Genomic DNA, 53,720 nt, shown 5'->3' with positions numbered 1-53,720 from the left:
CCACTACCCGATGCTCTGGGCCTTTGGAGGCAAAGAGTGCGAAGCAGACGGGAAGACCCTGGCCATCAGGTCGCCTGAAACGGCCAATGTCGTGGATTACCGTCGCAAGCTCCACCGTGCGGCCGAGACTGCGGACGTATTTTCCTGGGACGACTCCAGCAACAACCGGGCCTTCCTCGCAGAGGCGATCTCTGTTACGGGCAATGCTGCCAGCATCTATTGGGCTGAGAAAAAGAGTGCCCCCCACCTGCGCGAGGTAACCGATCACGCCCTCTGGCCTAGAGGCCCTGCGGGACGTTTCGGTTATTCCACCGCCATCAGCCTGGGAATCTTCAAGTTCTCCAAAGTCCAGAAGGAGGCCAAAGAGTTCATCAAATGGTTGCTCCATCCGGCCCAGTATTCCGCCTGGATCGGCGTGGGCGAGGGGATGTTCGCGGGTCTCTTGAATTACTACGAGGACGACCCGGTCTGGAAGAAGGATCCCAAGGTGGCAATCATGCGGGAAATCCCCAAGTACGTGCGGATGCCCGGCTATCCCGGACCGCCGTCTCGGCCTGCAGCCGAGGCTATGGTTAAGTATGTCATAGTCAACATGTTCGCCCGGGCCTGCAAGGGAATGGCCACGGATGAGACCATCGCCATTGCCGAAAGAGAGCTTAAGGAAATCTACGGAAAGGCATAAGGGCGCAAGGTGAGGCCGGCGAGAAGAATGGTCCCAGAGATCCAAGCAGCGGACGATCGGCTCCGAGCCTGGGCGAGGCGGTTTGTGAGCCCCGAGGTGCTCTCCGGTTACATGCTGATCTCGCCGGCCCTCTTCCTTATGGTGGTACTTCTGGGCTACCCCTTTTGTCTGGCCGTCTATATCAGCCTCACCGACAAGGTACTCGGGTCATCCGGGAATTTTATCGGAATACACAACTTTTTCAAACTCATAGGGGACCCGTACTTTCGTCAGACAGTTCAGAACTCCCTCATCTATACGATTTCAAGCGTCTCTCTCAAGCTCTGCCTGGGGATGGCCCTAGCTCTGCTTTTGAGTCAGGAGTTCCGCTACCGGAATCTGGTACGGGGACTGATTCTGTTGCCTTGGGTCGTTCCCACCTCCCTGAGCGTCCTCACCTGGCTCTGGATGTTCGATTCCCTGTTCAGTGTGATAAACTACATGCTTCTCAGCCTGGGGATAATCTCCAGAAAGATCCCCTGGCTGGGCGACCCATTCTGGGCCATGGTTTCCGTTATCATTGTTAACACCTGGCGGGGCCTGCCTTTTTTTGCTCTCTCCATCCTGGCAGGCCTCATGACCATTCCCAAAGAACTTTACGAGGCAGCCGAAACCGACGGGGCGCGGGGCTTGGGCAAGTTCTGGTACATAACTCTTCCCCTTTTGCAACCGGTAATAGGTGTTGTTGTTCTGTTTTCCACGATCTGGACTTTTTCGGACTTCCAGATAGTCTATATCCTGACCCATGGGGGGCCGATCAATGCCACCCAGGTCTTCGCCACCATGGCCTATGATGTAGCCATGGTGGCGGGCCGGATCGGAGAGGGGGCTGCAATCTCCCTTTTTCTATTCCCGATCCTCCTTGTGGTGGTTTTCTTTATGTTGCGATACCTCCGTCAGGTCTGAGAGGCGTCGATGAAGCGGAGACGTTTGCAAATCGTCAAGAGAATTTTTGGGCTCTATCTTCCCCTGGGAGCGTTCCTCTTTTTTGCCCTCTTCCCCTTTTACTGGATGGCGGTGAGCAGCTTCAAAAGCGATTCGGAACTGTACAACCTCCGGGCCAACCAGCTCTTGCTGAAGAAACCAACCCTCGAACATTTCAGGAACCTCATCAGGGAAACCGCGATTCTCCACTGGCTCTTCAACAGTTTCTTCGTCTCCTTCCTTACGGCTGTGATCTCCATGACTCTGGGGATCATGGCGGGGTACGCCCTGGCCCGCCTGGAATTTCCGGGGGCAAAGAGTTTCGGCATGGCGACCTTCGTCACTTACCTGGTCCCGACCACCCTTCTCTTTATTCCCCTTGCAAGTGTGGTTCAGGCCCTCAGGCTTTCAAACTCCATCTGGTCGTTGGTTGTAACCTATCCGACCTTCTTGATCCCTTTCTCCACCTGGATGCTCATCGCTTATTTCAAGTCGATTCCAAGAGAAATCGAGGAATGCGCCATGATAGACGGATGTGGTCGCATAAGAGCTCTTGTCCAAATCGTGCTTCCCATGGCCATTCCGGGAATCGTCTTTTCGGGAATGTTCAGCTTCACCCTCTCCTGGAACGAGTTCGTCTATGCCCTGACCTTTATCTCCAGTACCGCCCACAAGACCATATCAGTAGCTGTGCCGACGACTCTCATTCGAGGAGACGCTTATTTCTGGGGAGACCTTATGGCCGCCTCCTTGGTCGGTTCGGTTCCGGTGGCCGTGCTGTATTCATTCTTTACGGAATACTTCATCTCCGGCATGACGGCCGGTGCTTTGAAAGGCTAGGACCTTGCGGCGGTTCTTTAAGACTTCTGCTTCTCGAAATCCCCCGCTCGACACTCGGGAAATGCCGGGGCTACGGGCCTCAAAGATGAAGATCTCGGACCGGACAGGCGGGAGGAAGGTTGGTTTATCAATCGTACTGGCAACAGACAAAAGGACACGGATCGACGATCCCAGGAGGTGAAACATGATCAGCATCGAGGCGCCCGGCGCTGTCCGGACCATGATGGTCTCTTTCCGTCGAGGCGACCTTATCATCGAGGAACTTCGAGAACTCCTCAAGAGAGAGGGAGTGGACGCGGCTCTCATAACCTCGGGCATCGGTTCTTTTGATGTCTGCAAGCTCCACACGATCACCGGGACAGGCCTGCCCCCAAAGGACCGTTATTTCACCCTCGAAGGTCCCATCGAGGTGGGCGCGCTCCACGGATCGGTGGCAGGGGGAGAACCACATATTCACGTCGTGGTCCATGACACGGCAGAGGACAGGCTCTATGTAGGCCACCTGGAGCCCGGCACGCGTTGTTGCTACCGTGTCGAGCTGGGCCTGATCGTTCTCGGGAAGGCCAAAACCAGGAGGGTCACCGATCCAGAGACAGGACTCATCGACATCATGCCGGAAGAGGATTGATATGGGAGACCTTGATAAGATCGCCGCCCTAGCGCCATCGACCCTCGATCGCTTCCGCCTCGACACCAGGAAGGCCCTGGTGGTGGGCGGCAACAAGGGCCTGGGCCAGGCCATGGCCATGGCTCTGGGTGCCGCCGGAGCCGACGTGTGCGTGGTGGGCCGCGGACCGGATGGACTGAAGGAGACCGCAGAGGCACTCCGTAGACTCGGGCGCAAGGGGATGTCCATTGCAGCCGACGTGACTATCGAAGCCCAGGTGGAACAGTTGGTTGGAGAGGTGGTGGAGGCTTACGGGGGTATCGACATCCTGGTCAACAGCCAGGGAGGTGTCCACCTTGAGCCTATTTCCGAATTCGATGCCGGACAGTGGCAGCGGGTTATTGACATAAACCTGAAATCCGTGTTTCTCTGTTGCAAGCACGTCGGACGAGTCATGCTGGCACAGGGCAAGGGGAAGATTATCAATATCTCCTCCGTGCGGGGTTTCCAGGGGAGGGCCGAAGACGCCGCCTACGCTCCAAGTAAGGGCGGCGTAAATCAGCTGACCCATTCACTGGCTATCGAGTGGGGGGTCAAAGGGATCAACGTCAACGCCATCGCGCCGGTTTTCACCCGAACGGCCATATCTGCTCCGTTCTTGGACGATCCGGTCAAGCGGGATTGGGTGCTGAGCAGAATCCCCATGAAGCGGACGGGCGAGTTGGATGATCTCTTCGGCCCTGTGGTGTTCCTGGCTTCGGATGCCTCCGACTTCGTCAACGGCCACGTGCTGGTCGTCGATGGCGGCTGGCTGGCTGCCTAGGGATGTACTGGTAAGGCCTGACAGGAACGCAAATCCCTTTGCGCGGGTCGAGCAAGGCGCCGTCATGAGAGAACCCGAGGGAGTTGGCCGCCTCGGAGGCCTGCCGCCTCGCTCCAAATCAAGAAGAAAACCCGGTTGCCGGCGTTTATGGAGAGGAAAACCATGGCTGAAAGGGTCGACAAATTTCTTGCCAATAGGGTCTTGCATCACGGGCCCGGAGCTCTCGGCCAGCTCGACCGGGAGATCCGCAGACTCGGGGGCACGCGGATCGGTCTTGTCACCGACCCCGGAGTGGTGGAGGCAGGGATCGCCGAACGTGTCCTTGAGGAGATCAAGGGTGAGGTCTTCTCCTTTGAGGAGGCCCAGCCCGAACCGAGCTACGAGGTGGTCGACCGTTGCGTCGACTTTCTAAAGGAAAAAAGCTGCGACCTGGTGATCGCCCTCGGGGGCGGAAGCTCCATGGACTGCGGCAAGATGGCGGCAGTCATGATCAGGAACACCGGGAAGGTCACCGATTACTTCGGCGCAGACCGGGTACCGAACCCGGGACTTCCCGTAATCGCGATTCCCACGACAGCGGGGACGGGCAGCGAGGCCTCGCCGGCCTGTGTTTTTGTGGATCCGAAGGAAGGGGTCAAGAAAGGCGTGCGTTCGGATTTCATCCTCCCCGAAGCGGCCATACTCGACCCCCTGCTCACCCTCGGGCTTCCCCAAGCCCTGACAGCCTCGACCGGAATGGATGCCCTGACCCACGCGATAGAGGCATACACCTCTCTGAAGGCCACCATCCTGAGTGATATCGTAGCGGAGCAGTCCATCCGGTTGATCGGGGAGCATCTTCCCGTTGCCTTTTCCAACGGAAACGACCTCGAGGCACGATACGGAATGCTCATGGCAAGCTACCTTGCAGGAGTAGCGATCGCCGTGGCCGGTGTGGGGGCTGTTCACGCCCTCGCCCACACCCTGGGAGGAATCCATGGAATCCCCCATGGTGTGGCCAATGCCCTTCTCCTTTCCTACGTCATGGAGTTCAACCGCATCGGATGCCGGGAGCGGTTCGCCCGCGTCGCCGTACTGCTCGGAGAGAAGGTCGACGGCCTGTCGCTGGAGGACGCCTCCCACAGGGCCGTCGAGTCGGTTCAAAGACTCTCTGGGGAGCTCGGCATCCCCAAACACCTCAGGGACTTGAACATACCCGAGGATTCCCTCGATCTTGCCGCAGAAGGGTCGATCCAGACGGGGGCGAGACTCCTGGCCAACAACCCGCGGGTCTTGGAGCCCGGTGAGGCAAAGCAAATACTGAAGAGGGCCTACTGAAGGCGGGCCCATGCCTCAGGGCCGGCGATCCTCCTTGCGCGGCAGCAACCCGAGTCGTTTGCTTCCCTGGAAGGTCACACCGAAAATCCGACTCACCCGTGGGATCTCTCTCTGAGGCAGGAGCGATTCCTCATCCCGTAAGGTTCAAATCGAAGTGGCGGAGAATCCGCCGTCCACCACGAGGTTTGATCCCGTGATAAAGCTCCCCGCCCTGTCAGAGGCGAGCAGCAGGGTCGCCCCGACCAGTTCTTCTGGATCCCCGAACCGTCCCATTGGGGTGTGGTCCATGATGGCTCTCACCCTCGACTCGTCCAGCACCTTCCGGTTCTGTTCGGCCGGGAAGAAACCGGGGCAGAGGGCGTTGACACGAATCCCGTGGGGAGCCCACTCCCTGGCCAGGTTCTGGGTGAGGTTCCAAAGGGCCGCCTTGGTAAGACTGTATACAAACACCCGGCTCAGGGGGCGGAGGGCAGACATGGAAGACATGTTGATGATGCACCCCTTCTGGCCGTGGTCTATCCAGTGCTTCCCGATCAACTGACAGCCGAGGTGGACCGATTTCAGGTTGGTTGTCAGGACGGCCTCGAACTGCTCGTCGGTCAGCTCAAGGTAGGGAACCGGAGGATTTATGCCTGCCCCGTTGATCCAGATGTCGATACGGCCGAACCATTCGGTCACGGCAGGGATGATCCCGGCCACCTCGTCCCGCTTTGTGGCATCGGCCCTGAAGAAACGGGCCTCGCTCGCCGGGCTTCCCCACTCCCGAAAATGGGCCTCCGCCTTCTCCCGATTCCGCCCCACAAGGACGACCCGGCATCCTGCCCGCCAGAGCCCGAAAGCCATGGCCCCGCAGAGTACACCCGTCCCCCCGACTACCACGGCTGCCTTACCGTCGAGACGGAAAAGCTCGCTTATGTATTCGCTCGAATCATGACCTTTCACCGTTCCCTCCAAATCGTTCCAGACTGACAGGTCCCTCAACAACGACCAAGAAAAACTCTATCAGAGCTCCGGTCCCCGTGTCAACGGGGCTTTACCGGGGCATAGGGACCGGACGGGGAGTCCTCCAACCGCGGGAGCACTCTTTTCGACGATCAGCCAAGTACCCTCTGCCGGACTCCCAGGGAATCCCCCTCATGACCGAGTCAATCTCCCAAACTGGGAAGCCTCTCCATGCCGTATCTCTTCGCAGCATGGAGCATAATGGTGTCCAGCTCCCTTGAAACCTCCTCGGCAATCTCCTTGGGCCGGTATTGTTCGATCAGTTCCTTCGCCCTTTGCCGAGCCCGCTGCACGATCTGCTTCTTCCCCTCCTTTGCCCAGCTGTGGTAGTCTTTTCTATCTATCACGCGGGATGGAAAATGGAATTCCTTTCTCATCCATCTCAGGGTATGGTCCAGGGATAGAAAGTCTCCTTCGTACTCAGGACTCCTGAACAGGTTCAATGCTGCCGGTCTCTCGTTTTCCCTCACTCCGTCCAGCAGTCTTCTCCCAGCCGCGATAATCTCCGAATCTATGATCAGCTTTTCAAAGGACTGTCCGCTCTCGAAATCCATCATCCCGGGCCCCATGATGAAATTCGCTCTCGAAAGCATGGCCAGGAGAATTCCCATGGCCGACTCCAGTCCCGCCTGGGCATCGACGGCCTTTGAGTCAGTGATACCCAAGGCGGTGCCTGTAGGCAGGCCGACGTGCTTTCCAATCTGAACATGGCCGCACCCCAACATGGCGGTCTCAATAGCCCCAAACAGCGACGTCCCTTCCCGTAGGTCCATTATCGTGGGAGAACCTCCCCAGATAAAAGGCGCACCAGGACCCCTCAATTGATGAATCACCAGACCTGCGAAGGCCTCAGCGGTGTGCTCAACCAGTGAGCCTTCCATTGTAACCGGAGCACCTGCCCCTGACATCATCATCGGGTCTATAATCACGGGTATCCCGTACTCGGCGTTATTGAGAACCGTCTGGCAGGGATCATCTGTCCATTTGAGAGGGGGGGTGGGGCAGGCGGGCTGAACGCTGATGGGGTTCTTCCTCAATTCCTCTCTGCCTCCGGCAACGGCCAGGAGCAGTTCCTTTATGACATTCCACCCCTCTTTGGTGTACGCTCCTCCACACGCCGGTTTGTTGCCCAGCTTGAGCATGATGTAATACCGGTAAGAGTCGGCCACGCCCTTTGGAACATCCACACAGTTCATCGATCCGGACTGAGCCTCAACCGTAGAGACGCCCTCCACCATCTTGACCCATTTCACCAGATCTCTTGTCACGGGAGGCCGGTACTCGCCGTTTTCGGGGTCGATAATATTCAGTGCCGTAGCCCCCGGGCGAAAGGAGACGTTGCCGCCGCACATCCTCATACTGATCCTCTTTCTAAGGTCGTACACATCAAAGGCCTTTGGAGCTGTTTCGAGAGACTTTTCGATCAGAAAACTCGGGATTCGAGCGATCCTCCTTTTCAAATCCACCTCCGCCCCAGAACTCGCTAACAGATCGAGGGCCTCTTTGTTCTCTATCATAATACCGGGATGTTCCAAGATACCCACTGCCTCTCCAAGAATCTGCTCAATCTGTGCCCGGGAAAGCAATCTCAAGACCGACGGTTTCACCTGCTCCCTCCCCTCAGCCGCACACCTCCGGCCAGAATTCCCTATTTCGTCTCTCCAACTTCGGTGTTCCGGTGTCTCATTTTTCCGCCGTATTGAGGATAGTCGGCCGCTATCTCTTCTTCGGAGAGGTAACCCTCTTTGAGATCCTCCTCGATGCGCCAAACCTCCCTCTCCTCGGGCCTTCCGTATCCTCCCCCACCACCGGTGAATATCAGGATCCTGTCTCCCCTGTTGAGAATGACATTGGAGAACTTCCCGTTACATCGCGTCCCATATGCCTGTTTGAACGTCCTGTACCCCGAATCCCCTCTTCGCCTTACCATGATGCCGGAATTCGTCCCCGGTCGGCCGCCGAACAATCCCCAGGGCCTGAGCTTCTCCCTTTCAACGCATGCCGAGAGTCTGAGCTGATCGGCCAGTATCTCTATCTCCCTTATCGTTCCAAGCCCTCCACGATACCTGCCCGCTCCCCCGGAATCCGTATTCAAACAGAACCTCTCGTGGAGAAAGGGGTAGCGCGTCTCGAGAACTTCGACCGAAGCTATCCTGGTATTCCCGTTGATGAGCGTTCTCGCGTCATTGCCGTCAGACCCGCTCCGTGCACCGTGCCCCATTGCCTCTGTGTTCATGTCGGCCAGGAATTCCTCTGTTTTCGGATGGACGCCTCCAAATCCTATCAGTGCGCAGGTGCCGTTGTTTGCAGCCGATACCCTCTCGGGAATCACTTCGGACAAGGCACGGAATATCAACATGACTATGTGAGGGTGAAGCTCCGTGTTGCCAATCACGCTCGAACCCGGGTACTGGACGTTGAGTATTCCCGGAGGAATCACAAGGCTGATCGGCCTGTATCGGCCCCTGTTCGACGGAATGTCCAGAGGGGTGATCTGCATAAAAGCATTGTAGGTGGCTCCTGCTGTGGCAACATATGAGCAGTTGATAGGACCTCTGGCCTGCTCCTCGGACCCTGTAAAATCCACGACCACCTCGTCTCCTTCCACCGAGATCCTCACCTTCACCCTGAACGGTCTGTCCTCGATCCCGTCGTTGTCCATGATGTACTCTTCGTCTTCATAGACACCATCTGGGATCAGACGGAATTCCTCTCGCATCCTCTGTTCCGCGTAAGATTTGAGGTTCTCCTTGATGTTTCGATACGTCTCCAGACCGTAACGATCTACCAGTTCCAAAAGCCTCTTCTCTCCCAACCTGCACGCTCCGACCATCGCCCTGATATCACCGACGTTCTTCCGTGGCGTTCTCACATTGGCCTTTATCAGTTCCCACAGTTCCTCGTCCTCTCTTCCGTTCTTGATGATCTTGACAGGAGGGATCCGGAGCCCCTCTTGAAAGACCTCGGTGGCATCAGGCGGAAACCCGCCAGGAGCCATCCCTCCGAGCTCTGCCATATGCCCGATTGTCGAAGTGAACCCCACCAGCTCTGAACCCTGGTATACCGCCTTGAACACCGCATGCTCCGGCAGATGATTCATCCCCCTGTACGGGTCGTTGTGAAGGTAGAAATCCTCGGGCCCGAAGCTCTCCAACCCTTTCTCGTTCACAATCCATTCGAGGGCAAACTGGAGTGCCGCAGTCTGGGCCGGGCAAAACTCTCCCTGCGACAGTATTTCTCCCTTTTCGTCAAAAACCCCACACGAGAAATCCCAAGTTTCGTTGAAAATAGGCGAATAGGCGGTCCTCGCCATGGCCAAACCCATTTCCATGGTGGTTGCGTTCAGGTAGTTGTTTACAAGAGTCATGAGAACAGGATCCACCTTGCCCTTCGATGTCACCATGTCACCTCTCGGCCTTCCTGATCACCAGGTTCCCGTAACAATCCACCTCCAGTTCATGGCCTGGCAGCAGAAGGATGGTAGAAACGGGTTCCTCGATGATCGCAGGACCCCCTGTCGAGAAGCCGTCAGGCAGGGAAGACCGTTCGTAGATAGGGCACTCCAGAAAACCCTCCTCCCTGCCGAAATAGACAGGCCTCCTCTCCTTGATCTCAATGCTCCCTCTCCTTTGCAACACGCCGATTTCCGGGGCCCTGGTCTTCCCAACCGATCTCACGATCATTCCGACACACTCCACAACATCACCGGGATTTTCATAACCGTACAGTTCCCTGTGTTTCTTCCCGAACAGAACAAAGGCAGACTCGATATCCTCTCTCGTCAATTCCCATCTATCGGGTATGGGGACCTCAATCTGGTAGTTTTGACCGTAGTAGCGCATCTCGAGACTCTGAAAGACTTCGGATTCCCCCTTGAACCCCTCCCTTTCGAGCGTTCCAAGGGCGTAGGTCCTTGTTCTCTTTAGGTACTCGTTGAAGAGCCTCTCATCAATCACGTCGGACCTCATGAGAAACGTTACCATCCGGTCCACGCGCAAATCGGCGGTGAGAAGTCCCAAGGCAGAAGTCACTCCAGGATGGACCGGGATAATCACCGTGCTGATTCCGAGCATGTCCGCCACCTTCAACACATGCAATCCCCCTGCACCACCAAATCCGAAGATAGCAAAGTCTCTCGGGTCGATACCCTTTTCGATTGTCACCAGGCGGACGGCGTTGGCCACGTTGCTGCTTGCCAAGGCAATAATATCATCCGCAGTCTCGACGGGATCCTTGCCCAGCTTTGACGACAGCTCCTCAATCGCCTTCCTCCCCCTGTCGGGGTAAAGGGGCAGTTTCCCACCGCAAAAATAATCAGGATTCAATCTCCCAAGGACAAGGTTGGCATCCGTGACCGTAGCCGATCTACCCCCTGAGCCGTAACACGCAGGTCCCGGCACGGCCCCGGCACTCTGCGGGCCCACTCTCAAGAGCCCCCCCTTGTCGACCCAGGCGATCGAGCCGCCTCCTGCGCCCACCGATTTCACGTCGACCATAGGCACGTTTATCGGGATGCCGAATTCAAGCACAAAATCCGTTGTATAACTGCACCTTCCACCCTCTATGAGAGAGACGTCGCAACTCGTACCTCCCATGTCCAGGGCAATCAGCGATTTCTCTCCCACAATCCCAGAAAAGTAACCAGCCGCAAGGACCCCGCCAACAGGTCCTGACATGATCGACTCTATTGGATGTTCGATCGCCCAGGTCCAGTCCGTAACGCCGCCGTTGGACTTCATTATTAGAAGCTGCAACCTGTCGTTCGCTCTCTTCAGCCCATTGACCAGCCTTTTCACATAAGGGCCGAATACGGGCTTCAGATACGCATCCGCGATAGTGGTACTGAAACGTTGGTATTCCCTCCATCGAGGATAGACCTCATGGGATAGAGAGACGAAGCATTCAGGGTACAGCCTCTTTACCGTGTCTCTTGCTCGCAGTTCATGGGAAGGATCAGCATAGGAGAAGAGGAGGCAAACGGCGATCGCCTTGACTCCTTCGTCCCTAAACTCTTCGACTATTCTCTCGAGCTCCTTGGAATCTGGTTCCCGCAACACCCTCCCCTCGCAGTCCATTCGACAGTCGATCTCTCTGCAATCCCTCCTCTTTACGAGTGGTTTTGGCTTTACCCACTGCAAATCATAGGAACGTTCCTGATCCCCCCTTTGGATAAAAACGATGTCCTTAAAACCCTTATTCGTCAGAAGCCCGGTTCTTTCCCCTTTCCGCTCGATTATGGCATTGGTAGCTATGGTGGTTGCATGCACCATCCTCGTAATCTCGTTGGATTCAATTGATATATCCTTGAGAGCGTTTATGATATTTTCGGCAGGAATCTCGGTATTCGTGCTTGTCTTGCACGTGTATATCTCCTTTGTTTGTTGATCAAATACCACGATATCGGTGAACGTCCCGCCCGTGTCTACTGCCACGATTTTGCTCATCGCCCGTGCCTTCCACTTCTTAGCGGATAATGGCCTGTTCCTGAAGGTTCGGCCTTGTTGCGGTAGAAGGTATCTGAGAAGAGAAACCCACTACGAACGAGTTGACAGGAGATGGAGAGGGTGAGAGGCCTGAATTCCCACTACTGCTGGAGCCCGGCCGAGGCACTCGAATTCCGACACCTCGAGAACTCGGGTGGCCCATAAATCCCAGGCGAAAAGCAAGAGCAACGATCGCTACAGAGGGCTAGCCGGACTTCGTCCTGTCTTCGGACCCGATCATCAAACCCACGACCTCGGCCTCGCTGGTCTCTGCGGTAATCAGTTCGCAGACCTTGATTCCCCGGCGCATTACCACGATGCGGTCTGTCACGGCAAATATGTCGGAAAGATTGTGGCTGATAAGGATCACAGAGACCTCCTCCCCTCTCAGACGTTCGATCAGTCTCAGTATGTTGTTTCGTTCCTTCACGCCGAGGGCGGCTGTGGGTTCATCCATGATCAAAAGCCTGGCCTGCCAGTATAGAGCCCGGCCGACCGCAACGGACTGTCTCTGCCCGCCCGACAGATCCCTCACGGGGGTCTGCATCGACTCGATTTCAATCTCCAGGCGCTTCAGGGCCTCTCTCGCCTCTCTCTCCATCTCCCTCTGATTCAGGATCTCAACCAGGCCGAAGAGCTTCCTGGTCATCTCCCGCCCCAAGAACAGATTGGCGGAGACCCCCAGGTTATCTGCAAGGGCCAGGTCTTGATAGATAGTTTCGATGCCCAACTCACGGACCTCTTTGGGCGACGTGTCCACAAGCCTCCTGCCGTGCCAGTAAATGTTCCCCCGGTTCGGCACGAGTACCCCCGCGATCATCTTGATAAGCGTGGATTTTCCCGCTCCATTGTCTCCCACCAGCCCCAATACCTCGCCCCTGTACAGCTCAAAGCTGATGTCTTCAACAGCATGAACCCCGCCGAAGTACTTCGACACGTTCTCGACTTTCAGTATGGCTTCCCTGTCCATCTTCTACCTACGGCGTCAAAGAGATCATGAGTAGATCCTGGTTCGATACCGCATCTGGTCTATGAATACGGCGGCTATCAGTATCCCGCCAACAGAGACCATCTGCCAATAGGGGTCGACCCCTAGTATTATCAGGCCCACCAGGAGCACACCTATGATGAACGCACCTACCACGCTCCCGAGTATGTTACCTATACCACCGTACAGACTGGCGCCGCCGATCACAACGGCCGCGATTGAATCCAGCTCATCGTTCATTCCGGCTATGGGTGCACCCGTGGAGAAACGAGCCATGATGAGAATCCCTGCACAGGCTGCCGTGAATCCTGAAATCGCGTAGATCAGTACGGTGTACCTGTCCAGGGGGATTCCGGCCCTCATAGCCGCAGCAGGGCTCCCGCCAATGGCATAGGTGTACCTTCCCAGCCGTGTCTTGGAGAGCAGGAAATGACAGGCCAGGACCAGAATGAGGGCCACAAAGACCGAAAGGGGCAAGAATCCGAACAACTCCGCATTCCCGATTCTTCCAAGCTCCGGAGGAAGACTGACGATGGAGTGGCCGGAGGTGAGTAGATAGGTCGCCCCCCTCGCTATCCCGAGCATCCCCAAGGTCACCACAAAGGGCGGTACCCTCAGCTTCGCTATGATCGTTCCGTTTATCCCACCCAGCAAAGTGCCGGCGATCAGTCCGACTATCACACCGATGCATATGCTGAACACAGGGCTTGGAACCACCGCCCAAACCGCCTTCAGAACGAGAGCCGCAACGACCCCGCAGAAGGCCAGTATGGCTCCCACAGAGAGATCGATTCCTCCTGAGACGATTACGAAGGTCTGGCCCAGTGCGAGAAGCAGCGGTTCGGTGGTATAAACCGAAAGACTCTTGAAGTTGCGAGGAGACCAGAACCCGGGCGCGGCCAAAGAGAAGAAGATCACGAAGAGAACCAGAATAAGAAAAATCCACTGCTTCAGCAGCGTGTTCTTTAGATCCCTGGTAGCTGAGAGGTATGACTTTAGAGGCATTTCAGACCCTGTTCAAATAAGAAGGCTTCTGCATGCGGACGAGCCCCCCTTGCAACGGGAAGGACGAACCCTCTGCACAGCAGACTCCCGGTTAGGATTCCTCCCGAGGGGGGAGGGGCTCCCCTGCGGCCCCTCCCCCGGCTCTTTTACTTGGGTGGTTCTGTCTGATAGATCCACTTCTGTGTCTCAGGATCGTTCACGTTCTTCGGGGTGATAATGTAGTAGCCCGTGGTAAAGTTGCCCGGAAACTTGGCTATGAAACCCTGGAGATAGTCGTAGGCAAACTGAACCCCGAGGTATCCCATGGCATAGGGAGCCTGAGCGACCAGCATCGACGTCAACCCCTCTTTCAGGTCCTCCACCTCCAGGGGTTGAGCATCAAAGCCGACCAGCTTCACCTTGCCTTTCATCCCCGCATTCCGTATCCCGATGGCACACCCGTGTGCGGTAGGGGTATCTACCCCGAACGCTCCTGCCAGGTCGGGATGGGCAAGGAGCACCGACTCCATCTGCTGGGCTGCCTTGGCCTGATCGCTGTTGCTGTACTGGGTCGAAACTATCTTGATACCAGGGTACTTTGCCATGACTTCTCTGAAGCCTCTGTAACGATCCTCGTTGGTCGTCACCCCTGTCATGGCACCCATGAGGGCAACCTTGCCTTTCCCGCCGATGGCCTTGGCCAGGGCCTCCCCTGCCTTGATTCCACCCAGGTAGTTGTTCGATGCAATGTTGGTAACCCGAATCTCCGCCTTGGGATCATTTATGTCCGTGTCGGTCGTTATCACGAGAATGCCGGCCTTCACGGCCTGCCTCAAAGGTCCCTTGAGTGCCTCGGGATCGCAGGGAGACAGGATGAGCGCGTCCACTCCTCTGGTAACGAGTGCGTTGACCACCACCGTCTGTTTGGCGAAATCCCAGTTCTGGGGGCCTTCCCAGATAAGCTTCACCCCCAACTGATCTGCAGCAGCCTTGGCACCGTAGTTCATGCTGATGTAGAAGGGGTTTATGATCACTCCGGGGACAAACCCGAATGTGTAGCTCGTCTTCTTAGCTCCCGCCATGCAAGGACTCGCCATCAAGCCGAGCGCCACCATTAGAACCAAACCAAGATACAGCATTCTCTTCATGTGCCACCTCCTAGATTTCATTCATTCGACTCTCACAAAAGATCCACTCCTCTTGTCTTCCCTCTCAGGCATCACCTCCCTTCAATCCAAGCTTCAGGGCGCGGCTAGAAGCCTCTTGCGAGGTCCGACAGATAGCGCGCCCCTCCCTCCTCAGTTATCACCACGTTGTCCTCCACCCGGATACCTCCCCAATCCTGGACATAGATCCCGGGTTCGATGGCCAGCACCATTCCAGCCTCAAGCACGGTATCGGAGGTCGGGCGCAGATATGGCATCTCATGGAAGGCAAATCCCACCCCGTGACCTATATTGTGGGGGAAGCAGTCACCGTACCCCGCATCCCGGATCAACCCCCGGGCCAGCTCGCCGACTTGAGAAGCCTTCATCCCGGGCTTCAAAGATTCGACCACTTTCTCGAGGGTCTCCACCACGACCGCCATGATCTCCCGTTGTCTTTCCTCCGGCCCACCTACGACGAAAGTACGGGTGAGATCCGCCCAATAACCGTCTGCATAAGCATCGAGTTCGATCAAGACGAGATCGCCCTTCCGCAGGACCCGTTCGGTTGAGACGTTGTAAGGACCCCAGGCATAGACACCGCCGCTGCGGGGCCCTGATACGACAAAGGCAAATCCTCTGGCCCTCCTGACACCCCTGTGGCCCACACCGTGAGTCATTATTGCAGACTCAATGATGGCGGCGACCTCTGTCTCCTTCATCCCTTCATGGAGCCGGGATTTGGCCTCTTTCAATGCGTAGGCGACGATATCCTGGCAAACCTTCATTGCTTCTATTTCGCCGGGTGTCTTGCGCATCCTCAGCTCCCGTATCAGCGCCGTCTGGCACTCGAATACGACTCCAGGCATGGTCTCCTCCAGCAGACCGAACAGAGGAGGACCCGGAACCGTGACCTCTCCTCCGATGTGCGTCCCGGCCAGAACCTCGAAAGAGCGCTCGCATCCGATCCTGGAACCCAGCAGCCCCCGCTTCTCGAAGACCCCCTTCAAGAGGGCGGCCACCTGCTGATCCGGAGCCTGATCGTCCAGGCCGACCCCGTACTCCAGAGTCTCCCCGTTCCAGCCGCTGGGAATGAATTCCAGATCCGGCCAGGGGACGATCAGAACCGGTTCGCCCTCCACGGGATAGACAACCGACGAACGCCCTGTGTTGGGCCAATATCCACTCAGAAAGAGCACGTTTTCGGGAAGAAAGCATACCAGCCCATCGACCCCCGCTCTCTTGAGTGCCTCAACAATCCGATCTCTCTTTTCCATCCTTTCTCAGTCTCCTTTTCCTTAGAGGCATGTCCCGGGATGCCCTCTCGAGTTCAAGATCCCGGGCCGTTCCGATTTGAAATTCCCTCTTTTGAGAGCTCCTCGAAAATGGCCTGGACTCTCTCCAGGGTGACGTCTATGTCTTCGTCCGTGTGGGCCGAAGTAATCCCTGAGTGGGTCGGCAGTGACACCCCCCCTCCAGACCAGCCTTCTATGTGAAAATACAGCCCGTGGTCCAGGGCCTTCTTTACAAACCTCCTGTACGTGGATGGATCGAAATTCTCGACGATTCTCCTGAAATCGAAGTCGCATTCCTCGTCTTCTATCCCGAAAAAGGTTGCAAAACGGCTCCCCGCTCCTCTCACATGGCCCGGGATACCGTAATCCTTGAAGAGCCTGTTCATGCCCGTGTACAGCCTCTCTGCGCGGCCGTTGAGGCGGTCGTAGAAGCCGGGTTCCCTCATCATCTTCATGCACTCTATGGCGACCAAGACCGGCGTGAGAGAGCCCGTATAGGTCCCGCTCATCACCGTGGGCCCGCCCGGGTTCAGATACCTCATGATCTCCTCTTTCCCCACAAGAGCCGATATGGGAAATCCCCCACCCAGAGCCTTGGCTAGAGTCGTCAAGTCCGGGGTGACCCCGTAGTGCTCCTGGGCTCCACCGATTGACATCCTGAACCCGGAGAGAACCTCATCGAAGATCAACACGATTCCTTCAGCCCGGGAGATCTCCCGGACCCCTTGGAGGTATTCCCTCTTTGCCGGCATGCACCCGCAGTTGTAACTTATCGGCTCCATTATTATCGCGGCTATCTCTCCCCTGTACTTCTTCACTGCATGCTCGACGGCACCGATATTGTTTGCCTCCAAAACGATCAGCGGGTCGGCGAAACATTCCGGGAATCCACCGCTGTCGGGCAGGGGCTCGATCTGGCCGTACTCGTCCTTCCTGCCGAGTGCCCCGTGGTTGTAAAAGATACATTCGTGCATTCCATGGAAATGACCTTCGAACTTGATTATCCTCTCCCTCCCCGTATACGCCCGGGCCAGCCGGATAGCTCCCATTGTCACCTCGGTTCCGGTGTTGGACAGGCGGACCTTCTCGGCGCTCGGGATCACGTCACAGAGCATTTGGGCGAGTTCCTGATGATACTCGGACTCGAAGTTCATGAAGAAGCCCATTTCGAGAGATCTCTCCACGGCCTCTCGAAGCCTCGGATGATTGTACCCGAAGAAAGCCGCTCCCGCAGAGCTGTTGTAGTCGATATACTCCCTACCGTCGATATCGAAAAGATGAGATCCGTCGGCCTTTTCCAGGTACACGGGCCGCCCCAGCACACCGTGGAATCTTCCCGCTGCCGACGTACCCTTGATGAGGCATTTCTCCGCTTTCTGAAACAGTTCAGACGAATTCATGGCTCCTCCTTTACGCCTCAGACCTCCAAGGATTCAAGGGTCTTGCTTTCCGCATTGTTCAGATGGGTGATCAGCTCTTCCTCGGCTTCCTTCAGGTCTCCCTTCATGAGCGCTTCTAGTATCCTGAGATGCTCCTCTGAGGCCTGATCGATCCTCTGATTGAGGTGTTTCACGATAGTCACAAAGTTGTTGAGTCTCTCAGCAAAGTCACGCAAGAACCTGTTCTCGCAACTGCCGAGAATCAGCTCTCGATGAAGTGCATGGTCCGTCCGGTCAAATCGCTTCCTGAGCTCTTCGGGCGAGAAAACCCCGCCCCTCAACTTCAGTATCTCATCCCTCAGACGGCTCAACTTCCCGACCGGTATCTTCCCCATCGCTTCCCGGAGAGCATGGGTCTCGAGAAGCCTCCGCATATCGTAGATGTCCTTGATATCACAACGGGAGAGTCTCAAGACAAAATAGCCGACCCGCGGCTTGATATCAACCAGGCGGCCCTCTCCCAGCTTTTGCAAAGCCTCTCTGATGGGAGCCCTGCTGACGCCCAGCTCAGCCTGTAAGGCAGCTACATCGAGCCTCTGGCCCATGGAAATGTCAAGGTTGGTAATTCTGGTCTTGAGCACCTGGTATATCTGCTCTGCCAGGCTGGCTGTGTTGATTGAACGGAGAGTCTTCATCATTCGGAAAGTTGATATATCAGCGACAGTCTTCTATCGATAATATATTAGGCGGGCCTTGTCAAGTGAAAAAAACCAAGTCCCCTGACCCGCGCAGAACACCCTTGTCCCGAGCTAGACCGTCGAGGCGATGGGGATCCGCCGGTGGTGAGCGTAAGAAAAAAAGAGTCTGGATCGGGTGGGTGACACCTTCCTCCCCTCGTCCCGAGAAGGCCTGAAGCGAGGCACTCTCGGCCACCTCACGGACCGGAGGTGTTCGAAGATGCCATGTTTCCAAACATCTCGATCACACGGTTCATCGAACCGGAAAGATGGGAGAGCAACGCCTCCCTTGCCTTGTTCAAATCTCTCTGCTTGATGGCTTCGAAGATCCGGCAGTGCTCCTCAAAGGATTCCACCACGTTATCGGGCTTGTTGTAATCCGAAAGGATGATTATCCCAAGGATGCTGCGGTAGTTCGAGTACATCTTCTTGATCTGGGAATTGTTGCATTTGTTGACTATGAGTTGGTGGATGGCCACGTCGAGGGCGTAGCTCGCCTCGAGTTGTCCCATCTCCAGGTCTCGTTTGGTCTCATTTATCTTCCCCTCGATCTCGTCCAGCTCCTCATCTGTGATGTTATCGTAGGCCGACTCGAGGGCGAAGGACTCCAGTAGTCTCCTCACCTCGTATATCTCTTGAATCTCCCTCTTTGTAAACCGGGAGACATAAACCCCTGTCCGCGAAACCTTGACAAGACCGTCCTTTTCAAGAAGGGTGAAGGCATGCCTCACCAGACTCCGGCTTACCCCCAAACCTTCGGCCAGCTCCCGGTCTTTCAGCCTCTGACCGGGCCTGAACTTCCACCGGATGATCTTCTCCCTGAGAAGTTCGAAGACCTCTTCGCTGAGACTCTTGTGATGCAGCTTCTCGATCTCCACGGCAGACACCTTCCAGAAGCAGCCCTTCAGGCTCCCGCCTCAGCCTCGAATGCCTCCCGCAAAGCCTCCAACCCGTCCCTTACCGCTTCCTCGGTCATGGTCAAGGGCGGACAGATCTTGATGGTAGCACCGCCGAACCCGACCGGGGCAAAGAGCATCAACCCCCTCTGAACCGCCTTCTCGACTATGCGAAAGGCCAGCTCGCCGTCAGGCTCCTTGGAACCCTTCTCGACCATGTGGAGGCCGTAGACCATCCCCCGCCCATGAACCGCTCCCACGACGGCGGGGAATTCTCCTTTCAGGTCCCCCAGGGCCCTTCCCAGGGTCTCTCCCACCGACGCGGCATTCTCGACCAGCCCTTCGCCCACGATAAGATCGAGATTCGCCAGAGCCGCGGCACAGCAGACGGGGTTGCCCGAGTGCGTGCTGGTCATGGTGCCGGGCTCGTACAGGTCCATGATCTCCTGAGGCCCGATCACCGCGGACAAGGGCATACAGCTCGTAATCCCCTTCCCGAAGACCGCCAGGTCAGGAACGACCCCATAGTGCTCAAACCCGAACATCCTGCCGGTCCTGCCGAATCCCGCTTGAATCTCGTCCAGGATCAGGAGGGCTCCGTGGGTCTCACACCAGGCTTTCAACTCCTTCACGTACCCTTCGGGGAAGAAGCTCGCCCCTCCGCCCTGAAAGGTCTCGCTTATTACGGCCGCCACACGGTCCCCGTCGATCCCTCGCTGTCTCAAGGTCTTCTCAAAGAGAGAGAAGGAGGGATCCTCAACGCGGAAATCCCCTGGAAACGGCACCTGGCACATGTCGGGATCCAGGTTGACGATCCATTTCTTGCCCTCGGGAATGCCCCCCACCATCTGGGATCCGAGGGTTCTGCCATGGAAGGCCTTCTCGAATGAAACGATCACGTTCTTCTTCTTCCCACCTCTGCCCAGCCCATAGGTGCGAGCGAGCTTGATGGCACACTCTATGGCTTCGGATCCCGTGGTGAGCAGAAAAACCTTGTCAAGGCCCGGCGGGGCCAGCTCTGACAGTCTCCTGGCGAGCTTTGCCCGGATTTCACTGGGAAAGCAGTAGTTGTGGAGAAGAGGTCTTTCAAGCTGATGGGCCATGGCTTCCCGAATCTCCTGCCTCCCATGCCCGGCGTTTGTCACGAGCACGCCCGAACTCCAGTCGAGCCACTTGTTCCCGTACGGATCATAGACGTTTACACCTTCGGCCCGATCCCATATGATCAATGGTTGGCCTGTCATAGACCGGGGTTCGAACCGGCGGAGCTCTTCCAGGATTCCCAGGGATTCAGGAACGGGAATGGGCGTCACGATCCTCCTGTACCTGGTCTCGAGACTCTCCACAGCCTCGGGCGTCATGCTGAATGTCTTGCCCATGAAAACCACCTTCCTTCCCAAGCAGGCTGTCCCTGCTCTGTCTGTCCTCTTCTTTTTTCCGATCTCATCGGGCACCGGTGATTCGGCCCGGCAGGCCGCCGCCTTCTTGGATCAGTCATCGTCGATCTTGTAGGCACTGCGGGCACTTCTCTCCAGAATCCACGCCTTGTCCTCCTCTGAAAGGAAATCACACTGCCGGGCAACGAGATTCAGGGTCTGCTTGTACGTGCAGACGTCGAGAGCCGTGGGAAAGTCGCTGCCCCATATAAGCTTCGCCGGCCCCACGGCCTCAAAGGCGACCCGGACGATCTCCTGGACTCTTGGGAAAGGATACTCCTGGTCTCCGCCCATGTGGACGATCGAGGCGAGCTCGAACCAGAGGTTCTTGTACCTGCCCAGCTTCAGCGTCCTCTGAAGATCCGGGAAGGGGTAGCGCTGGCTCATATCCAGGAGATTGCTGACCCCCAGATGCATCACAACCACACGCATGGTTTCGAACCGCCCCATCAGGTTTTCCAGACGATCGATCTGAAAAGTGTATGGGTTACCGATTTCCCATCCGAGATCAATACCCAGAACCCCGTCGAGATCAACCAGCTTCTTCCAGAAAGGGTCGTATCTGGGTTCATCCACCCAGATTTCCGAATCCGGAGTTTCGAACTTGACACCCTTGAGCCCGAGGCCGACGATCGCATACTCCAGGTCTTCACACATCTCCGAGACGTCCTTCCGGGCATCAACGAGTGCCATTCCGCCGCAGAAACGGTCTCCATGGCGGTCGAGCACTTCCCTGTAGTACTCGTTCTGGTTTCCGTAGGTGGGGGCCTGCATGAGAATGGCCTTTGAAACGCCGATCCAGTCCATGTACTCGATCAAGACCTCCGGTTCCACGGAGCTGTTCACAAAAGAAGGCGGGATCCACCGCTCGATCACCTCCCTGCCTCTGGTCCACTTATCAGACCGGAAGCCGGGGACTTCTCCGGACCGCCGGATCGACCAGACCCTGGCTTTTCCATATCGATCGCTCCGGCAGCGGACGTGGCCGGACCTTTCGCCGCTGATGCATGTCCAGATGTGTGCATGGGCGTCTATTATCTCCATATTTCGGCTCCTTTCTGCTCGCTCGCACCCGCTCTTTACAGGGATATCGAAATTCCTCTTCCCCAGATGACTGAACGCCTGTGACCTCTCCCCCCTACTTGATGCCTCCCAGGGTCAGACCCCGGATCAGATAGCGGCGCGTAAGCAGGCCGAAGATCATGACGGGCAGATATATCACCACCGAGGCAGCACAAAGCTTGCCCCACAGCACCATCCTGTCCGTAATGAACCCCGCAGCCGCGACCGGGAGGGTCTTTGCCGATATGTTCGTCAGGATCAGGGCGAAGAGAAACTCGTTCCACGAAAAAATAAAACAGATGATTGCCGAAGCCGCCAATCCCGGCGCCGTAAGCGGCAAAGCCACCTTCAGGAAGGCCCCGAACCTGGAACACCCGTCAACCATGGCGGATTCGTCCAACTCGGGTGGAATCTCGTTGAAGAATCCCCGCATCATCCAGATCACAAAGGAGAAGTTGAAGGTCATGTATGCGATCACGAGAACGAACTTCGTATCGAGAAGCCCGAGAGAACTGAAGATCAGGAAAAGGGGAAGGATCACCGATATGGGGGGAGCCATTCGAGCGGTCAGGAAGTAGAAGGCGAGATGTTCCTTCGCCGGGAGCTTGAATCTGGAAAAAGCATAAGCCGCAGGCGTTCCTACCAGGAGCGAGAGGACCGTACTCATGGTGGCGATGGAGAAGCTGTTCCAGAGGCTCTTTGTGAGTCCCTTGTCCACAAAGATCGATATGTAATGCTCGAGGGTCGGCCTGAACCACCAAACAGGCGGCATTCTCGGAATAAGGTCGAGAGGCTTTATCGATGTAATGACCGTCCAGAATATGGGAAAGCAGAAAAACGTGACGATGGCTCCCACGGTGATGTACTTTACGGAGCCCAACAGTATCTTCAAAACAGGTCCTCTGTCTGTGGAGATCATTCTCTCTCCCCCCGAAAGGAACGAATCAGCATATTCGCGAGGAATATGATAATGCCGAGCAGAATAAGCGAGAAGGCGGCGGTCATGCCCATCTGGAAGTATTTGAATCCTTTCAGATAGATCAGGAATCCAAGAACGGATGTGGCCGACCCCGGGCCGCCGTAGGTGAGGACGAAGATCTTGTCTACAAACCTCAGTGCGTCGATTGTTCGGATGAGAAGGCCGGTAAGTATCACCGGCTTGATGACCGGCAACGAGACAAACCGCTGAATCTGAAACCAGGAAGCACCGTCCAGGCTGGCGGCCTCTATCAACTCGCCGGGCACAGACTGGAGGCCCGCCAGGCAGACCAGGAAGACAAAGGGTGTCCACTGCCAGATATCGGCCAGTATGACCGAGAAGAGCGCGAGCTTGGGCTTGGTCAGCCACGGGAGGGCCGAGAAACCGAGGAGTTCAACGACGTAGTTTGCAAACCCCAACTCTGCATTGAATATCCACCGCCAGATCAGCCCGGCCACCACCGGAGACATCACCATGGGAAAGAGGAGCAGATTCCTTATGAAATCCTGCCCTTTGAATTTCACGTCGAACAGAAACGCAATGGCAATGCCCAAGACGAATTCGACTCCAACGCACGAAACCAGGTATATTCCGGTGACCCTGAGGGAGTTCCAGGCGTCCTCGTCGGTCAAGAAGCTCAGGTAGTTGTCAATGCCTATGAAATGCCTTCCCCGAAAGGTCGTCAGGTTCCAGTCGCAAAGGCTCAAGAAAACGGTGTAAACGAAGGGGTAGAACGTTATGACCGCCATAACGATCAGCGCAGGGAGGACGTAGAACAAGGCTCCGCTTTTCCTCAAGTTCTCCATGGAAGGGCTTCCATTTCACCGGCAAAGAACAAGGGGGGAAAGGAGTCTGAGCCTTCCCCTCTCCCCCTTACTCGGTAGAGGCTCGAGTCGTGGCACCCGCCGCGCCTCAGTCGTAGTAACCTGCCTCCTTCATGAATTTGTAGACCTTCTCGGCCGCCGCATCCAGAGCCTCCTTGGCCGATTTCTGCCCCGAGAAGGCAGCCGACATCTGTTCCCCGATGATCTGATCCACGGTTGCCCATTCAGGAATGAGAGGGACCGTTCTCCCGCTGTCCTGGCACAAATCTTCCAGATCACCCACTGCGGAGGGATACATCTTCTCCACTTCCGGATCGTCCCAGGTACTCCGCCTCTGAACCGTAGCCCCCATGAGTGTTGCCTTCTTGGCCCTCTCCGGCATCAACGCGTAGGTGACGAACTTGAAGGCTTCCTCGGGATGGGGTGCCCTTGTCGGGATCGAGACGGTGATACCACCCACCAGAGGGATCCTTCTACCCCCGTAAACCGGAGGCGGTGCACACTTGAACTTCCCTATGATCTGAGACTGCTTTCGTGCCACCGAGGCCAGATCCTGCCAGGTCCATGCAAGAGCGGCCTGGCCCTGCATAAAGGACGTCCAGGCCTCCGTGATGTGATAGGCCGCTACTCCCGGGGGGGCGACTTTGCCGAGTTCGATATAGGTCTCGAGCGCTTTCACACCTGCCGGATTGTTGAAGATAGGTCTGTAGTCTTTGTCAAAAAAGTCACCACCATAGGTCCACAAGAAGCCGGACCAGTCATAGACGATCCTGGGCCGCTTGGCAGGCATGACGTAGCCGTAGACCTTGTTCGCCGGATCATTGATCTTGCGTGCATAGGCGAGGAGCTCGTCCATCGTGTCGGGCGGCTTCGCCTCACCCAAAGGATCGACAAACCCCGCTTGCTTGACCAAGTCTGTTCTGTAGTACAGGGGCCTGAATCCCGCTATCCACGGGATGCCGAATATCCCCTCCGGCAGGTCCCATCGGTTGTCAGCCGGATACGCGCCGGAATAGAAGGTCCCGAAGAAATCATGGGGGTATCCAAAACCACTCGGGGTCAATGATGGATCCTCCAAATAGGCGCTCAGATCTCTGATCCATTTCCTCTTGGCGAACTCCGGTGTCCACATCGTGTCATACCAAATCATGTCGTACTTGGAGGCACCGCCGATGAAGGTGGTCTTCAGTTTCTCATACATGACCCCAAAAGAAATATCCTCGAATTCGATCTTTATGCCCGTCTCTTCCGTGAACTGAGGCACGAACTTCTTGAATGCATCAGCCCACTGGCTCGCCTGGTTGGCCACCCTCAGCGTAATCCCGGCTGAGAAACCCGTCGACACAAAACCCAGCACGAAGACGGCAGCCACGGCAAAAATCAACAGTCCCTGTTTCTTCATGATTCAACCTCCTTCCCAGTCTCTGCAAGTGAGTAGTCGATTGGTCGATCTTTCTCCAGCCTCACCTCCTTTCCCCAAAAGAGAGCGGTACCCCGCAGCGTGTTTAACTTTTAACAGTTACTTTTTATAACCAGACATCAGATGGGCTGTCAAGTTTTTTCTTTTGGAGATTCTCCGCCACGTCAATCAAGGGACAAACCCTCTATGGATAGGGCTCAGGGAAAAGGAAGGGAGAATGGATGGAACGATCAGAACCGGGCGGGCACACTCGAGACAATCTCTCAGAAGAGATTCAGAAGCCGGGCAACCCTATGCCTGCCCGATCCAAGACGGTCGAGCAACACCGAGGTCCACTCTATCCTTGAGCGGTTGCCAGCCGGTAACATCAGAGATGGCTCTTGGGATACTGAGCCCCCACAGTGTAATTGATCCATCCGACTCGAACCATCTGATAGATATTCACCCTGAAATCGGGATCGGTGGCTATCCTTAGATAAGCCTCTCGAGGGGAGAGTTCATACTCCTCGATCATCCACTCCATCAGGTAGGTAATGGCCGTCTTTACCCCGTCCTCAAGGGGTCTCGTCGCGAACAGGGCAATAATCGAATCAGGTGTTTCGATCCTTGGATAGGAGATCTGTTTTTTCCTGATGATCTCACAGGAGAGAACGACCTCTGCCTTGGTTTCGTTTGCCACCCCGCTGAACTCAGCGTCCCCCTGGGTCCCGTGGACGTCTCCGACGAACAGGAGCCCCCCATCGTGGAAACAATTGAGATAGAGGGTTGATCCCTCTTTTATGTCCCTACAATCCCAGTTACCGCCCCATCTTCCCTGTCCGTAGAGGCTCGTCGGCACCTCGCGGTCCGGGGCAACACCGATCGTTCCGATGAAAGGTCTCAGATCCCAGACGACCCCGTCTGCAAAGACCGCCTTTCCGTCCCGAGTCGTCCCACTCGGGCCCGGTATGTGCCTGATCATGTGGGCATAGGCCTCATCGAGCTCCGGCCATCTCTTCGAATCGGAGAAAGGCCCTACACCCGGGATGATCGATGTCGACCCCACTTCCCCTGGAACGACTTCCTCCACGTGGACTGCCAGCAGATCCCCCCTCGTGGCTCCTTCGACAAACACCGGGCCCCCGAGGGGATTGAACTCAGGCGGTTCCCGAAGGGTACGGGGGCGAAGGTTCTCCATGTCGGGCACGCTGCCGCCCGAGGTAACAAATCCGGAAAGGTTGTCCTCTGTCTCTATGACGAATCTCTCTCCGGGCTCGACGACCAGTTGCGGGGGGATCCGGGGATCAAAGAGGAAGTGATTGGCCCTTTCTCTCGGTATTCGTTTCATGCTCCTGTCCGATCGGCTCGTCAGGTTTATCAAAGCCCCGTCTCCCGTGAATCTCGGCGGTCCTCCCCTTGATCGACCACCAATACTATCTTGCCCTGGACATGGGCGGTCTCGAGCCATTCGTGAGCAGCGGCCGCCTCGGCCAGGGAGAAGGTGCGCTGGACAACAGGCCGGATGGTTCCGTCCTCCAGCAGCTTGGAAAGATAGAGAAGAATCGTCCGTTTGCGCTCAAAACCCCGGCCGACGTTCATTTCCAGTGCCATGAATTCATAGTGAAAACTCGCATTCAGCATGAAGAGAGGCATCAGGCTGATCGGCTCCTCCGTCTCCACGATGGAGACCACACGCCCGTTCTGTGATAAGGCTTCAAAGGAACGCGCAAGGGTCTGTCCCCCCACCGTATCAAAGACGACGTCAGCCCCACGGCCACGGGTGAGGGAACGGACGCCTTCCACGAAGTCGACCTCTCGATAGTCGATAACATGGTCGGCCCCAAGCCTCCTGACAAAGGACTCGTTCTCCCTCCTGGTCGTCGTGACAACTGTCAGCCCGGCCCAGTGGGCGAGTTGGATGCCCATGGATCCGGTCCCGCCTGATCCGCCGTGAACCAAGATGGTCTCCCCGATCCTAATTCCCGCGCGATCGAAAAGGGATTCCCAGACCGTAAGCCCCACCAGAGGAATGGAGGCAGCTTCCCGATGGGACAGGTTCTTTGGTTTTGGGGCGACCAACCTGTGATCCACCTTGTGGTATTCGGCATAGGCGCCCGGCATATTGATGGGGGAACAGTAGAAGACCGCGTCACCTGGATGAAAACCGGTGACCCGTGCTCCCACGGCCTCCACGATACCGGAGACATCGTAGCCCAGAACCAGTGGGTAGACGTGCGGCCCGCCCACGACCCCTCTCCGGATCTTGCAGTCCACCGGGTTTACCCCGCAGGCACACACCCGGACCAGAACCTCCTCAGGACCGGGCTCCGGTATAGGCATCTCCCTGAGTTCAAAGACCTCGGGCCCGCCGGCTCTGGTTACGACGTTCGATTCCATCCTGCCGCTGCTCCAAGAGGCGATTCTTCGGATCCTGCATGCATCGATCCCGAAACGCCTCAGAATTCTATGCCCAACTCCGCCAACGCCTCCCGGGTGGGCACTCCGAACTCCGTCCATTTTCGGAGGCCATAGTAGTCGCTCAGAAGCCTCGCCTGTGGAGGGATCACCCCTTTTGCCCCTCCGTCATCTCGGGGAAGGTTGGAAATCCGGAGGGGGAGGATGTCGTCTTTCCGGGAGATACCGAGCCGATTGTTATAGAGACGTTTGACCGTGAAGGCCCTCGCTCCCACCGCCAACAGGGAATCACCGTCGAAATCCCATCCGGTGATGCGGTTGATCCAGTCCACCAGGGTGGGCACACCGACCCCGCCGAACATGATGAACTTGCAAGCGCTGAGAGAATCGAAGAGAGCCATTAGGTTCTGCATAGCCATGGCGTATCGCGCTTTGCCCTCCACTGCGTATGGATCCTGAATTCTGTCGTAACCCAGCCCCTCGGGAGGCACGGTCGCACTTTCGAAGTCATAGCCGAAGACATTCATGTGACAGGCACCCCGATTCGAAGTGGTGTAACTCAGTACCGTGCTGAATCTCGCCCGGGGATCGTGAGCCGGTAATTCCATCCCTTTCACATGCACGGAGAACTCCTCTGCTCCGCCGCCTATGATCGCGGCGGCTTTGCGCACCCCCTGCCCCAGGATCTTTCCAAAACCCCTGTTTTCGCCGATCGCCTTGACCATTTCGATCATGGCGTCCGCGTTTCCCCAAACCATCTCGATTCCGTCGGTATCCTTGGAGCTGATAATGCCCCGCTCAAAGGCTTCCATGCAGAAGGCTATCACGCCTCCGGTGGAGATCGTATCCAGGCCGTAGCGGTTGCAGAGTTCGTTGGCCTTCGCGATGGCCTTCAAATCGTCTATGAGGCAGTTCGCACCCAGCATCCCCAGCGTCTCGTACTCCGGACCGGCACTCTCCGGAACCTTGTAGGGACCGCTGTCGACCCTGACCGTCCTCCCACATCCGATCACGCACCGGCCACAGTGGTAACGTCTGGTGAGGATCGTTGCAGCCATTGTCTGCCCGCTGATCTTTGTCGCCCCTTCAGGCCACCGGCCCTGGGCCCAGTTTCTTATGGGCAGGTCTCCGACCTCTTCGACGTAATTCATTCCGCAGGAGGTACCGAACTGCCCGAGAATCTGAGGACCGCTCTTCATGCGCGGCGCCAGCCTCCGAATCGATTCCCTGAGCCCTTCCCTGTCCTGTATCGGTGTCTTCTTGCTGCCCCGGCCGACGACTATGGCCTTGACTTTCTTGGAACCGAGTACCGCACCGAGCCCGCCCCTGCCGGCAGCCCTCCCATCGATGCCGTCGTTCATCACGGCTGAGAGAAGTACCGATTTTTCAGCGGCAGGTCCGATGCACGCGATGTTTATTCTATCTCCATATTTCGATTTGACGAGCCGTTCCACCTCATAGGTGTCCCTGCCCCAGAGATCTTCGGCTTCCTTGATTTCGACTTTGTCCTCGGTGATCAGGATGGTCACGGGTCCGGAGGACTCGTTATGGAGAATCAGCCCGTCGTACCCCGCGCTCTTCAGGTCCTGAGCGAATCTGCCTCCGCTGTTCGCTTCACCCCAAATACCCGTGAGCGGTGCTTTTGCAGCCACCTCATACCTGCTTGAACTGAACACGGGTGTTCCTGCCACAGGGCCCGTGAGCAGGACAAAGACGTTCTCGGGCCCCACGGGGTCGATCTCCTCGGGTTTGGTCTCCTTGTAAAGGTACCAGGCGGCCAAGCCTGCTCCACCGAGGTACTGTTTCCGAACATCCTCCGGAAAGTCGATCGTCTCGATCTTTCGCTTTGCGAGGTCTATCTTCAAAACCCTTTCCATATAGCCGTTCTTCATGATGTCCCCCGAAATCATCCGCAACGTGCAATCGTTCAAAGACATTCCCTGTACAACTTCTTGATTTCCTCTTCACCGACCTTTCTCGGATGGTTCCCCAGGTCGATGAAGTAAGCGGACATTGCCACCTGGGTCGCCTTGTCGATGTCTTTTTCCTGCAGGCCGAAATCTCCGAAACCCACCTCGCAGTCCACATCCCTGACAAGCCTCTGCGCCAAATCTCCGCTCTTCTCGGCCCTTTCGCGCAGAGGCAGAGAGCCGACACTCTCATCAAAGGCCTCGGCGAGCTCGGCGAATCTTTCAAAATCGCTGGTAAAGCTGAACTGGAGGATCCTGGCAAGACACGAGGCAATGCTTCCCCCGTGAGGTGCATCGACGAGTCCACTGACAGGCTGACCCAGGGCGTGGGGCAGGGTGGTCCCTACATGCGAAATCGCCATGCCTCCCAGGGTGCTGGCCCAAGCCATCTTTGAACGGGCCTCCATGTTGCCGCCGTTGGCAACCGCCTCGGGCAGGTACCTGGCGGCTATTCGGATCGACTCCTTGGCCAAGAGTTTTGAATAGGAATTCGCATGGATATTGATAAACGATTCAACAGAGTGGGAGAGGGCGTCGATACCGGTGAGGGCCGTCAATCTCGGAGGCATCGAAACCATCAATTCCGGATCGACCAGCGCGACCCTCGGGAAGATCAAGTCGCTGTATATCGTGCTCTTCTCTCTAACATCCGGGTTGTTGATCACGGCATAGAGAGTCACCTCGGACCCTGTCCCTGCGGTCGTCGGCACCGCGATTACGGGAAGTACGTCTCTTGGACGAGACACCTCCTGATCAGTTCTCTCAACGTAGTCCCACACCTTGCCCGGATTCTTTGCGAGTGTCGCAATGCCCTTCGCGGTGTCGAGCGCGCTTCCCCCGCCCACGCCTATGACCACCTCGCACTTCTGTTCCCTTGCCAGTTCTGCTCCCTTGTCTATCTCGGAACAGACCGGATTGGGTCGGACATCCGTGAACTTGACTGCCTCAACCGAATTCTTCCTAAGCGTAGATAGAACCTCCTCGGATACACCGGTTTTGTCCAGATAGGGATCTATCACCAAGAAGGCCTTCCGCCCAAATCCCTCTGTAACCTCGCCCAGGAGCTTCAATTTGCCGACACCGAAAACGACTCTTACGGGTAGATTGCAGCTGATCTCTTCCATCTTGACCTCCTCTCATACCCCTCTCATCCGACTCTCTGCCTCTCCGTTCTTGCGAGGCCGCGCAATCGCCTAACGACCCGATAGAGTTTTCTCTATCTTCTCGGCCAGTTGTCCGGGTGCCAGCTCGAATTGGTTGAGCAACTGGTCGTAGGTTGCCGAGTGGATGAACCGGGGCCTTTCGTTGGAGTCCAGGGTATTGATGGGAACGAGCCGGGTGGTATCGACTCTCTCCCTCGATCTGAAAAGGATTTTTCTGAACTCCGACCATATATACCCGTTGTTCTGCTCTGCAATGAAGATCCACCTCCGGGAATCGTAGAGTTCCAGAAGCAGGGATTCATCCACCGAGGGCATATCCACCACCCCTACCTCTATGCCCGAACGCTCCAGCGCGGCAGCCGCAGCCAGGGCCTCGTGGACCCCCCGGCCGCTGCTCACAATGACCGCCCCGTCTACCGGCCCCTCCCTTAGAACGTATCCCTTGCCGAATTCGAACTCGAAGCCCTCATCATAGATCACGGCCGAAGGAGCCCTCATGATCCTCAGATAGACAAGCCCCCTGCCCCCTTCCATGATCCACTTCATGATACCCAGCAACTGGTTGGGACAGGAGACATTGATTATCTTCAGATGGGCAATCCCGTCAAAGACCTGGATATCGTCATTGCCCATATGGGTGGCACCGTTCGTCTTTGTCTCGAAATCCGGTGCCGTGGCCACAAAGGTCAGATCAAGCCCATGCCCCTGGCTGAGCCATCCCCCCTCCATCGCCTCGAGCCTTTCCTGGTACCCTATGGCAATCCTCCGCAAAACCTTCCAATCGAAAAAAGGGCAGAAAGTGCTGACCCACGTGTTGTAGCCCATGGCGGCAAAGGCCTCCCCCATGCACATCATGTTGGCCTCTGCTACCCCTGCATTGAGGGCCCTCGCCCTGTCTACATAGCCCACTCCCGCCTGAAGGCCGCTCGTCGATGCCAGGTCCGCGTCGATCGATACAACCCGCGGATCACGGGCAAAGACCTTCATGGCCATGGTAATTATGCTGCTGGCGCTGTACTCGCCGGATCGATCCAACTTGGGCAGAAGGCCCTCCTCGTACACTATCCTCTTGTCCCGGCCCGGTACCCGTTTCGTCCTCACGCCAACAACCAGGGGCCTGACCCCCTTATCCGCTCCATCCGCCACAACTTCGAGGTCCATCTCCCCAGCCGCGGCAAGAAGCCTCTCCCGAACCGCCGTGCCTTCCCCTGTCGATCCAAGCTCCCCAAGGTAGTCCAACATCTCAGAGACCCGGCCCTCCCGCCTCCGCTTCTGCAAGGCCAGCTCCTGCTCGGTCAGGGGGTCCGGAATCACCACCTTGTGTCCTATCATGAAATCCGAAAACCCACCGAATCCCTTCCTCGTCTGACAGATGACGGCCGTCGGCCGGCCGTCACGGGAGGAAAGCTTAAACTCCCGCAGTGCCTCCAGCACAGGACCGTACTGGGTGGCATCGACCCTGTAGACCCTATACCCGAAGGAGGTGAGCCGCGCCTCCAGGTCCCCCAGGGGAACGATCAACTGCCGCGTGTCGTCCAACTGCCCCGCATTGCTGTCCACGAGGAGACACAGGTTGTCCAATCCCTTGTAAGCAGAAAACATCAGAGCCTCCCAGATCGGTCCCTCCTGCAGCTCGCCGTCTCCTGTAAGGCAGAACACGTCGAAGTTCGGGCTCTCCTTCCCAACCAAGGCAAATCCCTCCGCAACCCCCAGCCCCTGTCCCAACGGGCCCGTGGAGATGTGAACCCCCGGCAGTATGGGGCCGGGGTGGCCGTTGAGAATACTCTCCTGGGATCTGGAGTTCTTCAGCACTGACCTGTCAAAATAACCCAGATCCGCATATATCGAAGCCATGGGAGCCACGGCATGGCCCTTACTCAAGACAAACATATCCTGGCCCCGCCGTGTGGGATCCACGACATCGATCCGCATCACCCCGCCGTAAAAGAGGCAAACCAGCGGGATGGTCGCCGAAAAGGCCCCACCAATATGGATCCCCTTGTCCACGGCATCACGGCATTGCTCCAGCGTCATGATCCGGATGTCGGAATCCTTGATTTCCAGAAGCTTCAAATAGCCCCGCCAAAAAAGGTATTCCTCTTTCCCCATTGATCCCGCCTCCACGATTGACTCTGAAGGACCTCCTGGGAGAGAAGCAGTCTTAGTCTCCGTCGTGAGGCCCCCTTTTCCTTGTCGTTCCCCGCACGATCAGCTCCACCGGAAACACGATCCGCTGCGGCCTCCGGCTTCCCTGATGCTCGATCTTTTCCGTGAGGATCTCAACGGCCCTTTTTCCCATCAAATCCACGAACTGGCGGACCGTCGTCAGCCCCACCCCTTGGCACCGGCCGGAGAATTCTATGTCGTCGTAACCTATGACCGATACATCCTCCGGCACCCTCAGTCCGTTCTCAAGGAGCGCATCGATAGCGCCCATGGCCATCATGTCGTTGCCTCCGAAGAGAGCGTCGAAGGTAAGACCCGTGCTTATCAGCTCTCGCATCAACTCGTACCCCGATTTGAAAGACAGATCACCCCTCCGCATCAACTCCTTTCTGATGGAAACCCCGTGATGGGCCAAGGCTGTTAAGAATCCAACCAGCCGTCCCTGGCTCGCCGAGGAGTATTCCGGGCCGATGATGACGGCTATCGCCTTGTGGCCCAACTCGCAGAGATGCCGCCCCGCCAGATACCCGCCTCTGTACTCGTCAGAGACCACGTAATCGCCCGGAAAATTCCGGACGTACCGGTTCAAGAACAGAAAGGGGATGTTCGACTCCATCAACATCCTCGCCAGGGAATCATCTCCCGATCGTGCATTGGTCAGGATTACCCCGTCGAACCTCTTTTCGATGAAGAGGTTGACATACCTCTCCTCTTTCTCGGGCTGATTGTACGTATTCGAGATGGTCACACTGAACCCCCGCTCATAAGCTGCATCTTCGATCGACCGGATCAGCTCAGGGAAGAAAGAATTCTGGACATTCGCGGTGACCACACCGATCGTGTGGGTTCTCCCTTTGGCGAGGCTTCTGGCAAGGAAGTTGGGCCTGTAGTTGAGTTCCTCGATGGCAGCGAAAACCCTCAGCCTTGTCTCAGGGCTTACCAGAGCGGAGTTGCCCAAGACCCTGGAAACCGTGCACGGGGCGACCGCGGCTCTTCTGGCAACATCTTTGATGTTGACCGACTTACCCCTTCTCTTCATCTCTCCCGGATCTCCCCCTTGAGGCATAAGGGATCGGAAGCCGGGCGCTCCACGCCGCCCTTAGACTCGACACGACACACGACCTCATGGGAGGTATCTCTTGGAGAATTCAGCACCGGCCGTGTACCTTAGTTTCCCCGTAGAGACCATCTGATAGACACGCACCCTCAACCCGGGGCAGCACGCCATGAGCATGTATGCGTCTCTCTTTTCGAACCCGTACTCATCGACGAGCCACTGGACCAACCAGAGAACGGCTTGCTCCACGGCACTCTCGAGAGGCTTGTCGCAGCAGATCTGGACGATGGAATCCTCCTTCTCCAGTCGCACCCAGGGAATCTTCTTGTTCTTGATGACATCGCACCTGAGCTTCACCGTGGCAGGGGTGTCATCATGGGCGCCGTGAAACTCGGTATCCCCCTGGCACCCGGCCACGTCTCCCACAAAGAGCAGCCCCCCTTCGTGGTACGACGGAAACATGGCCTTGGTCCCTTTACACATGTCGCTCACATCCATGTTTCCACCCCACGGTCCCTGGGCGACGATGGCCGCTTCCTGCTCCCATTCAGGGGCCGTGGCAATCGTGCCGATCATGGGTCGGAGATCCCAACTCATCCTATCGTTCCAGACGGCCTTCCCCGTGGCATACTTCCCATCCGGCCCCGGTTGATGGGGGATGATCTTAGTGAAAGGGCCGGCGCACTCAGGCCATGTCAAGGAATCCTTGAGGGGGCCGACGCCCGGCATGATGCAGGAGACCCCCTGTTCCCATGGTTCGATCTCCTCGATATGAACCACTAGGACGTCCCCCTTCCCCACCCCCCGGATGTATATCGGGCCGGCGACGGGATTCATTCCGACCGGTTCCATCCTCAGGGGAGGGATCGATTCGGGTGAAAACCTGTCTTCAGGCCTGCGGATATATCCGCTGAAAGCATCCTCCGTCTCCACCACAAAAGACTCGTTCAAATCCACCTCAAGCACCGGCTCGATATCCGCCCTGAGCCAGTACCCCATAGCATCGGCCCTCTTTATTCTTTTCATTTCCAGATACTCCCTCCCGTCCACGCCCGATCAGCCGCCTGAACCAGAGCGTTTTCCCAGATCACCTAAGGCCCTAGTTCGGGACCAGGACCTTCTTCAACCCCTCGTTTCTTTCATGGAGGCGGAAGGCCGCCTCCCACTCGGACAACGGGAGAACGTGCGTCACCAACTCCCTGAGCCTGACCTTCCCCGCTCTCGTCAGCTCGATGGCTCGGCGCCAGGAGGGCCAGTACTGCGCCAGTGGACCACTGACTTTCAGTTGTTTGAGAGGAATCTTTTCGAAATCCACCTCTATCGATTTTCCAAACAGACCTATCTGGCAGTATCTTCCCCCCCGCCTGACGACCTCGAGGCATGTCGAAACCGAGCTCGGATGCCCGGCACACTCGACAACCACATCCGCCCCGTACCCTTCGGACAGGTCGTCGACCATGCTGCGTGGATCATTTCTCTCCACGTTCACCGTGTAATCTATGCCCAAGGACTTTCCCAGGGCCAGCCGTTCCTTGTCCCGGCTCCTCCCGCCCACGATGACCGTAGCCCCTTCGGCCCTGGCGACCTGCGCAGCCATGAGCCCCAAGGGGCCGGGGCCCGACACATAGACCAAATCGCCTGCGGCGACTCCGGCCAGCTCGCTCACGCCGAGGACGGTGACAGCCAATGGCTCAAAGAGGGCCCCTCCAACGAAATCCACGCCTTCAGGAAGGCGATGCAGGCACCGCTCCGCGACGGCTATATAACGGGCGAACCCACCATCGGCGTTCACCCCGGCGATCTTCCGGTTTGCACAGAGGTTGTACCTGCCCGTCCGGCAGTATCGGCACCTCCCGCAAAAGCTCAGAGAAGACTCACAGGTGACCCTGTCACCTTCCTGGAACTCCACGCAGTCGTTTCCTTTGTCGACAACGACCCCGCTGAGTTCATGGCCCATGATCACAGGAGGCCTGTTCTTGAAAGTATCGTGAAAGATGTGAATGTCCGTTCCGCAGACACCCGCGGCCTCTACCCGAACCAGGACTTCGTCTTTGTCCGGCCGGGGCTCCGGCACCTCGACCAGCTCGACATTCCCGGCACCTTTTCTCGTTTTGACCAATGCCTGCACTTCTCTGCCCTTCTACGACACGGAGACGACCGGAGGCGTAAGGAGGCTCAGGATGAGCTTGAGCTGGAGCGGTTCGATTCGGCGAATCTCTTAGAGGGGAACCTTGAGATTTCTGTTTTCAACGAGTTCCAACTGGCACCCATCCGGATCGCGGAAGTAAGTCCAGACCCAGCCCTTGTTTTCTCCCTCTTCGATCACTTTTGGGGCCGCGTTGAACTCCACGCCTTTTCCCTTCAGTCTCTCGACCTCCGCATCTATGTCGTCCACCTCGATAGCCATATGAAGGGTCCCTACGGTCGCGGCGCTGAGTACCCCGGGTCTGATCTTCGGGTTTACATACTCGACCAACTCGATGGTATCCTTGCCGAGTTTGAGCACCGCAAGCCTTGTCTCGGCGCCTGGAACGCCCACCTCCTTTTCAACCTCCCCCCGCGCGGCTTCGGCACGATACAGGAATCTCGCACCCAACACCTCCTGGTAGAAGTGGAGCGATTTGTCCAGATCATTCACAATGATCCCCACGTGATGGATACCGGTCAGCATTTCATTCCTCCCCGTCCGAGTGGGCCCTGCCGCCCCTTGGGCGGCCCAGGGTCCCCGGGCTTTGCAGGTTTGGGCCTGATGCGACCCTCCTCTCAATCCTACTTCACATCAGCGATTCCGTAGTTTTCGCGTCAAAAAGGTGCATTTTGCCCGGCGGTATCTCCATGAAAATCGTATCTCCCCGATCCACCGCCACACCGGGGTCGGTCTTTATCTTCAGTCTTTCGCCTCCTACCAGCACGTCTATGATCACGTCCGATCCCAAGGGCTCGGTAATGTAAATCTCTCCTTGTATACCTTCCTGTTTCCGCCTTTCCTTTCTCACCAGGATCGACTCAGGCCTGACCCCGAGTGTTACCTCCAAGGTCCCAGAGAATTCGACTCCCTTCGCCTGGATTCTCTTTTTCACGGAATCGGCCAGTGGCAACTCGAAGGCTTCATGCTTCAGCTTCCAACCGTTGCCTGAGACCAGAACGCACCTGATGAAATTCATTGGAGGATCACCCACAAATCCCGCCACAAACTGGTTTACAGGATGGTGGAATATCTTCTCCGGTACATCGTACTGCTGCAACACTCCGAAATTCATGACGGCTATCCTGTCCGCCATGGACATCGCTTCTAGCTGATCATGGGTCACATAGATAAACGTCTGGTTCAATTCCTTCTGGAGGTGTTTGAGCTCCCCTCTCATGTGAGTCCGCAGCTTGGCGTCCAGATGGGATATTGGCTCGTCCATCAGAAAGACCTTCGGATTTCGGACGATGGCCCTTCCTATCGCCACGCGCTGCTTCTGTCCTCCGCTGAGCTGCCTGGGGTACCTATCCAGCAGGTCCACGATCTCCAAAATCTCCGCGGCCCTTGACACCCTGGACTGAATCTCACTCATGGGCATTTTTCGGATGCGAAGGGGATAGGCCATGTTTCCGAAGACCGTCTTGTGCGGGTAGAGGGCATACGTCTCAAAGACCATGGCAATGTCGCGCTGGGAGGGATGAATCGCATTGATGCGGATGTCGTCGATAAAGATGTCCCCGCTGGTAATCTCTTCCAGACCGGCCACCATTCGAAGGGTCGACGACTTCCCGCAGCCTGAAGGCCCCAACAGGCAGACAAACTCCTTATCCTGGCATTCAAGATTCAGATCCTTGACGGCTTCCACCTTTCCGTACTTCTTCCACACGTTCTTGATCGTGACTTTTGCCATGGCTCTTTTCTCCAGTCGGACTTCTCTTGTTTCCTTGGAATCGGTTCTATCCTCAGAAAATCATGGATCCACCGCCTACCGGTATCGTGGCCGCGGTGATATAGTCGGCATCCTCAGAAGCGAGAAAGGATACGACAGGGGCAATGTATTCGGGCCGCCCGGGCTTCGGGAGGAGCACAAGGTCCTTGGTGAATTTCTCAAAAGCCTCGCCCCTTTTCATCCCGAAGACGCTCGACAGCTTCTCATCGGCCTCCTTCCACATGTCGGTCCAGATGATCCCCGGAGTAACACAATTCACGTTGATACCGTACGGGGCGAGTTCCTTGGCAAATGCCTGGGTCAATCCCCTGACCGCAAATTTGCTCGCCGAATAACATACGTGGTATCTGGCACCCTCGATGGAAAAATCCGAGCCTATGGTGATGATCTTGCCGGACTTCTGCTTGATCATCAATCTGGAAGCCTCAAGCATGCAGAGGTAGGTGCCCTTCGCGTTGATCGCCAGGGTCTTTTCCCATATTTCCTCATTCAGCTCGTCCAAGGTATTCACCTGTGTCACACCGGCGTTGGTCACAAGAACGTCGAGCCTTCCGAATTCGCCGACGGCATCTTCGAACATCCGCTTCACGTCACGTTGCTTCGCGACGTCTCCCGGGATTCCCAGAGCCGGCCTACCCATCTGACGGACTTCCTCCACCACTGATTCGACGGTCTCCTTATGGAGTGAATTGACGCAGAGAGCGAAACCGTCCTTGGCCAGGCGAAGAACAATGGCTCGACCGATTCCCCTACCCCCTCCTGTAACCAATGCAACCTTGTCTTTCACTGTTCCAATCCTCCCCGACAAGAATTAGATGCCTGCCATCTTGCTCATCCCCTCATGGCCCCCATGGTAAGTCCGGTGACGAGGAACTTCTTGATGACCAAACCGAGAATCACCATCGGAACGATAAGCACGGTACCCCCGGCCATGATCTGACCCCAAAGAATCGACGTGGCACTCTCGAGTTCACTGATCCCGACAGGAATCGTTTTTACGGCTCGCCCGCCGAGAATGAGAGCGAATATATAGTCATTCCAGGCCATCAGGCTGCAAAGAATAACCGTAGCCCCCACCCCTGGAGCTATAAGAGGAAAAACAACATCCAAGAACCCCCGGAATCGGTTCCGCCCGTCAACATAGGCAGCCTCCTCGATCTCCCTCGGAATCGAATCCATGAACCCCCTCAGCAACCAGATGGAAAAAGGAAGATTGAAGGTCGTATAGGCCAGAACCAACCCGGGCAGTGTCTGAAGAATATGAAAGCTCCGCCATAACACATACAGGGGGACCATGACCGCGACAGGAGGAGCCATTCTAGTGGAGATGACCCAGAAGTAGAAATGCTTTTTGCCGGGGATCCTGCCCCGCGAGAGTCCATATGCCGCGAGCAGACCCAGGGGTACGGAAATCAGCACGGACAGGCCTGTAGCAAGCAGGCTGTTGCGGAGGTATGCGAAAAACGGTCCCTCTATGAACATGTTGTGAAATTGAGTCAGGGATGCCTTGAAGACAAAAAGCAGTTTGAATATCCCGACCCAGTCACCGGGTTTGGGCAGGTCGAATATGTCACCCGTGGCCTTGAAAGACGAAGCGACGAGAAAAATCACCGGAACAACGGTCCAGATGAAGAACAATCCTACTGCGATTATTTTGAGAGTCTTTCCGATCCGGGAATCCATTTATTCGGCCTCTCCTTCCTTTAGCAGCGTAAGAGTCACGATGATACCGCAAATGATAATGACGAACAGAAGTGTGAACCCGATGGCCGAAGCCGGTCCGATTTCGAACTGTCTGAAAGTCTTCAAGAATAGATACATCGGGAGGGTCTTTGTAGCATCCGCAGGACCACCCTTGGTGGTTATCAATATCTTGTCGATAAAACGCATGTTGTCCATGAATCTCAGCAGAAATGCGATCACAATGGCCGGGGTTATGTAGGGGAGCGTCACGTTGAAAAAAGTCTGGAGCCTGTTCGAACCGTCCATGTGTGCAGCCTCGATCGTGTCACGGGGGACACTCTTCAATCCCGCAAGCACGATGAGCATCACCAGAGGAGTCCATTCCCAAGTATCCATCGCCACGATCGCCCAAAGGGCGGTCTTTGGATCGCTCAAGAGACTCCCCTTTGCATAGATACCCAGCGTTTTCAAGAGCCATGAATAGATCCCGTAGGAAGAATGGAACAGGAGATTCCAGAGGTGTCCCACCACGACAGGAGCAACCATCATGGGAATCAAGAAGACAGTGGACAGGAATCCCTCGCCCTTCATGTTGTTTATCAGCAGAGCGATTCCGATACCCAGTCCCATCTGAAGAAGCATCGATACACCGACGTATCGCCCCAGGAGGCTCCAGCCCTGAGGAACCGAGGGGTCCCAAAACATCTCTATCCAATTGGTGAACCCGACAAAAATATTCGGCTTGCCCGGGGCGAGCTGGATCTTCATAAACGACATGTGAATAAGCCAGAAGAAGGGGAATATCGTGATCACGGCCAGAATGATAAACGCCGGCGCCAGCCACCATACGTACCATGGAACCCCCTCCACCACTCCCCTGTACGTCGACGACAGCCGATTGCCCAGTACTCCGACTACCCCGCTTCCCATCACAGTCTCCCCCGTACAATCTTTTCTTGGCATATACCCGAGCTCCCCCTCTCGGAGGAGACATGAAGAGGAGAAGAAGAGACCGGTCCGGCTCTTCTCCTCCATTCATGCCCGAAAGCTCCCCATCGACCTTCGAAAAAGTCAACTTACAAGGCTGGGGTTTGTGCACCTAGACCTTGTGGAGCCTGTTCAGTCTCTTTATCATGTTGTCCAGACACTTCTTCGAGGTGGATGTCACTCCTGCGACCCATTTCGACAGCTCACTCCCCACAATCTCCAGATACTGGGAATAGGTCGGAATCTTGGGGCCCAGGCAGAACCCATCGAGGTGGTCCCTCATCTGAATATCCTGGATCCTGAGGTGCTGGGCCTTTCTGAAGGTGGAATCCTCTTCCAGCCACCCCCGGCTTCGAGCCTCGTCATAGGCTGATCTCCTGACCGGGGTCCCGTAGTACTTGGTAAAGGCCTCCCACTGCCCCACAGGACCTGTGGCCCACATTATGAAAAGCCATGCCTTCTTCTGTTCCTTAAGCGGCAGAGCCGCCGGAATGGCCAAGCCGGAAGCCCCGACCTCGTATGCGTTGATGCCTGCAGGACCCTTCGGTACGACCGAATATCCACACTTCCCCGCGATGACGGATTCGCTGGGATCTTCCACATACGGGCAGAATTCGCCGCAATTCATCTGCATCGCTATTTTGCCCGTCGCGTGTGCGGTGCCGAGACCGCCCCAATCCCAAATCTTGCTGTCCGGATGAATCACATCCTGCAGCTTCTTCATATATTCCAAGACCTCAATCGCCTTTTGGTAGTCCTTGGGATCGGACATGTAGGGGCCGGGATTCCTTTGGCCCACATAGTAATGCTCGATTTCAGCGAATCCTTCCTTCTGGACTCCCCAACTGAGCAGAAAGGAAGTATAGTCCTGATTGATGGGCCAATTCTGAGCCATGTGGAAGCCGAGTCCTGAGTCGACTTCCTTGCAGTTTTTGTTGATGAAGTCGGCTATGACGTAAAGGTCATCCCAGGTCGTATCGGCATTCGGTTTCATGGACTTGCCGTACTTGTCTTCGAACTTCTTGCCGTACTTCTCAACGAGGTCCTTCCGGAAGAACAGGACGCCCATGGCCGTGTCATAGGGTAGGCCGTACCATTCATCCGTACTGTAGTACATGCAGCCCTGTTCCGGATGGAGAGGCATGAAAGCATCATGAAGGCGTTTTGGAACATCGGGAACATCGGGCAGATCGGGCATGAGAGACTTGCCCGTCTTCACATCGATGAACTTGTTCACAGGAGCCCAGTACTCGGAGATGACGCAGCCGATGGGCCTGGGTTGAGCGTAATTGACATGAAACTTCGGGCTGCCCCCTCGCAAATCCAAGAAGATCTTCTCCTTCAAGGAATCCATGACCTCGAGGGTGAACTCGGCACGCATCCCCGTGAGCTTGGTAAAGTCATCTTTGGCCCCGCGGATCCCGATGGAAGGCGGGGTATTCTCTGTGAGGATGTACACGGTCTCTCCCTCGAATTGACGCCATTTCTTGAGATCTTCAGTAGAGGGCTGCCACTTGATGCCGGCGTACCCCTGAGCCCGTGCCCCTTTGATCCAGATATGGGGGGCGGAGAGCGCCACTGCTCCTGCTCCTGCAACCTTGAGAAAATCCCTTCGATTGATTTTTTTCATGCTCTTCCCTCCTTTGGGTCTGTTGGTGGTATGTGCGCAAAATTCCGCTTGGTGAGTTGCTCTGTCTCCCTCCTTTCCTTGTAGCATGGGCTTGTCGTCTTGAGGTTTCTATCAGAAACAGAGCTGTCGTGTCAAACGGTGGTGAAAACGTTTTCATAAACCCTGAAGCGGTTAGCCGCGGCTATGCCAGGATTTGGCGCAAATTGCCTTGAAAATCTCTGAAAATTGAAACCGTTTTCACAAATTCTTCCTGCACCCTGGGGATTCAAAAGCACTCGAGAAGGTTCACCCCCGGGCCTGAAAAACCACAAATCTCTCACCCTGTCTTATCTCCAGGCGCACTAGAAGAGTTTCAACTGGATCTGCTGTGTCTTCGAGGGGCGTTTCTGAAGCCCCGAGGACATCCGCCTCACATACTCCTCGATCTCTCTGAGGAACGGAGAGGGGGCCTGCACCCGCGTTCTCCCGAAGAACCTTCTTTTCCGGGCGCGGCTTAGAATAACCTTCTCCCTGGCCCGGGTGAGCCCCACGTAGAAGAGACGCCTCTCCTCCTCTATCGGCGGACACGGCCACCCCTCCGGTCTATAGGGCAACAACCCTGCCTCGCATCCGGCGATGAATACGACAGGAAATTCCAGCCCCTTGGCAGCATGGAGTGTCATGAGCCGAACCTTCTCGGCTCTGGGGTCAACGGTATCCAGATCCTTGTGTAGGGCAGCCATGGCCGGGAATTCGGCAGGCTCCCCGCCCCAACCGTCAGCCAGGCGGACCAGGCTATCAAGCCCGGGCTGGTCCGGATCGAACCCGAGAGAATCGATGACCCTCCGGATCACCCGGCCTGCGGACGTAAGATCCCCCGCCTTTTCTCCGAAAAGGTCTCTTGATCGATCCCCCTCCGGGTGAAGAGAGTCGCCCTCCTCGCAGTGCTCCCGCAGGACCTGGAGAACCTTTCTCACCTCCTCGTTTCTGCTCAGAGCCTCACCGCCCACCCGGCAGAAGGGGATGCCGGACCGTTCAAAGGCCTCCTCCAGCACCTCCCCCTGGAAGTGGAAGCGGTAGAGGACGGCAAAATCCGAGAAACTCCTCGTCCTCCGGTCATCCGACGTCTCCACCCTGCCGCTGTCGAGAGAGAAATGACTCGTCCCGCCGAGCAACTCCTCGATAGTGTGGACGATCGACTCGGCTTCGGCTCTGTCTGTGGGAGATTCGAGCATGGAGAGAAAACTCTCTCCTGAAATTCCCGACCAGAGGCGGATCCCGAGAGGATCGGGGCCCTGGTTGAGGAGCACCGAGGAGGCCTGAAGGATCGTCTCTGAACTGCGGAAGTTCTGCTCAAGCCGGATGATCTCTGCCTCAGGGTAGTCCTCCTTGAAACGGAGAAAATACCTGCTGTCGGCCCCGCGAAACCCGTAGATCGCCTGATGGGGATCGCCGATTGCACAGAGGTTTTCCCCTCGCGGAGAGAGCAGGCGAACCAGCCTGTACTGGGCATAGTTTATGTCCTGGTATTCATCGATCGAGACGAAACGGTATCTTTCCCGGAGGCGACCCAAGGCCTCCCCATCTTCTTCCAGCAGCCGTACGGGCCGAGCGATCAGATCATCGAGGTCGACCATGTTCGATCCCCGGAGGGCCTGCTCATAGAGGCGATAGAGCCGCGCAAAATCGGGATCCTGTTCCTCGAAGGTCTCTGGGGTCCGGAGGTTTTGCTTTGCTCTGGAGATCTCCTCCAGGAGAGCCCGCCTCTCCCTATGGCTGAAGGAAGGGGAAAGGCCGGCAGTGACCCTCGCCAGCACCGCCTCCGCCTCTGCCTCGTCCAGGATCCGAAACCCGCCGGATCCCCCTGCCCGGTCTCTCTCCCCTTTGAGAATCTCATAGCCCAGGGCGTGAAAGGTCTCGACCGTAACCCCCCGTCTGTCCCCGAGAAGGAGCGCCAGACGTTCCTCCATCTCCTCGGCGGCCTTGTTGGTGAAAGTAATGGCCAAAACCTGCTCCGGCCTCGCGATTCCTCGATCAATCAAGAAGGCGATCCTGCGGGTAAGGGTGAGGGTCTTGCCGGTCCCAGGACCGGCAACAATCAGCAGGGGTCTCTCCCAACAGCGGACCGCCTGCTGCTGCTTAGAATTCAATCCCCGGAGCAGAGAAGCCATCCTTTGCCTCGAAGGTGCAGGCAACTTCCCGGAGAGATCCGCACTCCCCGCTCCCCGTGTTTCCAAACCGTGTTCGACCTGTCTTGTGGGCAGAGGTCTCACCCTCTGGTCTGCTTCCGGGCCAGGTCGATCCGCCTCGAGAGGGATCAGACTCGCCTGCCCGGAAAGACCCCTCCTCTCTTCCGGGCTGAACAGGACAACCGACCCGAACTCCCCGTCATAGCCCGGCCGGATCTCCACCCGCCCCTGGCGCATCCGCCTAAGCCCCTCGGCGAGACCGCCGTGACCTCCGGCCTCCAACTCTTCCAGAGGAAGATCCATGAGAATCCTGAACTCAGGCCCGTACTCTTCCAGAAGACGGAAGTACTCCGCCTGAACCCTCTTCGATTCCCTGCCGACCCCCTTTGCTTGAGCCAGAATGTCGGGAAGGGTCAGCAGACTCCTGAAAGGCGCGGCCTCCGGCGGCCTCACCCCCTCCTGCCGGTCTGCAAGCTCCTCAACTCGATGCATCACACCCACGGTAACAGGACGGCCGCACTTCGGGCAGAGACCGCCCGACTGTATGGTCTCTTTCGGGCTCATCCGCATGTTGCATTTCCTGTGGCCGTCGTAGTGGTATTTTCCCTCTTCGGGAAAAAACTCGATTGTCCCGAGAAACCGCCGGGGATCCTTGGACTTCAGCGCTTCAAAAATCGCGGAGTAAGAGAGGCCCGTGTCAAAGATGTTCGCCTCTCTGCCGAGATTTGCCGGAGAGTGGGCGTCGGAGTTTGAGACCAGAGCCACCCGGTCAAGAGCCGAAAGACGCCAGTTCATGGGGGGATCCGAGGAGAGGCCCGTCTCCACGGCGAATATGTGGGAAGAGAGATCGCCGAAGCATTCCTCCAGAGAGTCAAACCCGGATTTGGAGCCGAAAAGAGAAAACCAGGGCGTCCAGACATGGGCCGGGACAAGATAGGCCTGGGGGCTCACATCCAGGACGATCTCCAGCAGGTCATGGGCGTCAAGGCCGAGGATGGGACGGCCGTCGGAACGGATGTTTCCGATCCGCTCCAGGTTTCGATTCAGCCTTTCAGCCGTCTCGAAATCAGGCACGAAAACAACGTTGTGGTTTTTCCGGGTCATGCCGTTCTTCTTGTATATACAGCTTATCTCCACCGAGAGCATGAACCGAACCGGGGCGTTACACGAGGGCGGCACCCGGGGCTGGGTGAGACCCGAGAACTCGGGACGCAAGGCAAACAGACCCGGCTCTGCCTCTTGAAGCTTCTCCTTCAGCTCGGAAAACCACCTGGGGTGGGTGAAATCACCTGTCCCGACGACTCCGATCCCCTTGAGTTGCGCCCAGAGGTTGAGGTGCTCCAGGTCGAGGTTCTTCGCAGTGGCCCTTGATAGATAGGAATGGATATGGAGGTCCGCGATAAACATGCCGACAGGTTCTCCAGACTCATTACGAGCCTATCCAAGTAAGAAAGACTTGTCAACATGTTGTGAGATGCCCTGCTGTGCCCCATCACCCATCGAGCAGCTTGCGGATCTTGCGTACCAGGGCTGCCGGTGAAAAGGGCTTTTGAAGAAATGCGGATCCAGGATCCAATACGCCATGGCGGACGGCTGCCTCATCGGTATAACCTGAAAAGAAGAGAACTTTGATATCGGGGCGCTCCGCCCTGACCCGGCGGGCAAGCTCCTGCCCTCCCATATGCGGCATCACAAGATCGGTCAGGAGCAGACTGATCTCCTCGTTCTTCATTTCTCGGACCAGTCTCAAGGCTTCCTCCCCGGTACACGCCTCGAGGACCCTGTGGCCTTGCTCCCGGAGGATTCTGACGGCCATGCTCCGTACCGACGATTCGTCCTCCACCAGGAGTACGGTCTCGGTACCTCGCGGCAGGTATCCCAGTCTATCCCGGATTGGCAGAGCCTCGCACTCTTGATCCTCCACAGGGAGATAGATCTTGAAGGTCGTCCCCCGGCCCGGCTCGCTGTAGACCCAGATGTTTCCTCCGTTCTGTTTCACAATTCCGTAACAGGTCGCAAGGCCGAGGCCGGTCCCCTTACCTACCTCCTTGGTGGTGAAAAACGGCTCAAAGAGATGTTCCTTCACCTCATCGGTCATACCCACACCCGTATCGCTCACGGCCAACATGACATACTCACCTGGAGATACACCCAGGTGGTGCGCCGCATATGCCTCATCCAGGGTCACAGTTGCAGTCTCTATGGTCAATTTGCCCCCATCAGGCATGGCATCACGGGCGTTGACAGTGAGGTTAACAACGACCTGCTCTATCTGGCCGGGGTCTACCTTGACAGGAGCGAGATTCTCAGCCAGAAGGGTCACAAGCTCGATATCCTCACCGATGATGCGCCTGAGCATCCTGTCCGTGTCGGCAAGGATCGCATTGAGATTGACCACCTTGGGCTCGATGATCTGGCGGCGCGAAAAGGCGAGGAATTGCTGGGTGAGTCTGGCCGCCCGTTCGGATGCCTTCAGGATCTCCTGGAGATCGGCGTACACCCGGTCGCCCGGATGGAGTCTCATCATTCCGAGCTCTGCGTAACCCGTAATCGTCGTGAGCAGGTTATTGAAATCGTGGGCGATTCCTCCCGCAAGCCTGCCCACCGTCTCCATCTTCTGAGACCAGGCCAGTTGTGCCTCGAGCTGCTTGCGCTCGCTGATATCCTCGGCATGAACCAGGACCTGGTCAGGAGGCACGAAGGCGTAACTCACGGCAAGACGCTTTTCCTCGTCGGTGAGCCGGAACCTGTATGGCATCTCCCTTTTGAGGACGGTCCTTTCGGTAAAGCATAGATTGAGATCTTCCAGTATATCCGGCCGATCATTCCGATACATTTCGCTTGCTCTTTTGCCGACATAGTGGGCCACCCCGCCGTTTGTCAGAACATGAGCCGCACGGTTGTAATCGACTAGGACGAAGTCTCCATTTATCCGCCGCCAGGTATAGCTGGGTATGGGGAAGCCCTGATACTGCGCCCTCAGTCTCTCCTCGCTGTCACGGAGTCTCTCCTCCGCTCTTTTGCGCTCGGTCACGTCGACCAGGGTAACAAGGTCGGCGTATCTGCCCTTGTAGATGACGGTATTGGAATACTGATCGACCCACTTGATTTTCCCCGTCTTCGTCACGATCCGGTAAGTGTAGCTGGGAACGACGTCTTTCTCCCCCCTCTGCTTCTTCTCGGCCTGCTCCATAGCAAAGGCCAGATCGTCGGGATGGACGGCCTTGGCAAACGCGTTTGCCTCCCAGCCGAGCATCTCCTCGACGGTGTATCCCAGAAGGTCTGAAACGGCCTGGTTCACGTATCTTATGAGACCGTCCTGAATCAGGACGATGCCCAGTATCGACTGTTCCGATATGAGCCGGAACTTCTCCTCACTCTCTTGCAATGCTTGCTCTGCTTGCCTGTGCCGAGTAATGTCGTTGCCGATTGCGAGGATCTCAACCACACGGCCGTTCCCATCGAGAATGGCCTTGTTCGTCCAGGCGATCCAGACTCGCTCGCCGCCTCGGCGCACGTTTTCATTTTCGTTGTTAGGATACTTCTCGGGATGCTCCAGAAGGTCCCCGATCATCTCCGCAAGGTCCTGGCCCGAGGAATCCTTCTCCGGAACGATTGTACCCACCAGATTTCGTCCGACTAACTCCTCCCGGGTATAACCAAAGAACCCCTCGGCAAAGTCGTTCAAGAAAGTGATGCGGCCCTGTGTGTCGAACCGGAGTATGATGCTGTTGGCACTCTCGATGAGCTCGCGGTATCTCTTGTCCTTTTCCCGCAGGTTCTGCTCGATGCGTCTGCACCTGAGTTCCGTATCCTCCAACTCGCAAAGACGCGCCTCCATCCTTTCCAGCTCTGCCAATAGCTCCGCTTTTGTCTTGTGCTTGTCTTCCACACCAGGCTCCTTCCACCAGGTCTGCTCTTGCCGAGACCGATCGCTCTGAAGGCCGATCCTCCTGCCGCCTCATCCAACGTCTGCCCGGATTGTATCGTCAATCACGGGGACAGGCAATACCGGGCTTTCGCTTTCGAGAAACCGGAGTTTCGGGGCATCCCTGTCACGGTTCTGATTCCTGGAATCCGCGCCTTCCCGCTCCCCCGACCCCGCTCAGGGATGGACGGCGTTTTCCCCAAGTGTCAGGAACTCCAGGAAGAAACGGCTTGACACGCGTGACCGGATAGGATAGAAAAGGGGCAGACCGGGGCAAGATGGTCAAGATCACGAGAACCGGAGGAGTGTTGATTGCAGGACTCTTCTTCTTATTTGTACTTTAGCATCGGGTCTGTCCGCCTCACCCGGATGCCCTGATTACCGATCCTATGAGGCCATGGACAGACTCGGGAGATGTCCGTGGCCTCTTGAATCGGGGCCATTGGATTGGGATCCATGGCCCTTTTTTGTGTGGTCTTGGAAGGCAATGAAATCAGCGGTCCGGGGAATCAGAGAGAGGTTCAAAAGCGCACGGGTCGGCCTCAAGGACAGCCTGGCTGTCATCGATATGACCCTGGACGGCCAGCTTGGGCAGCCCATAACACTGTCACCCTACGAGGTCTTCGAGCCCCTCAACAGACTGATCGACAGGACCGCCCATGGAACAAAGGTCGAACGTTTCGGGCCCGACGGGGGGCGCCGGCCCTTTCATACCCTCGAGATCCACACAAAGGGGGGAGACGTCCTAGGTTATCTGAACATGGTATACCTCAGGAAACCCCTGCTTTGCTACTACCTGGTCTACGTGGAGGTCCTCTTTCCCTTCCGCGGCCGGGGTTTGGGCCACAAGATCCTGAGGGCATTCAGGGAGTTCGTGAGCGAGAGGGGAGCAGTGGGAGTACTCGACAACATAATTCTCCCGGATGAGCCCACCTACGGCATCTATTCCAAACACGGTTGGAAACCCATCGATCCGGTGGCCGGCGATAACAGGCCCGGAGAACAAGGCCACTACATGGCCTTTGTTCCAAGGTCAGCCAGGGCACCCGACATCCAGCAGAAGCTGGCAAAGCTCCTTTTCAGAATCAGGAAGAAGAGGCCTATCATCGACATGCACGAGAACGAGGCTATGGTCGGGCGGACGATTGCGGAATTCCGATCGGTCTACAGGACCCTTGAGAGCCTCTTCCACAAAGAGCTGACCGCCGGAAGTTCCACTCCCCTGATGCGCTTCATGTTCACCCGCTTCGTCACGAAGATGCTCGGCTTCAGGAGGCGGATCGCAGGACTTCTCGGTTACACGGGTGGAGAATCCCTGTATCAAATCTCAATCTCCGATAGAATCAAGAGGCTTCCCATCCAACCGTACTCCCTCTGGACCTCGGAGGGCGGCCGGACCGAGATATGGGGAGAGGCCGAGACAATTCGCCGTCTCCCCGGAGATCTGAAGGAGAAACCAACCCGTTACATCGAAGCCCTTCCCCTTTACAGGCGACCATACCTGTCATCGTGGATGGAAAACAGAGGCCGCTGCCGCTCCGGCATCATTAAGATCTCCGATCTCCTTGAGCTCGGCTTCGACCCGACTAAGCTGAGAGTCCTCTTCCACGAAGGAGTGGAATACGTATCAGAAAGAGTATCCCCCCGCTTTATTCCCTCGATCGAAAAGAGAAGGGAGTTTCTCTTGGGAGTGGCCATGGAGAGTTCAGGAGTCCGGATACGGAACGCAAGAATCCACGTCAATCCCCCTCTTGCAATACTCCAGGACATGGGGAACGTCTACATCCTCCGCAAGAGGGTGGAGGGCATCCACTCCGAGGAAGCCCTGGATCAACTCAGAACGTCTCCGTACCTGAGGGACCTTAACAGGGCGGCAGGGATCGATCAGGCGGTGGAAAAAACCCTTCACCAGACCCGCCGCTGGCTCGTAGAAAGGTCTGACTCCCGGTATCGCGAACAGATAGAAGAGCTGATCTTCTTTGTGCCCTGGGACTTCGAAAAAAACATGCCACGAGTCACGGTGGATGTTTCCGGTGTCTATATCGATAGGCTGTGGATCGCCTGAACTGCCACCATCTTCCACCGCGACCCTTCTCAGGGGTCCGGCGTACCGGCTCCAAAAGCCCGTACCCCGGACCCGGGAAATCCAGTCCATCTCGCGACGGACAAACCCTTGTTTCCCGCTTCGCAGGCGCTGCTGACCGTGACGCAGGCGCTCCCTCCCACGACTCTTCAAGAGAACAGCTGCGAAATCCGCCCGCTTCCCCGGGTATCAAAAGGCCTTCCTCGAAAGGACTCCTATTTCTTTTTCCGGCTCTTTCTGGCAGCCGCCAGTTTTGCACCGAGTCCCCGCTCCTTGGCCGTCCTCCTTCTCTTCGCACTCAGGGATTTTGCCGTTAGTGCCTGGCCCGCCTTGAGCCCGTACTTCTTTTTGTACTCTCTAGGGGTCAGCCCGTGGGACTTGAGATGGCTCCTCGATAGCTGCTTGAACTCTTTTCCACACTCAAGGCAGATAATCTTGTTGCGTTGGATCGAGGCCTTCGGGTCCATTGCAACAGCGCCTTCCGGTACAGGTCCTTCTGCACCAACACCTTCTTCCAAACCCTTGATCCTTTTCAAGGAATCATAGGCTTTGGCCAGAGCTTCGCTCAGCTCTTCAGGCGACATTCTGGTTACCCCGGCCTGCGCTGTGACAATTTCAGCTGCCATCTCAGTCAACGTCTTTGCCATATCTTCTACCTCCTCCTGTTTTATTGGGAAAACCTTATAGCACCAAAGACAGGCTGTTTCAAGACATTTTATTGCTTCACATAGAAACCCGACTTCCAGAGGTCTCTCCACTCGTTCTTTACTCATACTCCAAGAGGGAAGAAAAAACAATAACAGTCACGACAGAAAGTGGAGGAACGTTGCCGTCTTTTCCCCCATTCAAAAAGAGTTGCGTTCCGGCGAGAGCCTCTCTCCAAACAAAAGGTCTTCCGGCTCCAGGACCGGAAGACCTCGAACAGAAGGTATTCGGCTCCCCGTCAATAGTTCTCCCCCAGGAGCTCGAAAAACGCCTTTGGGTGTAAACAGGCGGGACAGCTTTCGGGTGCCTCCTCGCTCTCGTGGAGGTATCCACAGTTTCGACAGCGCCACACGACCTTCTCCTTCCGCTTGAAGACCCTGCCGCCTTCCAGGTTGGCCGCGAGATCCCGGTACCGCTTTTCGTGCTGCCTCTCCGCCACGCAGATGGCCTCAAAGGCCGCTGCCACTTCCTCGAATCCCTCTTCTCTGGCTACCCGGGCGAAACCGGGATACATCTCCGTATGCTCGTATCTTTCTCCGGCAGCGGCTGCCAACAGGTTTTGCTGTGTCGTTCCGATCTTTCCGGCCGGGAAACTCCACTGAATCTCCACCTCGCCACCCTGGAGAAACTTGAAATACCTCTTGGCATGCTCTTTTTCCTGGTTGGCCGTCTCTTCAAAGATAGAGGCGATCTGCTCGAGCCCTTCTTTCTTTGCCTGGCTGGCAAAGTAAGTATACCGATTGCGGGCTTGAGATTCTCCGGCAAAGGCCGTTAGCAGGTTCTTTTCAGTCCTTGATCCACCCAGTTCCATCGATTCTCTCCTCTCTGTCTGCTTTCTGGTTTGTCGTTGTCATCGACGTGGTGTCTTGAGCCTGTCAGCCACCAGACTTCCAGACACTAGACCTTTATTCTAATGGTTTGGCCCGACTCTTTTCAAGCGGAGCTCATTTTCTCCCATGGGGACAGACGTACAGGCAGAGGCCACTGATGGCAAATTCTGTGGTCTTTTTCATCTCGGCAAAGTATCTGTCACACTTGTGCGCCGCAAAGCGGACATCCCGCGGCTCTTCATCACGGAAAGGCCGGCCGGTGAAGGCTCTTGTGGGGCATACCTCGACGCAGGCCTCACAGGTGCCGCAACTTTCTTCCATGGGTTGGCCGGTCAACTCGAATGGGGCGTCCGTAAGCACCGTGGCCCAACGGACCCTCGGTCCGACCTCAGGCGTGACCAGCATGCAGCTCTTGACGATCCATCCCAACCCGGCCAGGTGGGCCCCCATTTTATGAGAGAAGGTCCCGCATAGCCGGTCGTCGTCCACTGTTTGCGATGCCGGAACAGGTAGCGCCCTGTAACCGTCACGTTGCAGCACGTTGCTTAACCGCGAGGCAATGTGGTCGAGGCGCTGGTTCACCACGTCGTAGCAGTGGCACCTGTAGCTCATGGCCACGGCACAATCAGCCCGCTGCGGGAGCTGATCCACGATGGAGTGAAGCAGAGCGATGCCGACCGAGACTGCCCGGGGAAATCCAGCGACCACGGGTCCCCCCTGAGCCAGGATAGCCTTACGGGCCGGTGAAAGATCTGCCACACCAAAGAAATCCGCGCCCATTGTCTCGGCCAGTTCCCTCACTTTCCCATAGATTCCCATCTCCACCACCCTCTCTTTTTTGGGTACAATATCTCATCCCCACCGCCACAGGGCAACCCGGAAGAGAGTCAGGAAGGAAATCACAAGGATGGACGTCCTGGCAGGCAGCTCATTCCACCCATGCCGTTGGCTCAAGGGTTTGAGAGGCCCCCTGAGAGGACTCCAGGGTCAGGAGATAGTCCCCTCTGAACCTCTTGCCCCTGGCAAACCAGGGCTGTTCGGAAACAACGATCCGGTACTGGCCTGTGGCCGGCAGAATCGCCGCTATTCTATTCGGCAAGGCGCTGCGGTCTATTTCAAAGAGAAAAACCCGGTGTATCTTGTCCAGCAGAACCAGGGTGGCACGGCGGCCCGTGTCAGACCCTGAGGGATCCCTCTCCAGAGTGATGGAGACCCGCTCCCCTTTGGTTCCCTCAAATCCAAAGATGTCCTGGTCAAGCAGAGACGGCTTGGGGTCGTCACCCAGGGTAGAGGCGAGAGTCATCTCATAGTCACAGACATCACCTACCCCATCGCCGTCCCGGTCTTCCTGATCCGGGTTGGCCGTGTCCGGGCAGTTGTCCTGGTCGTCAGGAACACCGTCCCCATCCAGGTCGGCCGGCTCCTCCTCTTCCACCGTCACAGCCACATGATCGCGGTCAAAAGAGTCGCCGTCGCTCACCCTGAGTGCGATCACATAGGTTCCGGATGCATCCGGGATGAATGATGCCATGGTCGTTTCGGCACCATCGATCTCCTCTTGGGTGAGTCCACTTCCGGTCGGCAGGCTCACAAAGTGCCAGCTATGGTTGAGGACTTCCGGGCCCTCATCAGGGTCGAAGCTTGCCGAGCCATCGAGAAAGGCTGTCTCCCCCAGGTAGATAGATAAGCTGGACCCCATTGTCAAGATCATTTTTTGGAGCCGTTAAGGTGTATGTGTCAAGGGGAACTGAATTGGAGTTTCCGGAGTTTTATTTCCCTTGTTTCTCACCAGAAGCTGAAGCAGAGCTGGAAATCGCGGGTTTTGTCAATTTTGAGATTGAGGCCTCTTTTGTCAGGGAAAAGCAGGTTATAGAGTCCATCGGCTATGGCGTAGTTAAAGAACGACGGGACGCCGAAGAATCTCTTAGAGACCAAGAAGATTCACTCCACCAGGATCTTGAGCTTGAGGTTCTGGCCGAGATAGACAGCGGCAAAATAACTCACCGCAAGCACCAGGACAACGAGGTTTCTGATCGCCGTATAGCTTCGGACCCCAAGGTCCTGAGGTAATATCAAAAAGTGTGTAAAAAGGGAATCAGGCGGTGTATCCTTCTGAGGTTTTGGGAAAAATCTTAGCAGAAGGAGGAGAACACCGCCATGAGGGAAGAATACAGGAC

At 56.6% G+C, this 53,720-nt stretch carries 44 protein-coding genes; 8 read left to right on the top strand and 36 right to left on the bottom strand.

What is annotated here, in order from left to right:
* The 6 genes from JRJ26_08695 to JRJ26_08670 form a co-directional block, all read left to right on the top strand.
* Positions 1–682 (top strand): extracellular solute-binding protein (locus JRJ26_08695; protein ID MBW2057557.1); only part of this gene is annotated, 682 nt, incomplete at its 5' end.
* Between the two features lie 27 nt (positions 683–709).
* The gene (locus JRJ26_08690; protein MBW2057556.1) at positions 710–1,627 is read left to right on the top strand and encodes a sugar ABC transporter permease; all 918 of its coding nucleotides are present in this window, start codon (positions 710–712) and stop codon (positions 1,625–1,627) included.
* A 9-nt stretch (positions 1,628–1,636) separates the two neighbouring features.
* The gene (locus JRJ26_08685; GenBank protein MBW2057555.1) at positions 1,637–2,485 is read left to right on the top strand and encodes a carbohydrate ABC transporter permease; all 849 of its coding nucleotides are present in this window, start codon (positions 1,637–1,639) and stop codon (positions 2,483–2,485) included.
* 184 nt (positions 2,486–2,669) lie between these two features.
* Positions 2,670–3,113: a DNA-binding protein gene (locus tag JRJ26_08680; protein MBW2057554.1), complete on the top strand. Its 444-nt coding sequence runs from the start codon at positions 2,670–2,672 to the stop codon at positions 3,111–3,113.
* Position 3,114: 1 nt separating this feature from the next.
* Positions 3,115–3,915 carry a glucose 1-dehydrogenase gene (locus tag JRJ26_08675; protein MBW2057553.1) on the top strand — a complete coding sequence of 267 codons (801 nt, stop codon included), beginning with the start codon at positions 3,115–3,117 and terminating at the stop codon, positions 3,913–3,915.
* 162 nt (positions 3,916–4,077) lie between these two features.
* Positions 4,078–5,232 (top strand): iron-containing alcohol dehydrogenase, encoded by a 1,155-nt coding sequence (locus JRJ26_08670; GenBank protein ID MBW2057552.1) that lies wholly within the window; start codon positions 4,078–4,080, stop codon positions 5,230–5,232.
* Between the two features lie 144 nt (positions 5,233–5,376).
* Here the strand turns inward: JRJ26_08670 and JRJ26_08665 are convergent, their stop codons facing one another.
* The 32 genes from JRJ26_08665 to JRJ26_08510 all read right to left on the bottom strand — a co-directional run bounded on the left by JRJ26_08665 (position 5,377) and on the right by JRJ26_08510 (position 47,889).
* Positions 5,377–6,075 (bottom strand): SDR family oxidoreductase, encoded by a 699-nt coding sequence (locus JRJ26_08665; GenBank protein ID MBW2057551.1) that lies wholly within the window; start codon positions 6,073–6,075, stop codon positions 5,377–5,379.
* A gap of 302 nt (positions 6,076–6,377) precedes the next feature.
* The gene (locus JRJ26_08660; protein ID MBW2057550.1) at positions 6,378–7,841 is read right to left on the bottom strand and encodes a trimethylamine methyltransferase family protein; all 1,464 of its coding nucleotides are present in this window, start codon (positions 7,839–7,841) and stop codon (positions 6,378–6,380) included.
* Positions 7,842–7,882: 41 nt separating this feature from the next.
* Entirely contained in the window at positions 7,883–9,637 is a 1,755-nt protein-coding gene (locus JRJ26_08655; GenBank protein MBW2057549.1) for a hydantoinase B/oxoprolinase family protein, read from the bottom strand.
* Position 9,638: 1 nt separating this feature from the next.
* Positions 9,639–11,678: a hydantoinase/oxoprolinase family protein gene (locus tag JRJ26_08650; protein ID MBW2057548.1), complete on the bottom strand. Its 2,040-nt coding sequence runs from the start codon at positions 11,676–11,678 to the stop codon at positions 9,639–9,641.
* A 244-nt stretch (positions 11,679–11,922) separates the two neighbouring features.
* On the bottom strand, positions 11,923–12,687 hold the full coding sequence (locus tag JRJ26_08645; GenBank protein MBW2057547.1) for a sugar ABC transporter ATP-binding protein: 765 nt from the start codon (positions 12,685–12,687) through the stop codon (positions 11,923–11,925).
* A 24-nt stretch (positions 12,688–12,711) separates the two neighbouring features.
* On the bottom strand, positions 12,712–13,710 hold the full coding sequence (locus tag JRJ26_08640; protein MBW2057546.1) for an ABC transporter permease: 999 nt from the start codon (positions 13,708–13,710) through the stop codon (positions 12,712–12,714).
* Between the two features lie 146 nt (positions 13,711–13,856).
* Positions 13,857–14,837, bottom strand: a complete 981-nt coding sequence (locus JRJ26_08635; protein ID MBW2057545.1) for a substrate-binding domain-containing protein — start codon at positions 14,835–14,837, stop codon at positions 13,857–13,859.
* Positions 14,838–14,941: 104 nt separating this feature from the next.
* On the bottom strand, positions 14,942–16,111 hold the full coding sequence (locus JRJ26_08630) for an aminopeptidase P family protein (protein MBW2057544.1): 1,170 nt from the start codon (positions 16,109–16,111) through the stop codon (positions 14,942–14,944).
* Between the two features lie 53 nt (positions 16,112–16,164).
* Positions 16,165–17,529, bottom strand: a complete 1,365-nt coding sequence (locus JRJ26_08625) for an aspartate aminotransferase family protein (protein ID MBW2057543.1) — start codon at positions 17,527–17,529, stop codon at positions 16,165–16,167.
* Between the two features lie 17 nt (positions 17,530–17,546).
* Positions 17,547–18,149 carry a GntR family transcriptional regulator gene (locus tag JRJ26_08620; GenBank protein MBW2057542.1) on the bottom strand — a complete coding sequence of 201 codons (603 nt, stop codon included), beginning with the start codon at positions 18,147–18,149 and terminating at the stop codon, positions 17,547–17,549.
* A 293-nt stretch (positions 18,150–18,442) separates the two neighbouring features.
* On the bottom strand, positions 18,443–19,123 hold the full coding sequence (locus tag JRJ26_08615) for a GntR family transcriptional regulator (protein ID MBW2057541.1): 681 nt from the start codon (positions 19,121–19,123) through the stop codon (positions 18,443–18,445).
* Between the two features lie 26 nt (positions 19,124–19,149).
* Positions 19,150–20,520 (bottom strand): aspartate aminotransferase family protein, encoded by a 1,371-nt coding sequence (locus JRJ26_08610; protein MBW2057540.1) that lies wholly within the window; start codon positions 20,518–20,520, stop codon positions 19,150–19,152.
* A gap of 111 nt (positions 20,521–20,631) precedes the next feature.
* Positions 20,632–21,621, bottom strand: coding sequence for an amidohydrolase (locus JRJ26_08605; GenBank protein MBW2057539.1), 990 nt, complete (start codon positions 21,619–21,621; stop codon positions 20,632–20,634).
* A 94-nt stretch (positions 21,622–21,715) separates the two neighbouring features.
* Positions 21,716–22,558 carry a carbohydrate ABC transporter permease gene (locus JRJ26_08600; GenBank protein ID MBW2057538.1) on the bottom strand — a complete coding sequence of 281 codons (843 nt, stop codon included), beginning with the start codon at positions 22,556–22,558 and terminating at the stop codon, positions 21,716–21,718.
* On the bottom strand, positions 22,555–23,424 hold the full coding sequence (locus JRJ26_08595) for a sugar ABC transporter permease (protein MBW2057537.1): 870 nt from the start codon (positions 23,422–23,424) through the stop codon (positions 22,555–22,557). The genes JRJ26_08600 and JRJ26_08595 overlap by 4 nt, the downstream gene beginning before the upstream one ends.
* 106 nt (positions 23,425–23,530) lie before the next feature.
* Positions 23,531–24,844 (bottom strand): sugar ABC transporter substrate-binding protein, encoded by a 1,314-nt coding sequence (locus tag JRJ26_08590; protein MBW2057536.1) that lies wholly within the window; start codon positions 24,842–24,844, stop codon positions 23,531–23,533.
* Between the two features lie 385 nt (positions 24,845–25,229).
* A complete protein-coding gene (locus JRJ26_08585; protein MBW2057535.1) occupies positions 25,230–26,189 on the bottom strand; it encodes an acetamidase/formamidase family protein in 960 nt (319 codons plus the stop codon).
* Positions 26,190–26,218: 29 nt separating this feature from the next.
* Positions 26,219–27,238, bottom strand: a complete 1,020-nt coding sequence (locus JRJ26_08580; protein ID MBW2057534.1) for a zinc-dependent alcohol dehydrogenase family protein — start codon at positions 27,236–27,238, stop codon at positions 26,219–26,221.
* 59 nt (positions 27,239–27,297) lie between these two features.
* Positions 27,298–29,148, bottom strand: a complete 1,851-nt coding sequence (locus tag JRJ26_08575; protein MBW2057533.1) for an aldehyde ferredoxin oxidoreductase family protein — start codon at positions 29,146–29,148, stop codon at positions 27,298–27,300.
* A 35-nt stretch (positions 29,149–29,183) separates the two neighbouring features.
* Positions 29,184–30,350, bottom strand: a complete 1,167-nt coding sequence (locus tag JRJ26_08570) for an iron-containing alcohol dehydrogenase (protein MBW2057532.1) — start codon at positions 30,348–30,350, stop codon at positions 29,184–29,186.
* A 69-nt stretch (positions 30,351–30,419) separates the two neighbouring features.
* Positions 30,420–32,498, bottom strand: a complete 2,079-nt coding sequence (locus tag JRJ26_08565) for a transketolase (protein MBW2057531.1) — start codon at positions 32,496–32,498, stop codon at positions 30,420–30,422.
* Positions 32,499–32,550: 52 nt separating this feature from the next.
* Complete coding sequence (locus tag JRJ26_08560) at positions 32,551–33,594, bottom strand: LacI family DNA-binding transcriptional regulator (protein ID MBW2057530.1); 1,044 nt, start codon at positions 33,592–33,594, stop codon at positions 32,551–32,553.
* A gap of 84 nt (positions 33,595–33,678) precedes the next feature.
* A complete protein-coding gene (locus JRJ26_08555) occupies positions 33,679–34,638 on the bottom strand; it encodes an acetamidase/formamidase family protein (GenBank protein MBW2057529.1) in 960 nt (319 codons plus the stop codon).
* A 73-nt stretch (positions 34,639–34,711) separates the two neighbouring features.
* A complete protein-coding gene (locus tag JRJ26_08550; GenBank protein MBW2057528.1) occupies positions 34,712–35,740 on the bottom strand; it encodes a zinc-binding dehydrogenase in 1,029 nt (342 codons plus the stop codon).
* 90 nt (positions 35,741–35,830) lie between these two features.
* Positions 35,831–36,283, bottom strand: coding sequence for a VOC family protein (locus JRJ26_08545; protein ID MBW2057527.1), 453 nt, complete (start codon positions 36,281–36,283; stop codon positions 35,831–35,833).
* Positions 36,284–36,386: 103 nt separating this feature from the next.
* A complete protein-coding gene (locus JRJ26_08540) occupies positions 36,387–37,490 on the bottom strand; it encodes an ABC transporter ATP-binding protein (protein ID MBW2057526.1) in 1,104 nt (367 codons plus the stop codon).
* A 52-nt stretch (positions 37,491–37,542) separates the two neighbouring features.
* Positions 37,543–38,316 carry an SDR family NAD(P)-dependent oxidoreductase gene (locus tag JRJ26_08535; protein ID MBW2057525.1) on the bottom strand — a complete coding sequence of 258 codons (774 nt, stop codon included), beginning with the start codon at positions 38,314–38,316 and terminating at the stop codon, positions 37,543–37,545.
* A 44-nt stretch (positions 38,317–38,360) separates the two neighbouring features.
* A complete protein-coding gene (locus tag JRJ26_08530; protein MBW2057524.1) occupies positions 38,361–39,212 on the bottom strand; it encodes a carbohydrate ABC transporter permease in 852 nt (283 codons plus the stop codon).
* Positions 39,213–40,175, bottom strand: coding sequence for a sugar ABC transporter permease (locus JRJ26_08525; protein ID MBW2057523.1), 963 nt, complete (start codon positions 40,173–40,175; stop codon positions 39,213–39,215).
* A gap of 136 nt (positions 40,176–40,311) precedes the next feature.
* Positions 40,312–41,829: an extracellular solute-binding protein gene (locus JRJ26_08520; GenBank protein ID MBW2057522.1), complete on the bottom strand. Its 1,518-nt coding sequence runs from the start codon at positions 41,827–41,829 to the stop codon at positions 40,312–40,314.
* A gap of 341 nt (positions 41,830–42,170) precedes the next feature.
* Entirely contained in the window at positions 42,171–45,404 is a 3,234-nt protein-coding gene (locus tag JRJ26_08515) for a UvrD-helicase domain-containing protein (GenBank protein MBW2057521.1), read from the bottom strand.
* Positions 45,405–45,489: 85 nt separating this feature from the next.
* Positions 45,490–47,889 carry a PAS domain S-box protein gene (locus JRJ26_08510; protein MBW2057520.1) on the bottom strand — a complete coding sequence of 800 codons (2,400 nt, stop codon included), beginning with the start codon at positions 47,887–47,889 and terminating at the stop codon, positions 45,490–45,492.
* A 523-nt stretch (positions 47,890–48,412) separates the two neighbouring features.
* Between JRJ26_08510 and JRJ26_08505 the strand changes: the two genes are divergently transcribed.
* The gene (locus tag JRJ26_08505; protein ID MBW2057519.1) at positions 48,413–49,990 is read left to right on the top strand and encodes a GNAT family N-acetyltransferase; all 1,578 of its coding nucleotides are present in this window, start codon (positions 48,413–48,415) and stop codon (positions 49,988–49,990) included.
* 233 nt (positions 49,991–50,223) lie between these two features.
* Here JRJ26_08505 and JRJ26_08500 read toward each other — a convergent pair whose 3' ends face one another.
* The 4 genes from JRJ26_08500 to JRJ26_08485 all read right to left on the bottom strand — a co-directional run bounded on the left by JRJ26_08500 (position 50,224) and on the right by JRJ26_08485 (position 53,254).
* The gene (locus tag JRJ26_08500) at positions 50,224–50,655 is read right to left on the bottom strand and encodes a MucR family transcriptional regulator (GenBank protein MBW2057518.1); all 432 of its coding nucleotides are present in this window, start codon (positions 50,653–50,655) and stop codon (positions 50,224–50,226) included.
* Positions 50,656–50,951: 296 nt separating this feature from the next.
* Positions 50,952–51,524 (bottom strand): rubrerythrin family protein, encoded by a 573-nt coding sequence (locus JRJ26_08495; GenBank protein ID MBW2057517.1) that lies wholly within the window; start codon positions 51,522–51,524, stop codon positions 50,952–50,954.
* Between the two features lie 133 nt (positions 51,525–51,657).
* Positions 51,658–52,362 carry an epoxyqueuosine reductase gene (locus JRJ26_08490; GenBank protein MBW2057516.1) on the bottom strand — a complete coding sequence of 235 codons (705 nt, stop codon included), beginning with the start codon at positions 52,360–52,362 and terminating at the stop codon, positions 51,658–51,660.
* 109 nt (positions 52,363–52,471) lie between these two features.
* Entirely contained in the window at positions 52,472–53,254 is a 783-nt protein-coding gene (locus tag JRJ26_08485; protein MBW2057515.1) for a thrombospondin type 3 repeat-containing protein, read from the bottom strand.
* A 41-nt stretch (positions 53,255–53,295) separates the two neighbouring features.
* Here JRJ26_08485 and JRJ26_08480 point away from each other — a divergent pair, with 41 nt between their 5' ends.
* The gene (locus JRJ26_08480) at positions 53,296–53,613 is read left to right on the top strand and encodes a hypothetical protein (protein ID MBW2057514.1); all 318 of its coding nucleotides are present in this window, start codon (positions 53,296–53,298) and stop codon (positions 53,611–53,613) included.
* The last annotated feature ends 107 nt before the right edge of the window (positions 53,614–53,720 follow it).

The sequence above is a fragment of the Deltaproteobacteria bacterium genome, from assembly GCA_019308905.1.
Taxonomy (GTDB): Bacteria; Desulfobacterota; BSN033; order WVXP01; family WVXP01; genus JAFDHF01.
This window is presented reverse-complemented; position numbering and strand designations above follow the sequence as displayed.

Excerpts from the sequence above, each read along its gene's own strand:
- JRJ26_08515 (MBW2057521.1), bottom strand. The coding sequence starts at position 45,404 with ATGTTTATCGCGGACCTCCATATCCATTCCTATCTATCAAGGGCCACT.
- JRJ26_08545 (MBW2057527.1), bottom strand. The coding sequence starts at position 36,283 with ATGCTGACCGGTATCCATCACGTGGGGATCATTGTGAATGATCTGGAC.
- JRJ26_08565 (MBW2057531.1), bottom strand. The coding sequence starts at position 32,498 with ATGGGGAAAGAGGAATACCTTTTTTGGCGGGGCTATTTGAAGCTTCTG.
- JRJ26_08685 (MBW2057555.1), top strand. The coding sequence starts at position 1,637 with ATGAAGCGGAGACGTTTGCAAATCGTCAAGAGAATTTTTGGGCTCTAT.
- JRJ26_08670 (MBW2057552.1), top strand. The coding sequence starts at position 4,078 with ATGGCTGAAAGGGTCGACAAATTTCTTGCCAATAGGGTCTTGCATCAC.
- JRJ26_08520 (MBW2057522.1), bottom strand. The coding sequence starts at position 41,829 with ATGAAAAAAATCAATCGAAGGGATTTTCTCAAGGTTGCAGGAGCAGGA.
- JRJ26_08530 (MBW2057524.1), bottom strand. The coding sequence starts at position 39,212 with ATGGATTCCCGGATCGGAAAGACTCTCAAAATAATCGCAGTAGGATTG.
- JRJ26_08560 (MBW2057530.1), bottom strand. The coding sequence starts at position 33,594 with ATGAAGAGAAGGGGTAAGTCGGTCAACATCAAAGATGTTGCCAGAAGA.
- JRJ26_08505 (MBW2057519.1), top strand. The coding sequence starts at position 48,413 with ATGAAATCAGCGGTCCGGGGAATCAGAGAGAGGTTCAAAAGCGCACGG.
- JRJ26_08585 (MBW2057535.1), bottom strand. The coding sequence starts at position 26,189 with ATGAAACGAATACCGAGAGAAAGGGCCAATCACTTCCTCTTTGATCCC.
- JRJ26_08610 (MBW2057540.1), bottom strand. The coding sequence starts at position 20,520 with ATGGGCAAGACATTCAGCATGACGCCCGAGGCTGTGGAGAGTCTCGAG.
- JRJ26_08650 (MBW2057548.1), bottom strand. The coding sequence starts at position 11,678 with ATGAGCAAAATCGTGGCAGTAGACACGGGCGGGACGTTCACCGATATC.
- JRJ26_08570 (MBW2057532.1), bottom strand. The coding sequence starts at position 30,350 with ATGGAAGAGATCAGCTGCAATCTACCCGTAAGAGTCGTTTTCGGTGTC.
- JRJ26_08635 (MBW2057545.1), bottom strand. The coding sequence starts at position 14,837 with ATGAAGAGAATGCTGTATCTTGGTTTGGTTCTAATGGTGGCGCTCGGC.
- JRJ26_08490 (MBW2057516.1), bottom strand. The coding sequence starts at position 52,362 with ATGGGAATCTATGGGAAAGTGAGGGAACTGGCCGAGACAATGGGCGCG.
- JRJ26_08630 (MBW2057544.1), bottom strand. The coding sequence starts at position 16,111 with ATGGAAAAGAGAGATCGGATTGTTGAGGCACTCAAGAGAGCGGGGGTC.
- JRJ26_08595 (MBW2057537.1), bottom strand. The coding sequence starts at position 23,424 with ATGGAGAACTTGAGGAAAAGCGGAGCCTTGTTCTACGTCCTCCCTGCG.
- JRJ26_08645 (MBW2057547.1), bottom strand. The coding sequence starts at position 12,687 with ATGGACAGGGAAGCCATACTGAAAGTCGAGAACGTGTCGAAGTACTTC.
- JRJ26_08600 (MBW2057538.1), bottom strand. The coding sequence starts at position 22,558 with ATGATCTCCACAGACAGAGGACCTGTTTTGAAGATACTGTTGGGCTCC.
- JRJ26_08540 (MBW2057526.1), bottom strand. The coding sequence starts at position 37,490 with ATGGCAAAAGTCACGATCAAGAACGTGTGGAAGAAGTACGGAAAGGTG.
- JRJ26_08680 (MBW2057554.1), top strand. The coding sequence starts at position 2,670 with ATGATCAGCATCGAGGCGCCCGGCGCTGTCCGGACCATGATGGTCTCT.
- JRJ26_08555 (MBW2057529.1), bottom strand. The coding sequence starts at position 34,638 with ATGAAAAGAATAAAGAGGGCCGATGCTATGGGGTACTGGCTCAGGGCG.
- JRJ26_08640 (MBW2057546.1), bottom strand. The coding sequence starts at position 13,710 with ATGCCTCTAAAGTCATACCTCTCAGCTACCAGGGATCTAAAGAACACG.
- JRJ26_08625 (MBW2057543.1), bottom strand. The coding sequence starts at position 17,529 with ATGAATTCGTCTGAACTGTTTCAGAAAGCGGAGAAATGCCTCATCAAG.
- JRJ26_08665 (MBW2057551.1), bottom strand. The coding sequence starts at position 6,075 with ATGGCTTTCGGGCTCTGGCGGGCAGGATGCCGGGTCGTCCTTGTGGGG.
- JRJ26_08495 (MBW2057517.1), bottom strand. The coding sequence starts at position 51,524 with ATGGAACTGGGTGGATCAAGGACTGAAAAGAACCTGCTAACGGCCTTT.
- JRJ26_08525 (MBW2057523.1), bottom strand. The coding sequence starts at position 40,175 with ATGCCAAGAAAAGATTGTACGGGGGAGACTGTGATGGGAAGCGGGGTA.
- JRJ26_08575 (MBW2057533.1), bottom strand. The coding sequence starts at position 29,148 with ATGAAGAACGGCTATATGGAAAGGGTTTTGAAGATAGACCTCGCAAAG.
- JRJ26_08690 (MBW2057556.1), top strand. The coding sequence starts at position 710 with ATGGTCCCAGAGATCCAAGCAGCGGACGATCGGCTCCGAGCCTGGGCG.
- JRJ26_08485 (MBW2057515.1), bottom strand. The coding sequence starts at position 53,254 with ATGATCTTGACAATGGGGTCCAGCTTATCTATCTACCTGGGGGAGACA.
- JRJ26_08500 (MBW2057518.1), bottom strand. The coding sequence starts at position 50,655 with ATGGCAAAGACGTTGACTGAGATGGCAGCTGAAATTGTCACAGCGCAG.
- JRJ26_08675 (MBW2057553.1), top strand. The coding sequence starts at position 3,115 with ATGGGAGACCTTGATAAGATCGCCGCCCTAGCGCCATCGACCCTCGAT.
- JRJ26_08590 (MBW2057536.1), bottom strand. The coding sequence starts at position 24,844 with ATGAAGAAACAGGGACTGTTGATTTTTGCCGTGGCTGCCGTCTTCGTG.
- JRJ26_08655 (MBW2057549.1), bottom strand. The coding sequence starts at position 9,637 with ATGGTGACATCGAAGGGCAAGGTGGATCCTGTTCTCATGACTCTTGTA.
- JRJ26_08580 (MBW2057534.1), bottom strand. The coding sequence starts at position 27,238 with ATGGAATCGAACGTCGTAACCAGAGCCGGCGGGCCCGAGGTCTTTGAA.
- JRJ26_08605 (MBW2057539.1), bottom strand. The coding sequence starts at position 21,621 with ATGGAGATAATAGACGCCCATGCACACATCTGGACATGCATCAGCGGC.